Origin of the sequence: Roseateles albus, from assembly GCF_028595345.1 — a bacterium.
Taxonomy (GTDB): domain Bacteria; phylum Pseudomonadota; class Gammaproteobacteria; order Burkholderiales; family Burkholderiaceae_C; genus Paucibacter_A; species Paucibacter_A albus.
In genome coordinates this window covers 115,344-171,198 of the sequence record NZ_JAQQXT010000006.1, presented here as the reverse complement: position 1 = coordinate 171,198, position 55,855 = coordinate 115,344, and the positions used below count along the sequence as shown (strand labels likewise).

54 protein-coding genes (2 of these 54 only partly in view) are annotated in these 55,855 nt (G+C 63.4%); 35 read left to right on the top strand and 19 right to left on the bottom strand.

Going from position 1 to position 55,855, the window contains the following annotated elements; translation table 11 throughout:
* Positions 1-160, top strand: partial view of a 4-hydroxybenzoate octaprenyltransferase gene (gene ubiA, locus PRZ03_RS11560; protein ID WP_273600427.1) — the final stretch only. It extends 746 nt beyond the left edge of the window; 160 of the gene's 906 nt are visible here — the last part of the coding sequence; its start codon lies off the left edge, out of view; the stop codon is at positions 158-160.
* A gap of 14 nt (positions 161-174) precedes the next feature.
* Here the strand turns inward: ubiA and PRZ03_RS11555 are convergent, their stop codons facing one another.
* The 10 genes from PRZ03_RS11555 to PRZ03_RS11510 form a co-directional block, all read right to left on the bottom strand.
* Entirely contained in the window at positions 175-1,191 is a 1,017-nt protein-coding gene (locus PRZ03_RS11555) for a Gfo/Idh/MocA family protein (RefSeq protein ID WP_273600426.1), read from the bottom strand.
* A gap of 27 nt (positions 1,192-1,218) precedes the next feature.
* Positions 1,219-1,755: a hypothetical protein gene (locus PRZ03_RS11550; RefSeq protein ID WP_263532703.1), complete on the bottom strand. Its 537-nt coding sequence runs from the start codon at positions 1,753-1,755 to the stop codon at positions 1,219-1,221.
* Positions 1,756-1,798: 43 nt separating this feature from the next.
* Positions 1,799-2,371: a chorismate--pyruvate lyase family protein gene (locus tag PRZ03_RS11545; protein WP_263532704.1), complete on the bottom strand. Its 573-nt coding sequence runs from the start codon at positions 2,369-2,371 to the stop codon at positions 1,799-1,801.
* Between the two features lie 15 nt (positions 2,372-2,386).
* Positions 2,387-3,202, bottom strand: coding sequence for a pyrroline-5-carboxylate reductase (gene proC / locus PRZ03_RS11540; protein ID WP_273600425.1), 816 nt, complete (start codon positions 3,200-3,202; stop codon positions 2,387-2,389).
* A gap of 18 nt (positions 3,203-3,220) precedes the next feature.
* The gene (locus tag PRZ03_RS11535; protein ID WP_263532706.1) at positions 3,221-3,670 is read right to left on the bottom strand and encodes a hypothetical protein; all 450 of its coding nucleotides are present in this window, start codon (positions 3,668-3,670) and stop codon (positions 3,221-3,223) included.
* 29 nt (positions 3,671-3,699) lie between these two features.
* A complete protein-coding gene (locus PRZ03_RS11530; protein ID WP_263532707.1) occupies positions 3,700-4,305 on the bottom strand; it encodes a DUF4136 domain-containing protein in 606 nt (201 codons plus the stop codon).
* 97 nt (positions 4,306-4,402) lie between these two features.
* The gene (locus PRZ03_RS11525) at positions 4,403-6,685 is read right to left on the bottom strand and encodes a patatin-like phospholipase family protein (RefSeq protein WP_273600424.1); all 2,283 of its coding nucleotides are present in this window, start codon (positions 6,683-6,685) and stop codon (positions 4,403-4,405) included.
* A gap of 18 nt (positions 6,686-6,703) precedes the next feature.
* Positions 6,704-7,759: an Lnb N-terminal periplasmic domain-containing protein gene (locus tag PRZ03_RS11520; protein ID WP_273600423.1), complete on the bottom strand. Its 1,056-nt coding sequence runs from the start codon at positions 7,757-7,759 to the stop codon at positions 6,704-6,706.
* Positions 7,760-7,825: 66 nt separating this feature from the next.
* Positions 7,826-8,422 (bottom strand): hypothetical protein, encoded by a 597-nt coding sequence (locus PRZ03_RS11515; protein ID WP_273600422.1) that lies wholly within the window; start codon positions 8,420-8,422, stop codon positions 7,826-7,828.
* Positions 8,423-8,552: 130 nt separating this feature from the next.
* Positions 8,553-9,392: a c-type cytochrome gene (locus PRZ03_RS11510; RefSeq protein WP_273600421.1), complete on the bottom strand. Its 840-nt coding sequence runs from the start codon at positions 9,390-9,392 to the stop codon at positions 8,553-8,555.
* Positions 9,393-9,574: 182 nt separating this feature from the next.
* On the opposite strand from PRZ03_RS11510, the gene PRZ03_RS11505 reads away from it, so the two are divergent.
* Together PRZ03_RS11505 and PRZ03_RS11500 are read left to right on the top strand one after the other, a co-directional pair.
* Positions 9,575-10,600: a hypothetical protein gene (locus tag PRZ03_RS11505; protein WP_273600420.1), complete on the top strand. Its 1,026-nt coding sequence runs from the start codon at positions 9,575-9,577 to the stop codon at positions 10,598-10,600.
* 68 nt (positions 10,601-10,668) lie between these two features.
* The gene (locus tag PRZ03_RS11500) at positions 10,669-11,625 is read left to right on the top strand and encodes a sulfite exporter TauE/SafE family protein (RefSeq protein ID WP_273600419.1); all 957 of its coding nucleotides are present in this window, start codon (positions 10,669-10,671) and stop codon (positions 11,623-11,625) included.
* 69 nt (positions 11,626-11,694) lie between these two features.
* On the opposite strand, the gene ppk2 is transcribed toward PRZ03_RS11500, so the two are convergent.
* Both ppk2 and PRZ03_RS11490 read right to left on the bottom strand, forming a co-directional pair.
* The gene (ppk2, locus tag PRZ03_RS11495) at positions 11,695-12,507 is read right to left on the bottom strand and encodes a polyphosphate kinase 2 (RefSeq protein ID WP_409993956.1); all 813 of its coding nucleotides are present in this window, start codon (positions 12,505-12,507) and stop codon (positions 11,695-11,697) included.
* A gap of 137 nt (positions 12,508-12,644) precedes the next feature.
* Positions 12,645-12,974, bottom strand: a complete 330-nt coding sequence (locus tag PRZ03_RS11490; RefSeq protein WP_263532714.1) for a hypothetical protein — start codon at positions 12,972-12,974, stop codon at positions 12,645-12,647.
* Positions 12,975-13,065: 91 nt separating this feature from the next.
* Here PRZ03_RS11490 and PRZ03_RS11485 point away from each other — a divergent pair, with 91 nt between their 5' ends.
* From PRZ03_RS11485 to PRZ03_RS11470, 4 genes are all read left to right on the top strand, one after another.
* On the top strand, positions 13,066-13,644 hold the full coding sequence (locus tag PRZ03_RS11485; RefSeq protein ID WP_273600418.1) for a DUF3302 domain-containing protein: 579 nt from the start codon (positions 13,066-13,068) through the stop codon (positions 13,642-13,644).
* Complete coding sequence (locus tag PRZ03_RS11480) at positions 13,644-14,864, top strand: HlyD family secretion protein (protein WP_273600417.1); 1,221 nt, start codon at positions 13,644-13,646, stop codon at positions 14,862-14,864. Before PRZ03_RS11485 ends, PRZ03_RS11480 begins: the two co-directional genes overlap by 1 nt.
* 14 nt (positions 14,865-14,878) lie before the next feature.
* Positions 14,879-16,264: a TolC family protein gene (locus PRZ03_RS11475; RefSeq protein WP_273600416.1), complete on the top strand. Its 1,386-nt coding sequence runs from the start codon at positions 14,879-14,881 to the stop codon at positions 16,262-16,264.
* Positions 16,265-16,397: 133 nt separating this feature from the next.
* Positions 16,398-17,075 (top strand): DUF4386 domain-containing protein, encoded by a 678-nt coding sequence (locus tag PRZ03_RS11470; protein ID WP_273600415.1) that lies wholly within the window; start codon positions 16,398-16,400, stop codon positions 17,073-17,075.
* A 7-nt stretch (positions 17,076-17,082) separates the two neighbouring features.
* On the opposite strand, the gene PRZ03_RS11465 is transcribed toward PRZ03_RS11470, so the two are convergent.
* On the bottom strand, positions 17,083-17,298 hold the full coding sequence (locus PRZ03_RS11465; RefSeq protein WP_273600414.1) for a hypothetical protein: 216 nt from the start codon (positions 17,296-17,298) through the stop codon (positions 17,083-17,085).
* 102 nt (positions 17,299-17,400) lie between these two features.
* Here PRZ03_RS11465 and PRZ03_RS11460 point away from each other — a divergent pair, with 102 nt between their 5' ends.
* Positions 17,401-20,556 (top strand): bifunctional diguanylate cyclase/phosphodiesterase, encoded by a 3,156-nt coding sequence (locus tag PRZ03_RS11460; RefSeq protein ID WP_273600413.1) that lies wholly within the window; start codon positions 17,401-17,403, stop codon positions 20,554-20,556.
* Positions 20,557-20,577: 21 nt separating this feature from the next.
* Here PRZ03_RS11460 and PRZ03_RS11455 read toward each other — a convergent pair whose 3' ends face one another.
* The gene (locus tag PRZ03_RS11455; RefSeq protein ID WP_273600412.1) at positions 20,578-21,318 is read right to left on the bottom strand and encodes a DUF2306 domain-containing protein; all 741 of its coding nucleotides are present in this window, start codon (positions 21,316-21,318) and stop codon (positions 20,578-20,580) included.
* Between the two features lie 47 nt (positions 21,319-21,365).
* A complete protein-coding gene (locus tag PRZ03_RS11450) occupies positions 21,366-22,349 on the bottom strand; it encodes an extracellular catalytic domain type 1 short-chain-length polyhydroxyalkanoate depolymerase (RefSeq protein WP_273600411.1) in 984 nt (327 codons plus the stop codon).
* A gap of 285 nt (positions 22,350-22,634) precedes the next feature.
* Between PRZ03_RS11450 and PRZ03_RS11445 the strand changes: the two genes are divergently transcribed.
* From PRZ03_RS11445 to PRZ03_RS11400, 10 genes are all read left to right on the top strand, one after another.
* Positions 22,635-23,669 carry a tetratricopeptide repeat protein gene (locus tag PRZ03_RS11445; RefSeq protein WP_273600410.1) on the top strand — a complete coding sequence of 345 codons (1,035 nt, stop codon included), beginning with the start codon at positions 22,635-22,637 and terminating at the stop codon, positions 23,667-23,669.
* A 12-nt stretch (positions 23,670-23,681) separates the two neighbouring features.
* Positions 23,682-24,092: a hypothetical protein gene (locus tag PRZ03_RS11440; RefSeq protein WP_273600409.1), complete on the top strand. Its 411-nt coding sequence runs from the start codon at positions 23,682-23,684 to the stop codon at positions 24,090-24,092.
* A gap of 60 nt (positions 24,093-24,152) precedes the next feature.
* On the top strand, positions 24,153-25,247 hold the full coding sequence (locus PRZ03_RS11435) for a sensor histidine kinase (RefSeq protein ID WP_273600546.1): 1,095 nt from the start codon (positions 24,153-24,155) through the stop codon (positions 25,245-25,247).
* Positions 25,244-26,020, top strand: coding sequence for a LytR/AlgR family response regulator transcription factor (locus PRZ03_RS11430; protein ID WP_273600408.1), 777 nt, complete (start codon positions 25,244-25,246; stop codon positions 26,018-26,020). The genes PRZ03_RS11435 and PRZ03_RS11430 overlap by 4 nt, the downstream gene beginning before the upstream one ends.
* Before the next feature lie 257 nt (positions 26,021-26,277).
* Complete coding sequence (locus PRZ03_RS11425) at positions 26,278-27,084, top strand: DUF3667 domain-containing protein (protein ID WP_273600407.1); 807 nt, start codon at positions 26,278-26,280, stop codon at positions 27,082-27,084.
* A 101-nt stretch (positions 27,085-27,185) separates the two neighbouring features.
* Positions 27,186-27,860, top strand: coding sequence for a nitroreductase family protein (locus PRZ03_RS11420; protein ID WP_273600406.1), 675 nt, complete (start codon positions 27,186-27,188; stop codon positions 27,858-27,860).
* A gap of 36 nt (positions 27,861-27,896) precedes the next feature.
* Entirely contained in the window at positions 27,897-29,084 is a 1,188-nt protein-coding gene (locus tag PRZ03_RS11415; RefSeq protein ID WP_273600405.1) for a GGDEF domain-containing protein, read from the top strand.
* 131 nt (positions 29,085-29,215) lie between these two features.
* On the top strand, positions 29,216-31,279 hold the full coding sequence (locus tag PRZ03_RS11410; protein ID WP_273600404.1) for an Ig-like domain-containing protein: 2,064 nt from the start codon (positions 29,216-29,218) through the stop codon (positions 31,277-31,279).
* 81 nt (positions 31,280-31,360) lie between these two features.
* Entirely contained in the window at positions 31,361-32,875 is a 1,515-nt protein-coding gene (locus PRZ03_RS11405; RefSeq protein WP_273600403.1) for a sensor histidine kinase, read from the top strand.
* A gap of 15 nt (positions 32,876-32,890) precedes the next feature.
* A complete protein-coding gene (locus PRZ03_RS11400) occupies positions 32,891-33,763 on the top strand; it encodes a phosphate/phosphite/phosphonate ABC transporter substrate-binding protein (protein ID WP_273600402.1) in 873 nt (290 codons plus the stop codon).
* A 64-nt stretch (positions 33,764-33,827) separates the two neighbouring features.
* Here PRZ03_RS11400 and gstA read toward each other — a convergent pair whose 3' ends face one another.
* Positions 33,828-34,436, bottom strand: a complete 609-nt coding sequence (gene gstA / locus PRZ03_RS11395; RefSeq protein ID WP_263532731.1) for a glutathione transferase GstA — start codon at positions 34,434-34,436, stop codon at positions 33,828-33,830.
* 270 nt (positions 34,437-34,706) lie between these two features.
* Between gstA and PRZ03_RS11390 the strand changes: the two genes are divergently transcribed.
* From PRZ03_RS11390 to PRZ03_RS11380, 3 genes are read left to right on the top strand one after another with little or no spacing between them, the layout of a single operon-like run.
* On the top strand, positions 34,707-35,981 hold the full coding sequence (locus PRZ03_RS11390) for an efflux RND transporter periplasmic adaptor subunit (protein ID WP_263532732.1): 1,275 nt from the start codon (positions 34,707-34,709) through the stop codon (positions 35,979-35,981).
* Positions 35,982-35,994: 13 nt separating this feature from the next.
* Positions 35,995-37,245: an ABC transporter permease gene (locus PRZ03_RS11385; RefSeq protein ID WP_273600401.1), complete on the top strand. Its 1,251-nt coding sequence runs from the start codon at positions 35,995-35,997 to the stop codon at positions 37,243-37,245.
* Between the two features lies 1 nt (position 37,246).
* Positions 37,247-37,951: an ABC transporter ATP-binding protein gene (locus PRZ03_RS11380; RefSeq protein ID WP_273600400.1), complete on the top strand. Its 705-nt coding sequence runs from the start codon at positions 37,247-37,249 to the stop codon at positions 37,949-37,951.
* An 11-nt stretch (positions 37,952-37,962) separates the two neighbouring features.
* Here PRZ03_RS11380 and PRZ03_RS11375 read toward each other — a convergent pair whose 3' ends face one another.
* Positions 37,963-38,316, bottom strand: coding sequence for a PspC domain-containing protein (locus PRZ03_RS11375; RefSeq protein ID WP_273600399.1), 354 nt, complete (start codon positions 38,314-38,316; stop codon positions 37,963-37,965).
* A gap of 127 nt (positions 38,317-38,443) precedes the next feature.
* Here PRZ03_RS11375 and PRZ03_RS11370 point away from each other — a divergent pair, with 127 nt between their 5' ends.
* The 6 genes from PRZ03_RS11370 to PRZ03_RS11345 all read left to right on the top strand — a co-directional run bounded on the left by PRZ03_RS11370 (position 38,444) and on the right by PRZ03_RS11345 (position 45,893).
* Positions 38,444-39,349 (top strand): hypothetical protein, encoded by a 906-nt coding sequence (locus tag PRZ03_RS11370; protein WP_273600398.1) that lies wholly within the window; start codon positions 38,444-38,446, stop codon positions 39,347-39,349.
* Positions 39,350-39,442: 93 nt separating this feature from the next.
* Positions 39,443-40,963 carry an alpha/beta hydrolase gene (locus tag PRZ03_RS11365; protein WP_273600397.1) on the top strand — a complete coding sequence of 507 codons (1,521 nt, stop codon included), beginning with the start codon at positions 39,443-39,445 and terminating at the stop codon, positions 40,961-40,963.
* Positions 40,960-41,751, top strand: a complete 792-nt coding sequence (locus PRZ03_RS11360; RefSeq protein WP_273600396.1) for an ABC transporter ATP-binding protein — start codon at positions 40,960-40,962, stop codon at positions 41,749-41,751. Before PRZ03_RS11365 ends, PRZ03_RS11360 begins: the two co-directional genes overlap by 4 nt.
* A complete protein-coding gene (locus tag PRZ03_RS11355; protein WP_273600395.1) occupies positions 41,748-42,941 on the top strand; it encodes an ABC transporter permease in 1,194 nt (397 codons plus the stop codon). Before PRZ03_RS11360 ends, PRZ03_RS11355 begins: the two co-directional genes overlap by 4 nt.
* A 219-nt stretch (positions 42,942-43,160) precedes the next feature.
* Positions 43,161-44,045, top strand: a complete 885-nt coding sequence (locus tag PRZ03_RS11350) for a phosphate/phosphite/phosphonate ABC transporter substrate-binding protein (RefSeq protein WP_273600394.1) — start codon at positions 43,161-43,163, stop codon at positions 44,043-44,045.
* 24 nt (positions 44,046-44,069) lie between these two features.
* A complete protein-coding gene (locus PRZ03_RS11345; protein WP_273600393.1) occupies positions 44,070-45,893 on the top strand; it encodes a sensor histidine kinase in 1,824 nt (607 codons plus the stop codon).
* A gap of 5 nt (positions 45,894-45,898) precedes the next feature.
* On the opposite strand, the gene PRZ03_RS11340 is transcribed toward PRZ03_RS11345, so the two are convergent.
* On the bottom strand, positions 45,899-46,267 hold the full coding sequence (locus PRZ03_RS11340) for a DUF4902 domain-containing protein (RefSeq protein ID WP_263532741.1): 369 nt from the start codon (positions 46,265-46,267) through the stop codon (positions 45,899-45,901).
* Positions 46,268-46,427: 160 nt separating this feature from the next.
* Between PRZ03_RS11340 and PRZ03_RS11335 the strand changes: the two genes are divergently transcribed.
* The 4 genes from PRZ03_RS11335 to PRZ03_RS11320 all read left to right on the top strand — a co-directional run bounded on the left by PRZ03_RS11335 (position 46,428) and on the right by PRZ03_RS11320 (position 51,328).
* Entirely contained in the window at positions 46,428-47,141 is a 714-nt protein-coding gene (locus PRZ03_RS11335) for a helix-turn-helix transcriptional regulator (RefSeq protein ID WP_273600392.1), read from the top strand.
* 336 nt (positions 47,142-47,477) lie between these two features.
* Positions 47,478-48,728, top strand: coding sequence for an HlyD family secretion protein (locus PRZ03_RS11330; protein ID WP_273600391.1), 1,251 nt, complete (start codon positions 47,478-47,480; stop codon positions 48,726-48,728).
* A complete protein-coding gene (locus PRZ03_RS11325) occupies positions 48,721-50,835 on the top strand; it encodes a peptidase domain-containing ABC transporter (RefSeq protein ID WP_273600390.1) in 2,115 nt (704 codons plus the stop codon). Before PRZ03_RS11330 ends, PRZ03_RS11325 begins: the two co-directional genes overlap by 8 nt.
* Before the next feature lie 271 nt (positions 50,836-51,106).
* Entirely contained in the window at positions 51,107-51,328 is a 222-nt protein-coding gene (locus tag PRZ03_RS11320) for a DUF2061 domain-containing protein (protein ID WP_263532745.1), read from the top strand.
* 31 nt (positions 51,329-51,359) lie between these two features.
* Here the strand turns inward: PRZ03_RS11320 and PRZ03_RS11315 are convergent, their stop codons facing one another.
* The gene (locus PRZ03_RS11315) at positions 51,360-51,626 is read right to left on the bottom strand and encodes a YkgJ family cysteine cluster protein (RefSeq protein ID WP_263532746.1); all 267 of its coding nucleotides are present in this window, start codon (positions 51,624-51,626) and stop codon (positions 51,360-51,362) included.
* Positions 51,627-51,898: 272 nt separating this feature from the next.
* Between PRZ03_RS11315 and mnmG the strand changes: the two genes are divergently transcribed.
* The 4 genes from mnmG to PRZ03_RS11295 form a co-directional block, all read left to right on the top strand.
* Positions 51,899-53,875, top strand: coding sequence for a tRNA uridine-5-carboxymethylaminomethyl(34) synthesis enzyme MnmG (mnmG, locus tag PRZ03_RS11310; RefSeq protein ID WP_273600389.1), 1,977 nt, complete (start codon positions 51,899-51,901; stop codon positions 53,873-53,875).
* Between the two features lie 38 nt (positions 53,876-53,913).
* Positions 53,914-54,567 carry a 16S rRNA (guanine(527)-N(7))-methyltransferase RsmG gene (rsmG, locus tag PRZ03_RS11305; RefSeq protein ID WP_273600388.1) on the top strand — a complete coding sequence of 218 codons (654 nt, stop codon included), beginning with the start codon at positions 53,914-53,916 and terminating at the stop codon, positions 54,565-54,567.
* A gap of 63 nt (positions 54,568-54,630) precedes the next feature.
* Positions 54,631-55,401, top strand: a complete 771-nt coding sequence (locus PRZ03_RS11300; RefSeq protein ID WP_263532749.1) for a ParA family protein — start codon at positions 54,631-54,633, stop codon at positions 55,399-55,401.
* Positions 55,401-55,855, top strand: the 5' portion of a protein-coding gene (locus tag PRZ03_RS11295) for a GNAT family N-acetyltransferase (RefSeq protein WP_273600387.1). 322 nt of this gene lie beyond the right edge of the window; the window shows 455 of its 777 coding nt (coding positions 1-455); its start codon is at positions 55,401-55,403; its stop codon lies beyond the right edge, outside the window. The genes PRZ03_RS11300 and PRZ03_RS11295 overlap by 1 nt, the downstream gene beginning before the upstream one ends.

Here is a 55,855-nt window from a genome sequence, read left to right as displayed (position 1 = left end):
GTTCCTGCTCGGCATCTGGGTGGCGACCTTGCAGGTCATTTGGCACTTCAGGCTGATCCGCGACCGTTCGCGCGAGGGCTGCTTCAAGGCCTTCCGGGTGAATCATTGGCTGGGCTTTGCAGTCTTTGCAGGCACAGCCTTGGATCTAGCGCTGCGCTGAACAAGAAACCAAGCTTACTCGAAGGGGTAGCGCACACCCAACTGCCGCCTGATTTCGTCCATCCAGGCCAAGGTCGCTAGCGTCTCGGCATGGGGCACAACCGGACTTTCGATCAGGCCGGCGCGCGCGCAGGCTTGAGTCTCCTCGATCTCGGACTCAAAGCCGTTGAAGCGCAGCGGCGCTTGAACCTGCAGCGGCGGCTCACCGTGGCGGTGCAAGAAGGCCTGCGTGGCAGAGGAGAATTCGCCGTTCAAGCTGATGTGGCCGCGCTCGCCAAAGATACGCAAGCCGTTGTCGGCAAAGCCATCTACCGCGCAAATGAATTGCGAGCTGAGGCCGCCGGGGAAGTTCAACATGCCGCAGACGCGTTGATCGACGCCCGTCGGTGCCAGCATGCCGCTGGCCTGAATCGAGAGCGGCTCCGGGCAAGCGCCCAGCGCTTGTTGCAAGACCCAGCGCGTCATCGTCAAGTTGTAGATGCCGATGTCCAGCAAAGCGCCGCCAGCCAAGGCCGGGTCGTAGACACGGCTGCTCGGGTCAAACGGCGCGTTGAAGCAAAAACTTGATTGAATACCGCACAGGCGGCCGATGGCCTGCTCCTGCAGCCAGGTTTGCACGATCTTGTAGACGGGCAAAAAGCGCGTCCAGACCGCCTCCATCAAGAAGACTTGACGCTGCCGCGCCAGCTCGACCAAAGCCTCGGCCTGCGCCAGATTGGGCACCAGCGGCTTCTCGCACAGCACGGCCTTGTTGGCCAACAAACATTGGCGCACCAGGTCACCATGCTGGGCATGGGGCGTGGCAATGTAGACACCGTCAAGCTCGGGCTGAGCCAACAAACCGGCCAAGTCAGCCACCGCCTGCGCCGGCGCATGGCCGGGCTCGGCAGCAGCGTCGGCAAAGCCTTGAGCCCGGGCCATATCGCGCCCCAAAACCCAGCGCAACTCGGCCCCGGCAACATGAGGCAAAGCGGCGGCGAAGCGGCGAGCGATCCCGCCCGGGCCGATCACGGCCCAGCGGAAGGCACTCATGCAAATCCGCTCAAATAACCCGCCAACTCAACTGCCCTTGAGCTGCGCCTTCAGAGCTTTGCCTTCGGCACGCTTGACTCTTGTGGCGGCGCGCTGATAGACCTCTTCGGCCTTGGCACGCAGCTCCACGGCCTTGGCGAGCGCGGCTTGGTACTTCTCGATCGTGTAGGTATTCTCGGTCCCGATGTAGACGCTGCGCCCACTTGGCGTCTGGCCATAACGCGGCAACGACACGGCGAAGCTGCAATCGCGCACGCGGCTGCTGGCACGTTGCCTGACGATGGGCCCAGAGATACCAACCGGCAAGTCATTGCCCTTGTTGCCACTCGGTTTGCGCTGCAGCCTTGACGGGGCCGGCAGTTTGGCAATCCGACTCAGCAATTCCTTGGTCGCCAAAGCCAGGGCAGCAGCAGCGCCGCTACCGTCTTGCGAATGGTCGGAATAGAGTTTTGTGCCACCGTATCGCAATTGCCAACCATGTGTGCTCTGGTGGTCAATGCGCTGGATGCACTGTGGGACGGCGAATTGTTCGCCGCTAAAAATGACAATATCACGTGTTTTCATGAGATTCCTCAAAACGGCTGATGAACCCCCCTAGTTTGTAATTCTACGGCCTATTGTTCATTTTTGTGCAAGTCATAACGCGATTAATAACCGGTATATCGCGTACTAGTTCCGGAACAAACAACTCCATCACACGTAACTGAGCACCACAACGGCTGAAAACAGAGTTGCGTGACCACAACATTTGCTTGGAGGCAGGCGTGCCGGTGGCCAGCAACCACTGCTTTTCCATCTGCCGGCGCGTGTGCCCGTAACGCGCCAAACGCCGGGGCTGCAACTCGCTGCGATGCACGCGCCTATCGCTGTAGAGCAGGTCTGCAAGTGGTCTTGGGCCAAGGCCCTTCAATGCGCGCCAGGGGCCGGCCAGGGCGCTGGCATGCAAGCTGGAGCGCGCCCAGACCAAAGGCCGACCATCGACCCGCAGAATCACCTCGCGCACCAGGGTGCAGCCGCGCCGGGGCCGACCCAGAGCGTCAAGCTCACGCGCCCGCAAGGGCGCAATGCGTTGACTCAGGAGTTCGACCTCGAAGCGCTCGCCTAACTGAGCCAAGCGACGGCTCAGTGAACCGGGCGCACGTAGCCAGGCGCGCAGGCTGTTACGACTCGCAATTCCCATAGCGGAGCGGCAGACTCAGGCGCCGAACTCGTCACCCAATTCGCGGGCGCGCTGACCGGCCGCCTTAACCGCGCGCTGAATCGCCTCGGCCACGCCGTCGGCCTGCATGCTGCTCAGCGCGGCGTAGGTCGTGCCGCCCTTGGACGTCACGCGCTCGCGCAGCGTGGCCGGGCTTTCGCTGGACTGCTGCGCAAGTGCCGCAGCCCCTGCACAGGTAGCGAGCGCTAACTGGCGAGCCTGCTCAGCGCTCAGACCCAGCTCAACGCCTGCCGCCATCATCGCCTCGATGAAGTAGAAAAAGTAGGCCGGGCCGGAGCCGGATAAGGCGGTCACCGTATCCAGATCGGTTTCCCGCTCCACCCACAAGACATCGCCGGTCGGGGCCAAAATCTGCTCGACCAACACCTTGTCGGCGGCGCTGACCTCGGGGCGCGCGTAGAGGCCGGCAATGCCTTGGCCAATCAGCGCCGGCGTATTGGGCATGGCCCGCACGACCCGCGCCGCGCCGGTGGCACGCACCAGCGTCTCACTGCGTATGCCTGCCATCACCGACAGCTGCAAGGCCCGCGCCACGTAAGGTGCGCAAGGGGCGGCAGCCTCGGCAAACAACTGCGGCTTGACGGCCCACATCAGCAAATCGGCCGATGCCAGCGACGAATCCGCCGCCTCCAAGGCCTTCAAGCCAAAGTCGGCCGCTAACTTGGCGCGCTGCGGCTCATAGGGCTCGACCACGATCAATTGTTCGAGAGGATGGCCGGCCTTGAGCAGGCCGCCGATGATGGCGCTGGCCATATTGCCGCCGCCAATAAAGGCGATCACTGGCTGAGTCATAGCGGGTCCGCTTGGCGGTCAGTTCGACGCAGCGGCCGATGCCGCGACAGGCGCTTCGGCCGGTGCGACGGGGTTGCGCTGCACCACCACGCCGGGCGACAGCGAGATGTCATTGGCCACTGCGACCTTGGTGACGAAATGCCGGGTCTCACCGAAGCAGCTGGTCGGCAGGCCGACTTTCTCCTCGTAATGCAGAGTGACGCGCTTGCCCATCACCTCGGTCAACTCGGCCGCGATTGCATCATCCATGGCGGTGAACTGAAACTTCTCCACCGTCGCGCTACCGGGGATGGACACCAGCGCCAGCTCGCCCTCCCAGGTCTTGCAGATCCAGCCCTTTTTGGACAGCTTTTGAATCCAACCGGCGCGTTCACCCGAGGAGTAGCTCCAGTTCAGCGCGATATAGAAATAGCCAAAGGCCAACAGGCCGAGCAGCAGCAAGGCCAGCAAAATTCTCTTCAAGGTCATGGCTATTCAATCGGGGGAGGGACGGGGTTTCAGGGCGCCTTGGCGGCCGGAGCCGTCGAGCCGATCGGGAATTTTACAAAAGCCGCAGCCAAGGCCCGGTTGATGGCCGCCTCGGTCTGTTCCGGCGTCAGGTGATCGGACACGGTACCGGTCACAACCCCTTCCCAGACCATTTGCTTGCGCACGGCGTCAACGACGTCGATATTGAGCGTACCTTCGGTGTATTGGGACACGCTGTTCATATCGCGGTAGTAAGGCCAGGGCGCATACAGGCCGCCGCGATAGCCGTAATAACCGATGCCATAGCTGGGGCCGGGTGAGACGCGCAGCTTCTCACTCAGGCTCGCGTTGAAGTTGATCAGCAACTGGGGCGCGGCAGCGTCATAGCGCAGGCCCCGAGCCTCCAGCTCACGTTGGGCCGAGGCTTTCAGCTGGCCCGAAACAATCGTCTGGTAGCCGCTGCGGTCTGTACCCAAGGGGCTGACAAAGGCGAAGGTCTTGTATTGGCCGAAGTCGGCCGACCTGTCCATTTCCACCTGCACCTGCGGGCCGGTCGCGCAGCCACTCAGTCCAAGTCCACCAAGGCCCAGCGTTAGGGCGAAAGTAAGGCGGAGCAGGTTTTTGCAGTTCTTCATGGCGATCTCCAAGTGAGCGGTACACGCGCTGGCTGTGGCTCCCCTTTGTCAGGGGGCCGAACCAGCCGGTTTAGATATTAGCGCTTCGGCCAGCGCATCAGAAAGCGGGCCCAAGCAGCAGATAGAAGCTGCTCGGCCCATTGAAGGCGCGGCCATAGCCAAAATAGAGCGGGCCGACAAAGGTATCCGTGCCGACGAAAACAGACGCCGACCGCTTCCAGGCATCCGAATTGCTTTGAATCATGGGGCTGCCGATGCGCCCCATTTCAAGCGACAGGCCGCCATACAGCCCCTCCAACAGCTTGCCCTGAGAGAGGCGGCGGTAATACATCAGGCGGCCCAGAGTCATTTCTTGACCCAAGAGCTGGCTGGGGGCGTAACCGGACAAACGCAAGAACCCGCCCAGCTTCAAGCTGTCATAGCCGGGAATCCGCTCACCGCTCAACTTGCCGCCGCCATACAAGCCAAGGTTGAAAGTGTCCTCCCCGAAGGAGTACGCCGCAATGACGCTGCTCTCCCACTTCGAGTACGCAAAGTCGGCGCCGAGACTGGGATTGGAGTTGTACAGATTGGCGCGAAAATGCCAGCCATTGCGCGGAAACAGCACGCTGTCCAAGCGGTCCATGACCAAACTGGCCTGTACGCCGCCGGTCTTCACGCGGCTGGGCTTGGGGCCCAGCAAATCATCGCCGGTATCGAGATCCTGCCGCAGGCGGCCGCTCACCACACCCAGTCTGAACGTCCCGTACTGGTAAAAATTACGCCCGATGTCGAGGCCGACCTGCCCCGAAACGAGCGAATAAATGGCCCGCTTACGGTCGCCCTCGTAGATGGATACCAAGCGTTGGGACAGGTCCAGCGTCGGCGCGACAAACCAATTCTTGCCGGCCTCAAACGGTTGATAGAACTCGGTACGCAGCCGGTTATTGCCGCCCATGCTGATGTCGGTACGCCATTCCGCGCCCATGGTGTTGATCCAGGTCTTGCGCACCGAGGCCAAGAGATTGGCATTGGTCTCACTACCAAAATCGCTGTCAAGGGCAATACCGACGCGCAGATAGGTCGGCCCCCAAGACTTCTCCATGGCATCGATCGCCAGCACGCGACGCTCGCCATCTCTGAGGGTTCGGTAATTCACATGCTCGAAGTCGCCGGTGCCATAGAGCCGGCGCATATCGGCATCCAGCTCTTCCTGGTCGATCGGCTCCTTGACGGTCGTCTGCATCACCTTCTGTGCTTCCGCCGGATTGACTCGCTTCAGATTGACAAAGCGGATCTCGTCCACTGGCATCAGATCGGCGGGTACCGGCGCACTTTGCTTGCGGCGCAGCGCAGCATATTCTTCCGCCGGCACGGCGTAACGGCTCAACTGCTCGGCTACCTTGCGCGCCGCCGCTTCGCCGAGCGGCGAAATCTTGGGCAAATTATCAAAGTCGCCGGTCGAATAATCCCCCAGCTCCGGCGAAATCAAGATGTCACCGGGCTTCAGCGAGGCAATCGAGGCCTGCACGTTTTGCTCGGTCAAGATGCTCAACATCTGCCCGGCCACACCGAAGATGCTGCTGAGTTGCTCGCGCTTGAGCAAGGGTGTGCCAACGTTAACGGCGATCACCACATCGGCCCCCAGCTCGCGCGCTGCGGCGACCGGCAGATTGCTGGTCAGCATGCCGTCCACCAGCATCATGCCGTTGATCTCGGCCGGCGCCACCGCGCCGGGCACCGACATGCTGGCCCGCATCACATTTGCCATATCGCCTTCGCCGAACACCACCGCCTTGCCCGTCACCAGATCCGTGGCGACGGCGCGAAACTGAATCGGCAAGTCGTCAAAGCTGCGATAGCCGCGCACCTTGGAGAGCTGCCGCAACACCGTTTCCAGCTGCACGCCCGAAACCGCACCCTTGGTCAAGGAGGCCTCGGCCGAGCCCAGGCCGATTTCCGGGCCGATGTAGTTGGCATGATCATCGGCCTTGCGGCGCATCGTCATTTCCAGCCGAGGAGGCTTCTCCTTGAACAGCTTGGCGACCGTGATGTCGGCATTGACCGCGTCCATTTCATCCACGCTCATGCCGGTCGCATAGGCGCCGCCCACCAGCGCACCCATGCTGGTGCCGGTGATGCAGTGGATAGGCACATGCAGCTCTTCCAGCACCTTCAGCACGCCGGTATGCGCGGCCCCGCGCGCGCCGCCGCCGGACAGCACCAGGCAAATCTTCGGGCGTTTGACCGGCAGGGCGTCGGCCGCAACAAGCGGTGTGGCAAGCGGAGTTTCAAGCGGAACAACGGCCGCTTCGGCGGTCTGAGCGAGGGCCAAGCCCGGCGCGGCAAGCAAGGTCAGTGCTGCGGCGATGGCCAAGGGATGACGCAGGGCTGGACTCATAAAGAACAAGGCTCTAGGTTAAGGCTTGGCGGCCGAGGATGCGGCGGGTGTCGGCTCGGACTTGGCTTCGGCAATTCGAATGCGGCGCGAGAAATCGGCCGCAGTGTCGGCCGCCTGGGCGCGCCGGTTGACATGGGCCCGCGCCTGCAACTCTTCCATGCTCAGCCCGTCCGTCACCAAGCGATCTTGCTCATACAAATACTCGGGCACATGACCGCTGGCCAGCACCTTCCAGTTGAAGGGCAAGGTGTTGGGGTTGATGCGGGCATTGACCCACATATTGGTGGTGCAGTTGGTCGTCAGGCTGTTGTAGAAGGCCGGCGTTTCCTTCAACTCATTCATCTGCCTGATGTACTCCAGGAACAGGCGCCGCACGCCCTCGGGGCTGGCCTTGACCCGGTAGACAAAAACGTCCTCAGGCGGGTCCTTGCGGTAATTGGTGCGCAGCCGGATCACATCGCGCTCATCGGCCACGACGTAAAACAATTCGTACTGCCGGAAGAAGCCCTTCAGCGTCGAGTAACCCTCGCCCTTCTCGGTACGGGTTTCGATCGAAAACGCCAGATGCTGATCGTCGGCAAAAGCAAAGCTGAGAAAGACATGGGCAATATGCGGGCCCATCCAATAGGTGCTGACAACGTCCACACCCTCGAGCTTGTTCAGGTCAAAGCGCCGCTCATAGTGAGCGGGCGTGAAGTCATGCTCGCTACGGTAGTCAAAATTGCGGATGTTGTGCACGGTGACGAAATTGCCGTCGACCGTGGCAAAAGGCAAGACCGCGACCTCAGGCCGCCAATCCCTGTCGTTAGACGGCTGCAGATTGAAATACCAATACAGCTGCGCCGCAAACAGCAGCCCAAAGCCGGCCACCGCCCACCAACGCAGGCGGTGCCAGGCCGGCAGCAGTTGCGCCGTCAGGGTCAGCAAGGTGACCAGGCACAGCACCGCCAGCAAGGCATAGCGCTGAGATGCCGGCGCCGGGCCGGCAAACCAAAACGCCATCGCGCCCCAGGCGGCGCACAGCAGCAGCAGCAAGGCCAGCAAGCCGCGGCCCAGATTTTCAATGACGGTCATCGCCAGGCTCCGATGAAGAAAAGCTTCGTACCTGGCGAACCCTTGCGCCGCACTTGCAAAAAAAGCTTACTTGGCAGCTGCGCGCTCGACGTTGATGGCGATCGCTTCGGTGAAGGCAGCGCGCACTTCATCACCGACCTTCAGCTTGGAGATGTCAATGCCTTCGGGCACGGCCAGCGAGAAAGTGCGGGTAGCGCCGCGCAGCGTCGCGATGCGATCCTTCTTGTTCAAGCCTTTCAACACGGCCAGCACTTCGACAGTCCGACCGGCGGCCATGCCTGGCAGAGCGCCGGAAGCGGCAACAGCGGCGCTGCTGGACTCAACGCGCTGGCGAATGCCGGTAGGCTCAACCTTTTCCAGCTTGGCCGCTACGGCGGCCATATAGCGCACCACCAACTCGTCGCCGGCGCGCACCTGGTCAAAATTCTTGATTTCGGCCGGCACCGAGATGGTCTGGGTCTCGCCCTTAGGGCCGCGCAGCGTGGCCGTACGTGCAGCTTGGTCAACCTCGATCACGGTGGCACGAACCACCACTTCACCGGCCATCAAACGAGCACCGGGAGCGCTGGCAGCGATGCCGGCGGCGGCAACTTGCGCGTTAGCGGCAAAGGGCAGAGCCAGGGTCAATGCGCAAGCCAAAGCGATACGTGAAAGACGAGTCATTGCAAGTTCTCCAATAGGTTGACGGGTTTGAATCCAAGCTCATGGCAGCAGCGCTGCGTCCCATGAGACAGCGCATTCTAGGCATTAGCTTGTGACATATTTGGCGGGCCCGCCAAAAAACTGCTGCACTTTAATTGCGTGCGTCCTTAGGTTTATTGCCCGAGGCATAGTCATTCTTTGCGCCGGCGAAGGCCGGGCGTGGCTGGTGCGTCATGAACTCGGCCACGTCGATGGCGTCTTGATCGCTGAGCGAGCCGCCCTGACCGAGCGGCATATTGTGTTTGATGAAGCCGGCCGCCGTGTAGGTGCGCGCCAAGCCGGCACCGATGTTGTAGGACGCTTCACCCCAGACCGGCGGGAACACATAGCCACCGGCCGGGTTTTTGGTGCCGGCGCCGTCCACCGCGTGGCAGACAGCGCATTTCTCGGCATAGATCGCCTTGCCATGAGCAGCATCGGGGATCAGCTTGGTGTCAACCTTGCCCATGCCCCGCCCGGCCACCTCGGTGCCGGTAGGTACGCCGTTAGATAGCCAGCGCATATACATCAGGATGGCGTTCATTTCTTTCGAGTCAAAGGCCAGGGCCTTGCCATTCATCGAGCGCTCAAAGCAGTCATTGACCCGCTCCTGCAGCGAATTGATGCGGCCGCCGCGCGCGCGGAACTCCGGGAACACACCCCACAAGCCCACATAGGGCGCGGCCCCCGGCGTGGTGCCGGCCGCCAAATGGCAGTTGCTGCAGTTCAGGCCGTTGCCGACATGTGCGGGCAACAACTTCTGCGTGTCGGTGATCAGCGTCTTGCCCAGTTTGATCGCGTCGCCGGCCGGGCCGCTAGGGATGCTGGCCTCATCGGGGAGCTTGAAGGCCGGCGGCTGGGCGGCGGGCTGGGCGGCCGCAGTCAGCAGCAAACCCATGAACAGCGCGCTCAGTACTGGGCCGCGAAAGCGACGGGTCGAGTAAGCAGTCATGGCTAAACCCCTTTTGGCAGTGGCAGGCACAGCATAAGCGCGTTTGTTGCGCTTTGGCGGCGAATCGTAAGGGGCAAGCTTCACGGAAACCAGGTTTGAACCGCTGGCGCGCACAGGCCCAGCAGCGACAATCCGTCGCCCATTGCCAAGTCCAAGACCAAGCCAGCGCCCCCCCGTTCCCGATGAGCCAAGACGACCAGCATTTTGAGATGTGGTGGGACTGCCCCCACTGCCACGCCACCGGCCTGCTCGGCCTGACGCACCGCCACTGCCCTCATTGCGGCGCGGCGCAGGATGCCAGCCGGCGCTACTTTCCGCCCGAAGGCAAAGAGATCGAAGCCAAGCACCACCGCTACGTCGGCGCTGATTGGCAATGCGGTTACTGCGGCAGCCCCAACGCCGCCAGCGCCAAGTTCTGCATCAACTGCAGCGCGGGCCAAGATGGCAGCAAACCGGTGGCTCTGGTTCACGAAGGCGCCGGCCAAAGCAGCCCACGCCCCTTGGCTGGCAGTGGAGCCAGCGCCGGCCCTGCTGCGACAAGCTCAGCGCCGCGCGCCCGGCATTGGCCCTGGGGCTGGCTCTTGGGTGCGGTGTTGCTGGCCCTGCTGGCCAGCGCCATCACCGCTTATCTGATGACACGCGACAACGAGGTCAGCCTGGTGGCCAAGTCCTGGGAGCGCAGCATCGCCATCGAGCGGCTGAACGAGCTGCGCGACTCCGATTGGTGCGATCAAATGCCCAGCGACGCCTATGGGGTGTGGCGCTCGCGTGAGCTGCGCTCGCACCGACAAGTGGCCGATGGGCAGACCTGCAGCAACGAAAGGGTCGACAACGGCGACGGCAGCTTCCGCTACCAAAAATCATGCATCACCAACTACCGCCAAGAGCCGGTCTATGACATGCGCTGCAGCTACAAAGTGCTGCGCTGGCGCACCGATAGGCAGGCCGTGGCCAATCAACTCAGCCATCCCGAGCCCACTTGGCCGGCAGTCGATCTGCCCAGCCGTTTGTTTCAAAGCAAAAAAGTCGGCACCGAACGGCAGGGCTATCAGACCGAACGCTATATGCTGAGCCTGCAAGGGCAAAGACCGCAAGACAGCTGGACTTGTACCGTCAAACAGGAGGTTTGGGCCAAGCTGAGCGTGGGCGCGCAACTGACGCTGCCGGTGCGGCTGCTCGGCGGCGCCGCTTGCGAGCGACTGCATTGATAGCGGGCGCATAAGCTTCTAACAACTTTGTTGTTTAGAAAAAACCGCACACTCTTTACAGTGCGCGGATGCCATCAACGCCTGCATCCATATCGGCCATCTCGGCCATCAAAAGCCCTGGCCTCGCCTCGCGCGGCTGGGTTGCGCTAGCGACTGGCCTGCTCTTGGTCGAGACGCTGCTGGTGTTCGCTTGGACCCACCCGGTTCAGGAAGGCCGGCCGGCTCAAGCGTGGGCTGCGCTGCAGGCGCTCTGGATGATGGAAGTGGGCGGCGTGACGCTGGGCACGGTCGTGATGGTTGGCTTTGCGGCGCAGATCGTCGACGGCGCGATGGGCATGGCCTACGGCTTGTTGTCCACCAGCTTCTTGCTCAGCATCGGCGTGCCGCCGGCGGTCGCTTCGGCCAGCGTGCACATTGCCGAAATGGGCACCACCGGCGCCTCTGGCCTGGCGCACTGGCGTGCCGGCAATGTCAACGGGCGCCTGTGGCGCCGCCTGGTGCTGCCGGGCGCCATCGGGGCGCTGCTCGGCGCGGCCCTGCTCTCGCAAATCGACGGCAAGGCCTTGCGACCCTTTATTGATGGCTATTTGCTGCTGGCCGCCTTGTGGCTGTTGGCCCAGGCGCTGCTCAAGCACAAGGTGCCGGCAAGCGACGCCAGCCCTTCACACAAGGCCACCGGCATGGCGGCCAGTGCGGGCGGCTTTTTGGACGCGGTGGGCGGCGGCGGCTGGGGTCCGGTCGTCACCGGCAGCCTCTTGAGCCGCAGCGCCGACGCGCGCCGCATCATCGGCACCGTCTGCGCCGCCGAGTTTGTGATTGCAACCGTCACCGGCGTAGCGCTGGCCTTTGCGGTTGGCCTGATGCACTGGCAAATCATCGCCGCTCTGCTCTTGGGCGGCGTGATTGCTGCGCCGCTCGCGGCCCGCATGTGCGGCCTCTTGCCACAGCGTGCGCTGCGCATCGCCGTCGGCCTGCTTTTGCTGGGCCTGTCGCTGCGGTCGTTGTGGAAAAGTTTCGCCGCTTAGGATGCTCTGCATAACTAAGCGCGAGTGGGTGCACACGCCGCTCGGAGTTATGCAGAGCCTCCCTTAGCGTCAATACACCTCGTGAATCAGGCGGAACGGGTAGTCGGGCTCCACGTAGTCACCGCGCTTTTGGCGCTTGGGCAGTTTGACCTTTTCCTGCGGCAAGGCCTCGTGCGGGATGTTGCGCAACACATGCTGAATGACGTTGAGCCGGGCGCGGCGCTTGCAATCCGAGGGCACCACATACCAAGGTGCCCAAGAGCTATCGCTGGCCTTGAACATATCGTCACGAGCGCGCGAGTAGTCAAACCAGCGGCTATAGGACTTGAGGTCCATCTCCGTCAGCTTCCATTGCTTACGGCCGTCTTCGATGCGGTCGGTCAGGCGGCGCGTCTGCTCCTCGGGGCTGACCTCCAACCAGTACTTCAAGAGAATGACGCCGGATGACACCACCGCCTTCTCGAAAGCCGGCACCGTGTTGAGGAAATCTTGCGTCTGCTGCTCGGTGCAAAAACCCATCACCCGCTCGACGCCGGCGCGGTTGTACCAGCTGCGGTCAAAGATCACCACCTCGCCGGCCGCCGGCAGATGCTTCACATAACGCTGGATATACATCTGACTCTGCTCGCGCTCGGTCGGTGCAGGCAGCGCCACCACACGGAACACCCGCGGGCTGACCCGCTCGGTCAGCGCCTTGATGGTGCCGCCCTTGCCGGCGCCGTCGCGGCCCTCGAACAAGATGCAAACCTTCAAACCCTTGTGCTGCACCCATTGCTGCAGCACCACCAACTCGGCGTGCAGCTTTTCAAGCGCGTCGTCATAGTCGCGTGCGCCCATGGTCTTGGGTTTGTTCTCGGCTGGCGTGTCGGCCAAAGCCGCCATGGCGCTGCTGGCCAAGGCTTGATCGGCGGAGCTGTTGCCGGCAGGGTCATCGCTGGACTTGATTTTCTTCTTGCTTGCCATCTTCAACTCCTGCTGCTTTGGCTCATGGCTCAAGGGCCATGGCCACTGCTGATTCTTCAAGCCTCGGGGGCGCCCAGGCGGTCACCAAAGCGCTCACGTAGACGTTCCACCACCTGGCCCACCAGGGCGAGCGCCTGCTCGGGGCCAAGCGCCTCAATGGCCTTGGCTTGATCCGAGTAATGCAGCATCAAGAGCCCACGCAGTTTGCCAAAGGCGGCCGGCTTCTCCTTGCCGCAGACACTGATGTCACCGTGCAAGACACGCTCCAGCGCTCCCGGCGTTGCCAAGGGCAGCTCGCACATCAAAGCCAGCGTGACGATCTCTTTGTCGATCTCTTCGAAATGCATGGCCCAGCGGCCGCTGCGGTAGTCGGGTTCCAAGCTCATTGCTAACTCCCATGCTCATCGCTACACGTTGATCAGAGCCTCTACTGTAACGGCCAATACCGATGGCGCTAGGTTGAGATGCTGAGGTAGCATGCGCCGAAATAAGTCGCTGGAGATTATCTTGCCCAATATCCGGATGAAGTTATCGCCCGCTCAAGCGGCAACAATCTCCGCGCTCTGGCTGCTGGCCCTGCCGGCCCAAGCCTCAGGGGCTCATGGTGGCCCCATGGTGGACACGATCGCCAACGCAATGTCCTGGTTCGTGATCTGCGTGATCCCCATCGCAGCCTTGGCGGCGTTCTGGATGGTGCATGTGATGCCGGAGAAGATTGCGCACAAGCGCCACCACCCGCAAACCAAGGCGATCCAGGTCTTGTGCCTGTTGTCGCTGGTCTTCGGCGGCTTGTTGTGGCCCTTGGCCTGGCTGTGGGCCTATACCAAACCGGTGTCTTACCGCGCGGCTTACGGGACCGACAAGCATGAGGACTACCACTTGGAGATGGCCCAGAAGCTGCGCGACGGCCTGCTCTCGGAGGACGAACGCCGCCATCTGCGCGACGAACTCGACACCATGCAGGCCAAGGGCGCCTTGTCGCCCGTATTGAGTGATTTGCGCAAGCAACTGCACGCCCTCGAGGCCGGCCGCGTGACTACGGAGGCTAAAGCCTGATGGACGCCCTGCTGCTCGGCATTTACGCCTTCTTCGTCTGGTTGATTTTCTTCAAGTTCAAGTGGCTGCCCTGGACCACCACCTCACAGGTGATCGTGGTGACGATTCCCATCGTGGCCTTGACCACTGCCATCATGCTGCTCAATGTGTTCGCGCCGTCGAGCAGCGATGTGCGGGTGATCAAGTACGTGATCAATGTGGTGCCGCAGGTCGGCGGGCGCGTCATCGACGTCCCCATTGAGCCGAACCGGCCGGTCAAGAAGGGCGATGTGCTGTTCCGCATCGACCCGACCAATTACGCGCTGACCGTGCGCGCGCTGGAGGCCCAACTGGCCAATGCCCAGGCCAACTCGCGCGAGTTGGATGAGCAGGCCGGCGGCGCGGCAGCGGGCGTGGACGCCGCACGCGGCGGCGTCAAGCAGGCCGAGGCACGCATCCGCGAGGTGCAGGTGCGCATGGAGCTGGCGCGCCGGCGGGTCGCCGAGAACACCGAACTGGTGAAGACCGGCGCCGGCGACCGATTCACGCTGGAAGCCGCCGAAACCGACGCCAAGGCCTTGGATGCGCAGCTCGACACCGCGCGCGGCGTGCTGGCCCAGTCACGTGCCGCCGAGGCGCAGGCCTTGGCCAGCCAGCGGCAGATTCGCCAGCGCATCGGCGGCAAGGTCGGCGATGAATTTGCACCGGTGGCGCAGGTGCGCGCCCAGCTGGAAAACGCGCGCTGGCAATTGGCGCAAACCGTCGTAACGGCCCCCGCCGACGGCTACGCCATCAATGTGCAGCTGCGCCCGGGGAGCTTCACCGCCGCATTCCCGATCACGCCGGCGCTGACCTTTGTCGAGAATACGACCCAGGTGATCGCCCTCTTCCATCAGAACGAGCTGCATCAGGTGCAGCCCGGCAACGAGGCCGAATTCATCCTTCCGACCCACCCCGGCCATGTCTTCAAGGCCAAGGTCGATTCCATCGTCTGGGCGCAGGGCCAGGGTCAGGTCGGCAACAGCACCCAACTGCCAACCACCGGCTATGGCCCGATCGCGCCAGGGCGCTTTCCGGTCAAGTTGATCGTGGATGCGGCCGATGCCCACACCTTCCTGGCCGCAGGCGCGATCGGCGACGGCGCCATCTTCACCGACGGCATGGCGCCGCTACACATCTTGCGCAAGGTCTTGCTGCGCGTCAGCACCAAGGTCAACTACCTTGTGTTGAAGCTGCATTGAACGGGCTGCCCGCGATGAAATTCACCCTCACCTGCGTCACTTCAGCAGCCACCGCTCTGCTGCTTGGAGGCTGCGCGCTACAAAGCCCGCCCAGCAGCAGCCAACTCGCCGAACTCGAACTGGCGCATGCCAAAGCTCCGCAGGAATGGCGCGCAGGTGGTTCGGCGGGCAAGCTCGAAGCCGGCTGGTTGGCCAGCTTCAATGACCCGCGCTTGAACGCCTTGGCCGACGAGGCGCTGGCCTATAACCAGGACTTGCGCGTCGCGGCCAGCCGGGTCGAGATCGCCGCTGTGGCGCTGCAAGCGGCCGGCGGCGGGCTTTACCCGGAGGTCAATCTGCTCGGTCGCAGTGGCGGCAAGGTCAATAACGGCGGCAGCCAGCTGTCCGGCCTGATTTTGCAGGGCTCCTGGGAGATCGACCTTTGGGGGCGTTTGCGTTATGGCCAGGCCGCCGCCGATGCGCAATACCAGTCGGCCCAAGCCGACCAGCGCTTCGCCAGCCAGTCGCTGCTGGCCACGCTGGCCAAGGCCTGGTTCCTGGCCGCCGAAGCGAGCCGCCAGCTGGGCCTCAACACCGAGATGCAGCAAGCCGCCGAAAAGCTGGCCCAGCTGGCCGAGGACAGGCGCCGTGTCGGCGTGGGCTCCGAGGCCGAAGTGGCTTTGGCCCTGGCCAATCTGCACGGCCTGCGGGATGGTGGCGAGCAGATCAAACTGTCTTTGAGCCAATCGAAGCGGGCCTTGGAGATGATCTTGGGCCGCTACCCGGCGGCCGAGATCGAGCTGCCGAGCGAGCTGGCCAGCCTGCCGCCATTGCCGCCAACAGGTCTGCCGTCCGAGTTGCTGGAGCGCCGGCCGGATGTGATCGCGGCCGAACGCAAGGTCGCAGCCGCCTTTGCGCGCAGTGGTGAGGCGAGCGCGGCGCGCCTGCCCAGGCTGTCGCTGACGGCGGCGTTGTCCACGGTGTCGAGCAGCATCTTCGTGCTGCAAGAACGCGACCAACCCAGTTTTGGCGCCGGCGCCTCGGTGCTGGTGCCGCTCTTGAACGGCGGCCAGCTGCAGGCCCAGGTGGAGCTGCGCGGCCTTGAACAAAAGCAGGCGGCAGCGGCCTTTGCCGCAATAGCGCAGCGAGCCTTCAATGAGGTGGAGACGGCGCTGGCCAATGAGGCCGCGCTGGCCAAACGGGAGCCCTTGCTGCGCCAGGGCTTGAGCGAGAACCAGCGCGCCCTGGGTCTGGAACATGAGCGTTATCAGGTTGGCTCGCGCGACCTGCGCAGCGTCCAGCAGCAGCAACTGGCGACGCTGGGCGCCAGCATGAGCTTGCTGCGACTGCAATCGGAGCAGCGCCTGCAACGCGTGCAGCTGCATCTGGCGCTGGGCGGCGAGGTGTTGGGGCCTAAGTAGGCCGTAGTTTGCGGCCGCGTCGATCGGGTCTTGGCGTGCTTCGTCAGACGCATCCGTACTTCGTCGTTCGGCCGCGCCCTGAGCCCCCAGCGAGACGGATGATGCGGCCATCTACCAACAGCTGGAGCGCTTGATGAGGACCGAAAAACAGACAGGCCGAGTGATGGGCGGGCTCTTGTTGGCCGCTATGTTGCTGGGCCTGTGGAACAACTTCGGCCTCACCACTGCTATCTTCGCCGAACCGGGCTGGCTCCAAAACGGCGCGCAAGTGCCCGCGCTGTTTGGCGCCAGCGCGGTGCTGGGCATCGTCACCAGCCTGATGATCATGGCCGCAGCCATTCTGGCCTGGCCCATCCTGCGCCAGACCAGCCCTTCGCTGGCGCTTGCCTATGTCTTGCTGAGCGCCATCGTCGTCGCGACCAGTGCGGTGGAGCAAGCGAACTTTCTGGCCATGCGCGCCCTGAGCCTGCAATACGCGAAGAATCCAGGGCTGGACCCGGCGCTGTTTGAAGTGATGCGTGGCATGGTCGGGGCCGCCCGCCACGGCATCCACTACATCGACAAGCTGATCGGCGGTACTTCGGTTTTTGTGTTGTTCCTGGCCCTATTTCGCTCCAACTTAGTGCCGCGCATCATCTCGGCAATCGGGCTGGTGGCCGCACCCATTCAGATGGTGGGCATTTGCTCGGCGCTGTTCATGCTGCCCATGAACCTCGCCGTGCTGGCGCCGATCGCCTTGATGCTGCTGGTCTTGAGCCTGACGCTGCTGCTCAGAGGCTTCACGCCCAAGGCGCTGGCTCGCCCCGCCTAAGCTCGGCTCACAGCAAGGCCGGCAAGTAACGCAGGCCTTGCTGCGTGATGAAGGCAAAGACATAGGGCAGTTCCTGCAGGACGAAGAGGCTTTGAACCACCTTGGCCCGTCCACGCCGAAGCGGCATGAAACGGCGGCGGCGATGCGGGCTATGGCCTGGCTGTTGCTGACGACTGCGTTCCTTGTCGTTGGCGTTCTTGAGGTCGGCGCAGCCCACCTTCATGGGCCCAAAGCCACCTCGGATGGAATGCAGCTGGCTTTTGAAAATCTAGTCGAGCAGCCACCTAAAACGAGCGTGAGCGGATATGCTGAAATAAGCGCCGTCATGCAAAACCCTAGCCGTCTCGACTTCATGGACATGCAAGCAAGCCAAAGTGCCAGGGAAACGCAGCCACAGCAAGGCAAGACCACGACATTTCGGCTCTATGCCGGCGCCAGCACCATTGTCCTGATCGCGCTGCTGGCCGCCCTCTATGCCGCTTGGCATCTGCGCCAGGAGATGGAGGCCCGGCTGAACGGCGGCACCCAGCATCTGGCTCGGGCGCTGGAGGGTACGTTTGATGGGCTGATCGACACCTTGGACGTTGCCCTGCAGGCCGCAGCCGATGAGATCGAGCATCAGCAGGCCGGCGGCACGCCGGACCCGCAAGAGATTACCGCGCTGCTGAGCCGCCAGCAGCAGCGCGTGCCCCATGTGGCGTTCTTGCGAGCCACGGACGAGTTCGGTCAGGTGATCTACGGCCTGGATGCCCCGTCGACCAAGGCCTCGATGGCCGACCGCGAGTTTTTCGTTCACTTGCGTGATGACGCCAGCCTGGGCCTCTATGTCGCCAAGCCCGTCGTCGGCCGCATTGACAAGCGCTTGCTGTGGACCTTTGCGCGCCGCATCAAGCGTGCGGACGGTGGCTTCGGCGGCACCGTCTACGCGTCCATCGCACTGGCTGACTTGGAGCAGATGCTGGCGCAGATCAAAATGGCGCCCGGCGGATCGATCGCCTTGCGCGACCGGGATTTGGGCTTGATGGCGCGCCAGACCTTTGGCCACGACAACCCGATTGCCTTGGGCACACGACTATTGTCTGAACCCGCCTTGCAGGCGATGCGGCTCAAGCCCGAAGAGGGCAGCTATATCAGCGATGGCTCCAGCCTCGATGCGCTGAGCCGCAGCTATTCCTACCGGCGCAGCCAGAAGTATGGCTATCTGGTCAACGTCGGGCTGGCGCGTGAGCAAGAGCTGGGACATTGGCGCACCCAGGCCTTGATCCTCGGCGCGCTGGTTGCAGCCCTCGCCTTTGCTTTGTTCAAGCTGGTGCGGCAGATGAATCTGACCATGCGGCAACAGAACGAATTCATCGCTTCGATGCAGGCCAAAGAAGCCGCCTTGCGGGCTGAACACCAGGCCTTGATGGATGCCGAAGCGCAGCATCTCAATTTGCTGAGAAAGCTTGATGCTGGCATCGTTGTCCACGCGCCCGACACCCGCATCCTTTTCAGCAACGCCCGCGCGGCCGAGATTCTGGGTCTGTCCGATGAACAGATGCAGGGCCGCATGGCGATTGATCCGGCCTGGTGCTTTCTGGACTTAGCGGGCGTGATTTTGCGGCCCGAGCAATACCCGGTCAGCCTGGTGATCCAAACCGGCGAACCCTTGCGGGATATGGAGTTCGCCATCAAGAAGCCGAGCCAACAATCACTGACCTGGGTCTCGGTCTCGGCCTTTGCCGACCTGGATGCGCAGGGGCGCATCGACAAGGTGGTGGTGAACTTCTATGACATCAGTGCCCGCAAGGCGGCTGAATTCGTCTGGCGTTTCGCCTTTGAAAGCGCCGGCGATGGCGTCTGGGACCTCAATCTCGAAACCGAGGAGGCCCATTACTCTCAGCGCTACCAGGAAATGCTGGGTTATGTAGACGACGAATTTCCGCGCACCCATCAGGCCTGGATGGAGCTCATCCACCCCGACGACAAACCCCGCTTGCTGCAGATCATGGAGGACTATCTGCAGCGACGCAGCGAAACTTACGCGGCCGAGTACCGCCTACGCTGCAAGAACGGCGACTACAAATGGATCTATGCGCGCGGCAGCGTGGTCAGCCGCAGTGCCGAGGGGCAGCCGCTGCGCATGGTCGGCACCCACACCGACATCAGCGCCCTGAAGGCGGTTGAAGAAAAAATCTGGCTGCAGGCCAACTACGACGGCCTCACGCATCTGCCCAACCGGCAGCTGTTCCATGATCGGCTCGAGCAGTTGATCAAAAAGGCGCAGCGGGACCAAGAGCGCGTTGCGGTGCTATTCATCGATCTCGACCACTTCAAGGAAGTCAACGACACCCTCGGTCACGATGTTGGCGATGAATTGCTGGAGGAAGCCGCCCTGCGCATCAAGGACTCGGTGCGCGACTGCGACACCGTGGCCCGCCTCGGCGGCGACGAGTTCACCGTGCTGCTGCCGGAGCTGCATGACCTGGCCGTGATCGGCGCCCTGGCGCAGAAGATCATCGAACGGGTCTCGTTGCCCTATCTGCTGCGCGGCGCCGAACTTCATGTCTCGGCCAGCATCGGCATCGCCATCTATCCGGACGACGCAACGACGGTGATCGACTTGACCAAGAATGCCGACCAGGCCATGTATGTGGCCAAGAGCCAGGGGCGTCACTGCTTCCGTTTCTTCACCCGCGCCATGCAGGACGACGCCTTGCTGCATATGGTGCTGGCCAGCGATCTGCGCCATGCCTTGGGCGCCGGGCAACTGACGCTGCACTACCAGCCTATCGTTGATCTGGCCGGCGGCCGCGTCCGCAAGGCCGAGGCCTTGCTGCGCTGGCTGCATCCGACGAGGGGCCAGATTCCGCCGAGTCAATTCATTCCCATTGCCGAAGAAACCGGCCTGATCAACCCGATCGGCGCCTGGGTGATGCGTCAGGCCATCGCGCAAGTTGTCGATTGGAAGCAGCGGCTGGGGGTTGAGCTCCAAATCAGCGTCAACAAATCGCCGGTGCAGTTTCTGGCGGATCAGCATCAGCAGGAAGACTGGCTCATCCTGTTGGAGCAGCTGGGCCTGAGCGGCAGCGACATCGTGGTCGAAATCACCGAGGGCGTCTTGATGGACAACGATATGCGTGTCGCTGCCCGGCTCTTGGAATACCGCGACTTGGGGGTTCAGGTCGCGATTGACGACTTCGGCACCGGCTATTCCTCACTGTCTTACCTGAAGAAGCTTGATGTCGACTTTTTGAAGATCGACCAATCCTTCACCCGCAATCTGGCGCCGGATTCGCACGACCTGTCGCTGTGCGAAGCAATCGTGGTGATGGCGCACAAGCTGGGCATACAGGTCATTGCCGAGGGCGTCGAGACCGAGGCGCAAAGAGACCTGCTGCGCCAAATCAACTGCGACTTTGCGCAAGGCTATCTGTTTGCCAAAGCGCAGCCGGCCCTGGAATTCGAGCGGCTGTTCTTGAAGCCAGCGCCGGCTCGGTAGCGGGGCTTATCTCAGGTGGCCTTACGCGGCCTGTAGCCGGCGAACGCGCTTGCGTTTGTGCGCACCCCAGGCCACATGGCCGAGCCAGAACAGCAGCAAGCCCAAAATCAGCAATGCCGGGACATTCAGCAGGCCGGACTTTTGCACCGCCTTCGGGAAGACCTGCTGCTGCCCCAGGAAGAGCGAATTGGCCGCGATGAACAAGGCCACCGTCATGCGCCAAAGATGGCGGGCCAGGCGGGTGGCGCCAGTGACACCACGCTGCAAAATCATGCGCAAGTCGCCCACGGCGGCCAGGCTGCCGATGATGATGAACATCACAAAGGCCGCACCTGGCTGGCCGTCCAGCATGCCGCGCGGGTTTTGCATGGCCAGCCAGAACAAATAGGCGCTGGCGGCGACCACGCTCAAGGAGATAGTCAGCAATCCATGGTCGAAGCGCCCGATCTGGCCGGGCTTGTGCTTGACCGTCATCCAGGAGCTCAAGACCAGATAAAAGGTCAAAATGCCGGCAATCACCGAGGCGCGCTCGGGGGTCGGCAGGAAGGGTGCGACGACGGCGCCGATGCCGGACATGATCAGCATCGAGATGACAAAGATCTTGCCGATCAGGCGGTGCAGCGGCGTGCCCTTGCGAAAAACAAAGGCGGCCGCGCCGGACAAGATGCCGACGCTGCCGGCGCCGATGTGCAGGTAGAGCACCGCCGCAGCGGCGGCGTGAACCAGGGGAGAACTCTCGGGAGCGATGTAGAGGACGGTCATTTTCTTTGATAACTCCGTAATTCAGGGGATTGCGTCTGTTGCGCTATTTACTTGGGCTGGCGCTCGAAGAAGGCCCAGATCATGGCCGGGCCGTCGGGCGCCATCGGTGACGGGCCCAGCAATCGCGGGCGCTTCGAGTAAGGCTGTGGCAGGCCGTGGCCACCGCCATGAATCGTCACCAGCTCGACCTCGGCCTTGCCATCCTGACGCCAGCGGTTCTGCTCGACACGCACACCCTCGGCGACGGCGTTATCGCTGGTCTGGGGTGCGCCGACCAGCTGCGCCCAATCGGCAAAATACTGCGCCGAAGCACGTGAGGAAACAATCGGGCCGCCCTTGTAGAACAGGCCCAGCAGACTGATCTCGCCGCCGGCATAGGGCACCAGCGGGTCTTCGCTGCCGTTCATGATCATCACCGAGGTGGTCTTTTGCGCCGCCGGCTGGCATTGGAAGTTATCAGGCGCCGGCACATTGGCGACCACGGCGGCCACCGCCTTGTAGCGGCTCGGTTGCTCCAGCGCCAAACGCAGCGCCATCGAGCCGCCGTTGGAAACGCCGGTCGCAAACACGCGCGCCGGGTCAAGCGACAGTTCGGCGACTAGCTTATCGACCAGAGCGGCCAAGTAGCCCACATCGTCGCCTCTGACGCCGTTCATCTCTTTGTCACCGATGCGGCTGCAGTCGTTCCAGTCGGAGGCGAAGGACTTGGGGTAGACGAGGGCGAAGCCATGCTGATCGGCCAGGCGCTCGAAGGCATAGCCGGTGCCGACGCGGATTCGGCCGGGGCCTTCACCCGAGCCATGCATCACCAAGACCAGCGGCGCGCCTTTGGGCAAGTCCTTAGGCACATAGGTCCGGTAGCCGCGCTTGACGCCGGCCACGTCGATCTCGCCCTTGGCCAAGCTGCCGGACAGCTGCGGCAGTTCCGGATCAGGTGTGTAAAGAAAGTAGGCGAACAGGCCGGCCAGCACGAGCAACAGGGCAATTAGGCCCAAGAAGCCTCGCAGCAGGACTCGCAGAACTTTTTTCATGACAAGGCTTTCTGTGTAACAACGGGGCCGACTGTGCCCTTGTAGACCGGTCGCGGCCAAGCCATGCCGGATCGGTGACGCCCTTGCGCGGACGAGCGACGCCTGACCACGACCAATGACGCCGGCTGCGACCTTTCGGCCTAAAGGCGCCGCTCGTCCCGCCGCATCGTGCCTGAAAGCCTGCGCCTCGTCGCTCGTCCGAGAGCCGGCGTGGACGAGCCGGCGGCTCAACACAATGGCCCTGTCCTTAGAAATTTGACCACCCACTCTACCGGGAACCCGACCATGAAAACCCATTTCGCCCCCCATCCCGCCCGCCGCAGCATCACCAGCGCTATCGCCGCTCTGACCTTGCTCAGTGCCTTGAGCATGGCCCAGGCCGCCGTCTTCAAAGATGCGCAGCTGGAGTCGCTGCAAGATGCCGGCAAGTTTGTCGAACTGGAACAACTGGCGCAGACACGCTTGAAGGCCAACGCCGCCGATGCCGAGGCCAGCGCGGCTTTGTCCTTGGCCTTGAGCTTCAGCGACGCCGGCGACGGCAAGCGCCTCGAGGCCGGCGCCAAGCAGGCCAAACTGTGCGTCGAGCAGCACCCGAACGTGGCGGTTTGCCATGTGGCCTCGGCGCAGAGCCTCGGTTTGCAGATGATCAATATGGGCATGGCCAAAGCCATGCGCAATGTGGGGACCTTGAAAGAGTCCTGGATCCGCGCGCTGGAGTTGGACCCCAGCAGTTTCACGGCCCGGGTGCAACTGGCCAAGCTCTATCTGACCGTGCCCGGCATGATGGGCGGCAGCGTGTCCAAGGCCAAGGAGCTGGAGGCCGCCGTGCGCAGCAGCCAGCCCGAAACGGCGCGCATCATCCGCGTCAATATTGCCGCCGAAGACAAGAAATGGGCCGAGATGGAGAGCGAGCTGCTGGGCGTCAAGCCGAGCAAGGATGGCGCCATGCAGGACGAGCTGCGCGAAGCCACCATGCAATTGGCGCGGATCTATTTGAAGGACAACAAGGATTTGGCCAAGGCCAAGAGTCTGTACGAGGGCCTGCTGCGCGATCAACCCACAAAAGCCAGCGGCGCCTATGGGCTCAGCCGGGTCTACGCCGCGCAAGGCCAAATGGACGAGGCGATTCGATACCTGGAGCGGGCCAGGACGCTGAACGGCGCCGACGAATTGCCCGTCGACCACCGCCTCGGTGACGCCTATCTGGCCAAGGGCGACAAGGCGCAGGCCAAGGCGGCCTATGAGCGCTTCATCGCCAACAAGCGGGCCAACCCGGCCAATGTCGAAGACGCTCGCAAGAGCCTGGCCAAGCTCGGCTGAAGGGGAATTCCAATGAGCGATCAAGACCTTCCACTCTGGCGCCTGAATCTGTTGCGCGCCTTCTATTTGCTGATCACGGTGGGGCTGGCAAGCAGTTGGGGCCCGAGCATGCTGCAGCACACCGACCTTTGGGCGCAGCGCCGGGGTGAGTTGGGCGCGATGTTGATCGGCCTGGCCATATTCTGTGTCTGGGGGCTGCGCTACCCCTTGCAGATGTTGCCGCTGCTGATTTTTGAGCTGATCTGGAAAATCCTCTGGATCTTGGCCATCGCCTACCCGCTGTGGCTGAGCGGGGCGGTCACGCCGGGCGTCGAAGGGTCCTTCTATGCCTGCTTGGCCGGGGTGGTGCTGACGCCGCTGGTGCTGCCGTGGCGCTATATCGTGCACCACTACTTCCGCAAGCCCGCTCAGCGCTGGCGTTAGTCGCCACTGCGGCGACCACCGTCTCGACCTGCCCACCATTCACTCGAGTATTCTGCCGTGATGCATTCCACCGCCAATGCCCAACTCAGCCCTCCGATGCCGCAGCCAGACTGGCGAGCCCTGTTCGGCTGGCGCCGCGTGCGCACCGTCGTCATCATCTGCACCCTGCTGACTCTTTTGCTCAACCTCACCTACGCGAGCTTGACTTTTCGTTTGCCGATGCGGGTGTTCGGCACCGGCTTGGTGGTGCTGCTGGCCTTCGGTCTGACTGAGCAATGGCCACGCCGATTGCCGAGTTGGCTGGCGCGCTGGGCGCTGCAGGTGGCGGCGGTCGGCTTGGTGGTGCCGGTCACGGTGTTTCTCTTCTACAAACTCGGCACCGACGCGGGTGCGCCGGAATTCTGGAAGGAGGAGAAGCGGCTCTTTGGCTTCATGCTGATGAGCCTCTCCGGCATGCTGGTGGCCCCTTGGACCGCGCTAACCGCCCTCTTACGCCAACGTGAGGCCAAAGTGGAAGAACAAGCGATCGACTTCGAACTGGAGCGCAGCGAAATGGCCCGCCAGGCGCTCGACGCCCGCATGCGCCTGCTCAGCGCGCAAGCACAGCCGCATTTTTTGTTCAACACCCTGGCCAATGTGCAGGCGCTGGTGGAAGCCGGCTCACCGCGCGCGCCGCAGCTGCTGCAAAGCCTAACGTCTTATCTGCGCGCCGCCGTGCCCCGGCTGGATGGTTCGGCCAATACGCTAGGCCAGGAGTTGGAGCTGGTGCGAGCCTATCTGGAGCTGATGCAGATGCGCATGCCCGACCGCCTCGCCTTTGACCTGCATGTCGGCAGCGGCGTGCATCTCTTGCGCTGCCCGCCAATGACGCTGTTGACCCTGGTGGAAAATGCCGTTCAGCATGGCATAGACCCAAGCGAAGAAGGCGGCCGCATTGATGTCAGCGCCGAGTTGCTAGGAGACGGTCGCTGCCGCTTGACGGTCACCGACACCGGCGTCGGCCTGCAGGCAACCGGGCGAGGCCTGGGCACCGGCCTAGTGGCCTTGCGCGAACGCCTGCATTGGGCCTATGGCGGCAGCGCGACGCTGGACTTGAGCGAGGTGGAGCCGCATGGCGTGCAAGTTAGCATTGAATTCAAGATCGAGCCGAAATGAGCACAAACATCACCGCCCTGATTGCCGACGACGAACCGCTGCTGCGCGAGATCCTGGAAGCGCGCTTGGCCGCCGCCTGGCCGGAGTTGAAAATCGTCGCGCAAGCGCGCAATGGCCGGCAAGCGCTTGAGCTGTTCGAGCAACACCAGCCTTTGATTTGCTTTCTGGACGTGCATATGCCGGGCTTGAGCGGCATCGAGGTGGCGCGACAAATCGGCAAGCGCTCACATCTGGTGTTCGTGACCGCCTTTGATCAGTACGCCTTGGATGCTTTTGAGCATGGCGTGCTGGACTATCTCGTCAAGCCCGTCACCGCCGCGCGCTTGGCCGAGACGGTGACGCGGCTGCAAGCGCGCTTGCAAACAGCGCAACCGGCCGTGCACACCGAGGCCTTGTTGGCGCAATTGGCCGAGCGGCTCAAGCTCGACCAGCCGGAGCCGATGCGCTGGGTACGCGCGACGGTCGGCAGCTCCTTGCGGATGATTCCGGTTGACGATATCGATTACCTGAAGAGCGACACCAAATACACGCTGGTCGCCTACCGAGACGAGGGACAGGCCGCCGAAGCCTTGATACGGATGCCTCTGAAAGACTTGGTCGCGCAACTCGACCCGCAGCAGTTTGCCCAGGTGCATCGCTCGGTCGTCGTCAATCTTCGCTCGATTCGCCGCGTTACTCGGGGCGACAACGAGACCGCCGACATCGAACTCAAGGGCCGCAGCGAGCGCCTGCCGGTGAGCCGCAGCTATTTGCAGTTCTTCAAGGAGATGTAGGCCCCGGCCTGCCGAGCGTTGCTGCTGAAGTTCCTATTTCAGGCTTTCTTCATCGGCGGCCCTGTGCCCGGAAATGCCTTCCAAGTCCGCTGATCGATTCAAACGAAGCGGACTCCAACACCGTCGTCAATCCCTCGCTTGCAAGGAAATGCAGGCTCTTGCCTATTGCATGCCGTTCGCTGCCGGGGCTCAGCCGGACGTGGATGTTATGGTTCGATCTGCCGAGAATGCTCCCGCAGCCGAACTGGACTCGACCCATGCCCCACGACACCGCAAGCGGCTCACAAGCTATCGCGAGCTTGACTTGCCGCTCCTGTGCAACACCGCTGCAAGGTCCGTTCTGCCATGCCTGTGGCATCAAGGCACCACGCCTGCCGCTGACGCTGCCCGGCATGTGGCAGGACTTTACCGAGCGGGTGCTGCATGTCGAAAAGAGCCTCAAACGCACGGTCGGGCATCTGTGCTGGCAGCCGCAGGTAGTGTTCAAAGCCTTTATGCAGGGCCAGCGCCTGCGCTACACCCATCCGCTGCCGTTTTTGGTCGCCATTGCCACGCTCTGTGTGCTGCTGAGTCATTTTTACGGCGACGCCTACTTCGACGCCTATCGGGTCAAGTTGCTGCAGCAGGTCAGGGGCAGCCTGTCGCCGGCACGCAGTGCGCTCTATGCCCAACTCAATTTGTGGCTAAGCCTTTCAATGCCTTATTGGATGCTGGTCTTCACGCTACCCAGCGCCGGTTTGCTCCGCTTGCTGTTCCCGAAGCAGGGCTTCACCGTCGCCGAGGCTTGGGCGGTCGGCCTGTACGGCATCGCCATGGCCATGTTGTTGGACTTGGTTGTCAGCGGCCTGGGCCAATGGGCACAGATGCCCATGCTGCGGCTGCAAATCATCACCGATGCGATGTTGCTGCTGATCTCCATCGCCTACTACCTGGCTTGGCTGGGGTTCAAACCCTGGACGCTGCTGCGGGTAGTGGCAGCCTGCCTGTTTGGCTTTGCGCTGATGAACCAGCTGCAGGAAATGATCATCTACAGGATTGCGGCCTGGCTGCCCGGCCTGCAATGAACCCGCGCTGTGACCTGGGGTCAGGCCCGATGTGATGCGTCACATGTCGGCGTTATGCTCGCGCCGCACCCCAATCTACCGATTGCCCTCTCATGCACACAATGCCTGCCCCCACGATGGAGCCCTTGAGTGGCTACCGCGAACTGCCCTGCACCACCATGCTGGATCACGCCCGCAGCAACTATCAAAACCTGCTGCGCCGCCGTACCGTACGCGACTATGACAGCCGGCCCGTCGACCGCGCAGTGATCGAGCAATGCCTGCTTGCCGCCGGCACCGCACCATCGGGCGCCAATCAACAGCCCTGGCATTTCGTTGTCATCACCGATGCTCAGCGCAAGGCGCAGATTCGCGCCGCTGCCGAGGAGGAAGAACGCAGCTTCTACAGCGGACGCGCGCCCGAGGAATGGCTGCGCGCGCTGGCGCCGCTGGGCACCGACGCCAGCAAGCCTTTTCTGGAAGAAGCGCCGGTCTTGATCGCGATCTTTGCGCAGAAATACGGCATCGATGAAAACGGCGAGCGCTTCAGCCATTACTACGTGCCCGAGTCGGTCGGCATCGCCACCGGCTTCTTGATCAGCGCTCTGCATGACGCCGGCCTGGCCACCCTGACCCACACGCCCAGCCCGATGGGTTTCTTGAGCAAGCTGTGTGGCCGCCCCGACGCCGAGAAGCCGGTCATCTTGTTGGTGGTGGGCTATCCCAAGCCCGGCTGCCTGGTGCCCGTGCATGGCGGCATCAAAAAGCCGCTGGAGGCGATCAGCACCTGGCTCTAGAGGCTGAGGGCTTGGGCGCATGCACAATAGCCGCCCATGCTGCCGACACCCTTCCACTTTCCCGCGCTGGATGTCCCCACCCTGCTGACCGTCTACCAGATGGTGGCAACCCTGATGATGTTGGTCACGGTTGGCGGCGCCTGGGGAACGCGGGGCCGTTACGGCATGTGGTTTTGGGCAGGCGCCTTTGCCAGCGTCGCGCTGGCCCAGCTTGTACGCAGCTGGCTGCTGGCCGTGGCGCCCCCCAGTCTGCTGACCATGACGGTCGGCCATATCGGCGGCGTGCTGTCCAGCGTTTTGGTGTTGCTGGGGGTGCGCGCCTTCCTGGGTCTGCCGCTGCGCTGGCAGCCTGCGGCCTTGTTCGCCGGCTTGGTCGCGTTGGGCTCGGTGAGCGCCTTGACCCTGGGTCAGCCGCTTTGGGTCTCGCTGTCTTTGACCTTGAGCGCCAGCGCCTTGCTGCGCTGCTTCGCACTGCGGCACATTTTCCGTGCTTGGCGCGTCCAGGGGGGCTTTGCGCTGAGCTTGATGCTGCTCGTGCTGGGCCTGTCGGTGGCGGCCCACGCCCTGCGCGCCCTCACCTCAACGCCGGGTTTTGCAGGCTCGTCGGAGCATGCCGTCGCCACCAACAGCGTATGGCTGCTGGTTTTCATCGCCTTGCTGATTGCCCAGGCCTTCGCCGTGCTACTGCTGCTCAATAGCGAGCTGCAACGCAGCCTCTGGTCGATGATAGAGATCGACCCCTTGACCGGCCTGCTCAACCGGCGCGGCCTGAAGAACCGCGTCGGCCGCCTGCGTCAACGCGGCGCCGGCGACAAGGCCGAGCTCGGCATGGTGGTCGCGATGATTGATTTTGATCACTTCAAAGACATCAATGATCGCCACGGTCACGCCGCCGGCGACGCCGTGCTGCGCGGCCTGGGCAGACTGCTGCTCAGCCATGTGCGGCCCAATGATCTGGCCGTGCGCATGGGCGGGGAGGAGTTTGCGGTGGTCTGGCAAGAGGTCAGCGCCGAGGACGCGGTCAAGCTGGCCGAGCGCCTGCGCCTAAGCGTCGCCGACGAGATCTTCAGCACCGAAGCCGGCGCCATCCAATGCACGGTCAGCATTGGCATTGCGATGCCGCGCAGCCAGGATGAAGCCGTCGACGACCTGCTCGGCCGCGCCGACGCCGCGCTATACAAGGCCAAACGCGAGGGCCGCAACCGGGTCGAGCGGGCCTATTGAGGTGCAGTGAGGCGGCTTGAATCGCCGTCTGCCGGGGCGCGATAACCGGCCGAAAGCCCCGGCTCATCGGCGCTTTGTCAATTTGGGGCCACCCTATCATCACGGGAACTAACGCTCCACAGACCCTCGCCATGCACAGCCCCTTCCCCTCCGCGTCCAGTTTGCCGGGCCGCAGCGTGCGGCGCAGCTTCAAGGCGGGCATTTCGCTGCTTGGGGCCGCGCCCGCCTTGGCATTGAGCCTGCTTTGCGCCCTGACGCTGAGCGCCTGCGGCGGCGGGGGTGGTAGCGCCGACAGCGGCGGCAACACGAATCCCGGCACCACGCCCCCTGGCGTCACGACCTTCACCGTGACGCCCACGCTCAACGGTGTCGCGGCTCTGGGAGCGCCCCTGACCAATGCCCAGGTCAAGGTGATGGACGGCAACGGTGCGGTCGTCGGCTCAGCCAGCACCCGCCCCAGCGACGGCTCCTACAGCCTGAGCCTCAGCAACAAGGTCTTGAAGGCGCCGCTGCTGGTGCAAGTCAGCGGCATTGACGCGGCCGGCAACCCGCAGGTGTTGCATTCGGCCGTCCCCATCATGGACGCGGCCAAGCCGGCCATGACGGCCAATATCACGCCGCTCAGCAATGCCATCGTGGCCCTGGCCTTGGGCAGCGACCCGCAGCCGGTGTTTGCCAGCTCGGCGGCCAGCGCGGCGGCGATGGCCGCGCCCGCAGCTTCGGCCGCCAGCGCGGCCGGCGAGTTCGTCAAGAGCATGATCAAAACCCAGCTCAGCGACCTCAAGTTCACCAACGCGGCTGCGCTGGACCTGCTCGGCGATGCCAGCTTTGCGGCCGACAAGAGCGCGCAAGATCTGCTGCTGGAATCCTTGCGCGTACAGCTGAGCAAGAACAACAAGGGCGTCGAGCAACTGCTGATCAGCAACAAGCTCAGCACCAGCCCCACCCCCGAGGTTCAGGTGAGCTTGGCTGCGGCGCAAACCGAGTTGCTCAAAACCACCGGCGGTACGCCGGCCACGGCCATCACCTCGACGCTGAAGCTGGCCTCGACCGCCAAGGCGACGCTGGACAATCTGCCCCTGCTGGACGAGTTGGCCAAGGGTCTGAACGCCTTGATCTCGCAGGGCAAGACCGCCGCTGACTTCAAAGCGGCCGCCCAGCTGAGCGCCTACACCCAGCACAACAGCGGCGACAAGGACGCCATCGCCGCCAAGCTGGCCGACTTCGCAATCAAAAAGGGCCAACTGGGCCGCTTCATGGTGACCGGCTGCGCCGATGACGCACTGCTGGTGGGTCTGTGCAAAAAGGTGCTGGTGTCGGCCAATGTCAGCGATGCCAGCGGCGCTTTGCTGGCCCAGTTCAGCGATGCCGTTTCCTTCACCAAGGGTGCCAATGCCACCACGCCGGGCCAATGGGGCCTGGTCGGCAATGGCAAGGGCTTTGCCGTCAACGTCTACCCGGTCAGCGTGATCCACTTGGGCAACGACGGAGCGGCCATTGCGGCAGGCGCGGCCGGCTCCGCCCCCAACCCCTGGGTCGGCATCCAAGTCGCCATTCAAGGTCAGAGCACGACGGCCACGCCGACCAAGCTCATGGACACCGCCACCGTGCAGCTGCAGAGTGGCTACAGCATTCCCTTTGCCTATTGCAGCCGCAAGCTCTTGTGTCTGTCCGATACACCGGGCGCCACCTCGGTCAAGCCCACCGGCAGCATCACCGAGCTGGTCCTCAAGCAGTCGGCCCTGGGCTGGCTGGGCAGCGCCGAAAGCCAGCGCGGCGCCAAATACACCGCCAGCTTCACGCTGGATGACAAGCCCTTGGCCGAAACCCGGGTCGCCTATTTGCCGGCGGATGTGCCGACGGACGCCCCGACGGCACGCTTCCCCGCCATCGACGGCTTGAGCAGCGGCAAGCCGCTGACGGCCGAGGCCATCCGGGCCGGCTTGACGATCAACTTCGCCGCTTGGGCGGCCGCCAACCCCGATATGCGCTTGATCAGCGTGCGGGTCTTGTTGGTCGGCTGGATCTTGCCCTTGTTCGTCGACACCGAGCCACCGAATGCACCGCTCACCACCTTGACGCTGACACCGGTTGCTCTGCCCAACTCCGCCACCGTCTCTGCCGAGGTCTGGCTCGGCGCACAAGACTCGGCCGGGCGGCGTTACTACACCCGCTACGCCTTGCCGACGCAGTAAGCAGGGGAGGCCTGGGCCGTGATCGCGGCAGGCCCTAGAAATACGTTTATGCTCAGGCCCGGAAGCCTGACCTAACGCCCCATGCACACTCTCCGACAGCAGCTCGTGTTGACCACTGCGGTGGTGTTTTCGATCGCCACGCTGGTCATCTTGGTGGCCGCGCGCTGGATCGTCGCGGGCGCCATGGCGCAAGAAACCGCCCGCGCCGGAGAACGCAGCGCCTCGCTGCTGTCGGCATCGCTGGCGCCGATGTTGGCCGAGTCCGACCTGGCCTCGATCGAAGAATTGGCCCAGGCCCTGGTGCAGCGCGGCGACTTCAGTTACGTGCAAATCAGCGATGCGCGAGGCACCAAGCTCGCCAGCGTAGGGCCGGCGCAAGGCAGCGATGCACAGGGCTTTGTGCGCGATCTGCGCATGGGCGCACGAGTCTACGGCCAGGCCAGCTTTGGCATCGCCCGCACCGGCGAACGCCAGGCAGCCCAGCAGGTGCAGTGGCAGTTGCTGGCGCTGTGCCTGGGCACGCTGCTGCTGGCCGCCGCCTCGCAAGTGCTGGTAGCGCGCCTGCTCACCAAGCGGCTGGAGGCCTTGCGCGAGGGTGCCGACCGCATGGCCGCCGGCGAACCCAATGTGCAGATCGAGGCGAGCGGCAGCAACGAGCTGGCGCAACTGGCCGGCGCTTTCAACCAAATGTCGAGTGCGCTGTCCGAGCGTTTCAAGGCGCAGCAGGCCGCCGAGCTGTCTTTGCAGCAGGCCAATGAGGCGCTGGAGCAGCGCGTTGCGCAGCGCACCGAACATCTGGAACAAACCCTTGCCCGCCTGTGTCAAACCCAGGACGAATTGGTCGAAGCGCAAAAGCTGGCCTCGCTGGGCGCCTTGGTGGCAGGCATCTCGCATGAGCTCAACACGCCGATCGGCAACGCGGTGACGGCCGCCTCATCACTACAAAGCCTGATGAAAGACACCGCGCAGCTGGTGCAAGCACAGCAGGTCTCGCGCCGGGGCCTGAGCGAAGCGCTGCACAGCGGCGAGCAGATGGCCGGCTTGGTCTTGCGCGCGACGCAAAAGGCAGCGGGCTTGATCAGCAGCTTCAAGCGCGTGGCCGTCGATGACAGCAGCCAGCATCGCCGCAAGTTCGATCTGCGCGAGGTTTTGGAGGATTTGGTCTTGAGCTTTGGCCCCGGGCTCAAGCGCAGCCAAACGCGGGTCGAGCTGTTGGTACCGCATGGCATCGAGCTGGACAGTTATCCCGGGCCGCTCGATCAGGTGATAGGCAACTTGATTCAAAACGCCGAGCGCCATGCTTTCAACGGCCAATTGGGCGGGCTGGTGCAGATCAGCGCCCAACAACTGGGCGAGCGGGTCGAACTGCAGGTACGTGATGACGGCCAGGGCATGACGGTCGAGTTGCAGACACGCATCTTCGAGCCCTTCTTCACGACCAAGCTGGGCCAGGGTGGCTCGGGCCTGGGCCTGTCCATCGTGCGCAATATGGTCGGAGGCCTCTTGGGTGGTCACATCAGCGTGCGCAGCGCGCCTGGCCAAGGCTGCTGTTTCAATATCAACATCCCCTTGGCCGCGCCGGCCAGGCCCATGTGAATCGGAGCTAGGGCAATGCCTGTTGACCCACGGTATTTACATCGCCGCAACTGCTTGGCTTGGCTGGCGGCCTTCAGCGCTGGCAGCAGCGTTTTCGCTCAGAGCAGCGCCAGCAGCGACCCTAGCCCCATCGTCTTTGGCATGGTGCCCTACCTGCCGGTGCAACAGTTGGTGCGCCTGTATGAGCCGGTCGTGAACTTGTTCGAGCGAACTTTGAGCAAACCCAGCCGCCTGGCCTCGGCGCCGGACTTTGAGCAGTTCATCGAGCGCGCCCGGCGCGGCGAGTTTGACCTGGTCGGCGCTTCACCCCATGTCGCGCGCATCCTGCACCGCGAAGCGGGTTTCTTGCCCCTGGTGCGCGCGACTGCGCCGCTGGAGCCGCTGCTGATCGTGCCGCTGGACAGCCCGATCAAGCGCTTGCAAGACCTGCAGCAGCAAGCGGTCTTGATGGCCGACCCATTTGCCGTGCATGCGCTGATCGCCCTGCGCGAGATGCGCGACCAAGGCTTGGTGCCGGGGCGTGATTTCAAACTGCTGGTGGCCGGCACCCAGCGCAATGCCGTGCAGCGCATGCTCAAGGGCGACGCGGCGGCCGCCGTCGGTTCGGCTTCCACCTTGGGCATCTTGCCGGCTGAGCTGAGCGGGCGCTTTCGGGTGCTGCTGCGCGCACCCAAGGGGCTCACGCCCATGGCCTATATGGCACATCCACGCCTGCGGCCGCAACTCGGGCGCCTCAAACAAGCCCTGCTGGCCTTCCCGGCCACACCCGAGGGCCAAGCCATGCTCAAGGCCGCTCAACATGATGGCTTGGTCACCTTGACCGACGCCGAGTTGGCCAGCGTGGATCCGCTGGTGGTGGAGTTTTACAAGCAGCGCGGGGCGGCTTGAAGGCAATTCAAAAAAAAACGCGCCGCAGCGCGTTTTGTTCAATGGGTGGCAGGCGACTAGCGGCTTACTTCAGCAGGCCCTCGGCCTTCATCGCGGCGATCACCGCCGGGCGCGCCGCGACACGGGCGCGGAAGGCCACCAGATTCGGGTAGCCGGCAACATCCACGCCCACGTATTGACCCCAGTTGCTGACCACAAACAGATAGGCGTCGGCCACGCTGAACTGCTCACCCATCAGGAACTGCTTGCCTTCGAGCTGCTCATTGACCCAGGCAAAGCGCTCGGCCAGCTTGGCCCGCACCTGCGGCTTGTACTCTTCGGTCGTGGCGGGGTTGAACAGCGGCGAAAAGCCCTTGTGCAACTCGGAGGTGATGAAGTTCAACCATTCCTGCAGGCGGTAACGCGCCATCGTGCCATTGGCCGGCGCCAGGTTCTTGTCAGGCGCTTGGTCGGCAATGTATTGGACGATGGCCGGGCCTTCGGTCAGGCGCTCGCCATTGTCCAGCTCCAGGACCGGCACCGAACCCTTGGCGTTGATGGTGTAGAAGTCGGTGCCATCGGCGAGCTTCTTGGACTTGGTACTGGCCAGCACCAGCTCAAACTTCAGGCCCGCTTCAAGCAGGGCAATATGCGGCGACAGCGAGCAGGCACCGGGACTGTAATAGAGCTTCATAACGGGGATTCCTTGCGGGTTGAATAACTGAGCAAGCGTACGCCGAAATGAATTCACCCGCATGACGTCGCCCTTTCGCGTTTGAGCTAAGCAAGCTCACATCGGAAATTGGGGTCAGGTTCATTCGGAAATTGGGGTCAGGTTCATTTAATTCCCCCCAAAAAATGAACCTGACCCCATTTTCAAACGTGCAAAATTGACACAGGACAAGACGCTATCCGAGCCGTGAAAGTAGATTGATGTTTTTGCAAAACCCAGCACCAAGCCTCTATGAAAACTGATCTGTCCACAAGGCTGAAGACGCTGGGTTGGAAGTGGCAATTGGTATTGCTGGCCTTGCTGCTGGGTTTGGCGGCGCTGGCTTGGCGCAGCTGGCGCGGCCCGGAGGTCACGACGAGCACGGTGCTGCGGCGCGACTTTGTGCAGTCGGTGGTGGCCAGCGGGCGCGTGGAGACGCCGCACCGCGCCGATATCGCGGCACAGATCACCGGCACCGTCGCGCGCGTGCCCGTCGCACAGGGCAGCCAGGTCGCAGCAGGGGACTTGCTGATTGAACTGGAATCCACCGAGCTGCGCGCCAACCAGCGCCAGGCCGAGTTGGCGGTGCAGCAGGCCTTGGCCCGCGTGCGCCAGGTCGGGGAGCTGCAAGCGCCGGTGGCCGAGCAGCAGCTGCGACAGGCGCAAGCCAGCTTGACGAATGCCAAATCGCAGCTGAACCGGCAGCAGGCCTTGTTCGAGCAAGGCTTTATTGGCGAGGCCGCCCTGGAGCAGGCTCGCACCACGCTGGCCTTGACGGAAGCGCAATGGCGCTTGAGCCAAAAGCAGAGCGAGGCACTACGACCCAGTGGCAGCGACGCAGCCCTAGCCGAGGCGGCGCTGGCGCAAGCGCGGGCCAGCGCCGAAGCAGCGGCCGCGCGTGCCGCCTACGCCCGCATCAAGGCGCCGGCCGCCGGCACGCTGATCGGCCGCAAGGTGGAGGTCGGTGATGTGGTGCAGGCCGGCAAGGTCTTGATGACGCTGTCGCCGGCCGGGCGCACGCAGCTGGTCTTGAGCATCGATGAGCGCAATTTGCGCCTGATCGCGCCCGGCCAGCCGGCGCTGGCGTCGGCCGACGCTTTCCCAGACCAGCGCTTTGCGGCCAAGCTGGTCTATATCAACCCCGGCGTGAACGCGCAGACCGGCGCGGTCGAGGTCAAGCTTGATGTGCCCGCGCCGCCGCCCTATCTGAGCCAGGACATGACGGTGTCGGTGGACATCGAGGTGGCACGCCGCCCGCAGGCCTTGCTGCTGCCGCTGGCCGTCGTGCGTGAGCCTCAAAGCGCCGCGCCCTGGGTGCTGCGTGTGGGCGAGGACGGGCGGGCGCGCCGCCAAAACGTGCGCCTGGGCCTGCGCAGCGGCGGCTATGCCGAGTTGCTGGACGGCCTGGCCGAAGGCGATCGTCTGGTGCTTGCGGCAGAGCCGGTGAAGGACGGCGCCCGGGTACGCAGCAAGGCGGACGCGCCCACCGCCAAGCCCGGCAGCGCCGCCCTGCCCGCCGGTCGCTGAAGGCCCGAGCGCCATGGCCCGTCCCCTGCCCTCCGCCTTGCCTTTCGAGTGGATCGTCGCGCTGCGCTTTTTGCGTGAAGGGCGGCTGCAGACCTTGTTCATCATCATCGGTGTGGCGATTGGCGTGGCGGTGATCGTGTTCATGTCGGCCTTGCTGTCCGGGCTGCAGGGCAACTTCATCCGGCGCGTGTTGACGGCGCAAGCGCATATTCAGCTGCTGCCGCACCAAGAGGTGACGCGCGCGCTGCGGCCGGCCAGCCCGACCGAGCAACCGGGTGCCATCATCCAGCCGCCGCTGCAGCGGCTCAAGTCGATCGACCAATGGCAGGCAGTGGCCACCCAGGTGCGCGCCACGCCGGATGTGCTGGTGGTGTCGCCGCTGACCAGCGGCTCGGCCCTGGTGCTGCGCGGCAGCGCCAGCCGGGCGATTTCGGTCAACGGCATCGATCCCGATTTGTATTACCGCATCGTTGATCTGAACGACAAGCTGGTGCGCGGGCGCGCCGATCTGGGCGGCACCGACATCTTGATCGGCACCGATCTGGCCACCGATCTGGGCGTAGACATCGGCGACAAGCTGCGCCTCACGACCGCCAACTCGGCCAACGCAGACGCCAGCACCTTGACCATCATCGGCATCTTCGACCTCGGCAACAAAGGCGCCAACCAACGCAGCACCTTTGTGGCGCGCCATACCGCGCAAAGCCTGCTGGGTCTGCCCGGCGGCGTCACCAGCCTGGATGTGACGGTGCGCGATGTCTACGCGGCCGAAAAGATTGCGCAGTCGATCGAGGCCAACACCGGCGTGCAGGCCGACAGCTGGATCAAATCCAGCGCTCAATTCTTCTCGGCCGTCAGCGCACAGACCACGGCCAACACCGCGATACGCTTTTTCGTCGGCCTGTCGGTGGCCTTTGGCATTGCCAGCGTGCTGGTGGTGGTGGTGGTGCAGAAGTCGCGCGAGATCGGCATTCTGCGCGCGATGGGCATTTCGCAAGCGCAAATTCTTCGTGTCTTCTTGCTGCAAGGCGGGCTGCTGGGCTTGGGCGGCTCGCTGGTAGGCAGCGCCGTCGGCGCGCTCGCCTTGTGGCTGTGGCAGATCTATGCACGCAATGCCGACGGCACGCCGCTGTTTCCGCTGGAGTTCGATCCGAAGCTGTTCGGCGCTGCGCTGCTACTGGCCACGCTGACGGGCCTGATCGCCGCTTTTGCGCCGGCCCTGCGTGCGGCAAGACTTGACCCCGTGGTGGCCATCCGTGCTTGAAATGACGACAACATCCGAGGCCGCCGAGGCGGTGGTGGTGCAGCTGCAAGGCGTGCGCAAGGTCTTCAACCCCGGCACAGCCATCGCCACCGAGGTGCTGCACGGCATCGATCTGAGCCTGCACAAGGGTGAGTTCTGCGCGGTGATGGGGCCGTCGGGCTCGGGCAAAAGCACGCTGCTCAATATCGTCGGCCTGCTGGACCGCCCCAGCAGCGGCAGCTTGGCGATCAACGGCGAAGAAACCACCCAGTTGGACGACCGCGCGCTGACCCGGCTGCGCGGCCACAGCATTGGCTTTGTGTTCCAGTACCACCACCTGATCAGCGCTTTCACCGCGCTGGAAAACGTGATGATGCCGATGTTGGGGGCGGCCGGCTTCCCAAACGCCGAGATGCATCAGCGCGCCTTGGAGCTGATCGCCAGCGTCGGGCTGACGCCTTGGCAAAACAATATGGCCGGCAACTTGAGCGGCGGCCAGCAACAGCGCGTGGCCGTGGCGCGCGCGCTGGCCATGAAGCCAGCCCTGCTGCTGGCCGATGAACCCACCGGCAACCTCGACAGCAAAAGCGCCGATGCGGTGTTCGAACTACTGCGCCGCGTCAACCGGGAGCAAGGCACGGCCATCCTGTTCGTGACCCATAACCCTGAATTGGCGCAGCGCTGCGACCGCACGATTCAGGTGATAGACGGCTTGGTCAGCGGCTAAGCGCTAGCCGCTCAGGCTTCTTGCTCGGGCACGAAAATCCACAACAAAATGTAGACCAGCACGCCGGAGCCGGCAAACAGCGCCAGCACCGTCAGCAGCAAGCGGCAAAGCCAGGACTCGATGCCGGTCAGCTTGGCGATGCCGCCGCAAACGCCACCGATCCAGCGGTCGTCAATGCTGCGCCGCAGCTCATTGATGCCGCCCGTTGCGGCGTTGCCCGTGGCCCGGTAGCCCGACGCTGACCCCGACGAGGCAGGCCCCGCACCGCCCAAGAGACGCTCTTTGGCGCGCGCGAATTCTTCGGCGGTCAAGACACCGCGCTGATGCAATTCAGCCAATTTATCCAGCTCGATGCTGTCAGACATTGCTTGCTCCTATAAAGTGATGGGCATAGCTTAACGTGAGGCCTGCACGGGCTGTTTGCAAGTTGCGACGAACTGCAGTTTGGCCCGCCTGAACTTGGCAACAGAGCACAAGATGTGCTCCCACAATATGGCCCATGACGCTGAAGTCATCGCTTATGCTTCTGCCGATATGCTGCTGCCGATGAAACCCGCCCTGCGCCGCCTGCTGCTCATCGCCGCCCTGCTCGCCAGCGCCGCGCTGGCCTGGCTGCCGCAGCTGGACGCAATGGCAAGTGAGCGGGTCGACGCGGGCTTGAAGCGTGCCTTGATCACCTTTGCCAGCGCGCGCACCCTGAATGCGGTGATCTCGACCTTGCAGGAAACAACGCTGTCCTTCCAGCCACTGGGTATTGGTGTGACGCTGGCGCCCGGCCAAGCGCTCGACCCGATCAATGACCTGGTCGAGCAGTTCTCGACGCTGATGCTGGCAGCCTCGGTGTCCTTCGGCGTGCAGAAGGTGCTGATCTCGGTCGGCGGCAACGCCTGGGTCAGCGCAGCGCTGACGCTGACTGCGCTGGGCGTGAGCGGGCTGCTTTGGCGAGGTCGGGCGCTGCCCCGCTTTGCCAGCGCAGTGTTGATCGGGCTGCTGGTGCTGCGATTCACCGTGCCACTGACCATCCTGGGCAGTGATCTGGCCTTCAAGCAGTTGCTGGCCGAAGACTACCGATCCAGCCAGCAAGGCATCACCAACACGGCCAGCGAGTTAGGGCGCCAAGCCGCTTCCGCCAGCCAAGCAGGCGCCGCAGCAGCCCATGAGTCGACCTTGGACAGGCTCAAGCACGCGGCCACGCTACCGGACGTGCGCGCCTATGCGGAGCGCATGCAGTTGGCGGCGGACCGCGCCGTCAGCGACTTGATCCGGCTGATCGTCAGCTTCTTGATGCAGACCTTGGTGTTCCCGCTGCTGCTGATGTGGCTGATGCTGAGTCTGGCAAAGCAGGCAATGCTGGCTGCCGCTAATCGGCCCAGTCCACCCGCCATTCAACGCCGCTAAGCGCCATTCGCCGCTTAGCCTTCGCAGCGCCATACGACGCTGCCCATAATCCGCTCCAGCTCAGAATAGCTCTGAAGATACTGGAGGACGGATATGAGATACCGAAAACAACTGCTGCACCGAGCCGCGTGCGCCGGGGCGACCTTGGGCCTGGCGCTCAGCCTCGCTTTTGCCGGCAAGCCCGCTGCAGCGGCTAGCGCGCCTAGCAAGAGCATCACCAGCCCCTGCCGCATCGAGGGCATGCCCAATGAGCTGCAGTGCGGCAGCATTCAGCGCCCGCTGAATCCGGCCGAGCCGGCTGGCACGCAGATAAGCATCCACTTCCTCGTCGTACCGGCGATGGCGCGCAACAAGCAGCCCGATCCGGTCTTGATGCTGGCCGGCGGCCCCGGCCAGAGCGCGATTGCGGTGGCCCCCATGATGATGAGCCGGCTGGCGCGGCTGAATAACCGGCGCGACATCGTCTTCATCGACCAGCGCGGCACCGGCAAATCGGCGCCGCTGCAATGTGCCGATGAACGCGAGCTGCCCTTCGAACAGGCGCTCGATGCGAGCGCACAGCTCAAGCGGCTGGAGACCTGTCGCCAAGACCTGGCCAAGCTGCCGCACGGCGATCTGCGCTTTTACTCCACCACCATTGCGATGCAAGATTTTGAAGCGGTGCGGGTGGCTCTGGGGGCTGCGCAGTGGAATTTGATCGGCGCCAGTTATGGCACGCGGGCCGGGTTGGAGTATCTGCGCCTGTTCCCGGTGCAAGTGCGGCGCACCGTGCTGGACGGCGTTGCGCCGCCGGACATGGTCTTGCCTGCCAGCTTCTCGACCGACGGCCAGGCCGCGCTCGATGCCAGCTTGCGGGCCTGTGAGAAAGAGCCGGCCTGCGCTCAGCAGTTCCCGCAGCTGCGTCAGCAATGGGCCGGCCTCTTGCACAGCATGCCGCGCCAGCTCAGCGTTAAGCACCCATTGACCGGCCAAGACGAGCGCTTCACGCTGAGCCGCGACATGCTCTTGCGCAGCGTGCGCCTGCCGCTGTATGCGCCGGCGCTGACGTCCGCCCTGCCCGCCGCCATCCACGCCGCCGGCGAAGGGCGCTTTGAAAGCTTGATGGGCTTGAGCGGCGCATTGGCGAGCAGCAAGTCCAGCCGGCTGGCGATGGGCATGCATTTCTCGGTCGTGTGCGCCGAGGATGTACCGCGCCTGGACAAGGCCGGCGACCCGCCGGGCGCAGACTTTGGGCGCGGTGACGCCCAGCTCTACACACAGGTCTGCAAAGATTGGCCGCGCGCGCAGATCGCGGCTGAGTTCTTCAGCATGCCGCCGGCCCCCTCGCCGGTGCTGCTGCTCAGCGGCGGCGCCGACCCGGCCACGCCGCCACGCCATGGCGAGCGCGCAGCCAAGGCCTTGGCAGGCGCTAACCCCAAGCTGGTACAGCACATCGTCGTGCCCGAGGCCGGCCATGGCGTGATGGGTGTGGGCTGCATGCGTGAGCTGCTGTTCCGCTTTATTGACGCCAAGACCGATGCGCTGGCGCTACCGCAGGACGCGGCCTGCGCCAGCAAGATCCCGCGCCCCGGCGCCTTCCTGCCAGTGCAGGCCAGCAAGGTTCAACAGCCATGATCCGCATAGAGAACGTCAGCAAACAATTCATCGCCAAGAGTGGCGGCTCCTTGCTCAAGCGGCCAGCCAAGCTGTTGGTGCAAGCGGTCAAATCGGTGACGGTGGACGCGCCCGATGGCCGCATCACAGGCTTGCTCGGCCCCAACGGCGCCGGCAAGACGACCACGCTGCGCATGCTCGGCGGCTTGTTCACGCCGGACAGCGGCAGCATCACGGTAGACGGCATCACGGTGGCCGAACAGCCGCGCCAAGCGCTGGCACGCATGGGCATTCTGGGCGACGCCCATGGCCTCTACCCGCGCTTGTCGGCGCGAGAGAACATCATCTACTTCGGCCGTCTGCAAGGCATGGAAGAAGATGCGGCGAATGCTCGCGCCGAGGCCCTGGCCGAGCTCTTGGAGATGACCAAGATCCTCGACCGCCGCGCCGAGGGCTTCAGCCAGGGTGAACGGATGAAGACGGCGCTGGCCCGAGCGCTGGTACATGACCCGGCGCATATCGTGCTGGACGAGCCGACCAATGGCCTAGATGTGCTGGCCACGCGGGCCTTGCGCGAGGCGCTGCGCCATCTGCGTTCGAAAGAAGGCGGCAGCAAATGCATCATTTTCTCGACCCACATCATGCAAGAGGTGGAGCAGCTGTGCGAGCACGTCGTGATCGTGGCGAATGGGCGCAGCGTCGCCGAGGGCTCGGTTGAGCAGTTGCTTGAACAAGCCGGCGAGCGTAAGTTCGAAGACGCCTTCGTCAAGCTGGCCTTTCACCATGAACCAACGGGAGCGGCGGCATGAGCACAGCAGCAAGCATGAGCAAGAATTTCTGGATCGTTTTTGTCAAGGAAGTGCTGGATGCGCTGCGCGACCGCCGTACGCTGCTGCGCCTGATGGTGCCGGCCGTGCTGATGGGGCCGCTGCTGCTGTTGGCGCTGTCGGGCTTTATCTCCTCGCTGGAGGAGCGCGCCGACAAGCGCGAAGTGATGGTGGCCGGCATCGAGCATGCACCGAGCCTGCGCAACTATCTGGAGCGCCAGACCTACACCATCAAGGCCGCCCCGGCCGACTATGAGGCTCAGTTGCGCAATACCAAGTTGCTGGAGCCGGTGCTGGTGATCGGCAAAGACTTTGAGAAGGAATTGCTGACCGGCCAGCAGCCGACCGTGGAGTTGGTCAGCGACAGCGCCAACCAGCGGGCCAGCACCGGCCTGGGAGGCCTGGGGCGCTTGCTGGGCGGCTTCAACCGCGAGCGCGCGACGCTGAATATGGCACTGCGCGGCGTCTCGACCGAGTTGCTGCAGCCGGTCTTGGTGGAAGAGCGTGACCTGGCCAGCGCCCAGGCCCGCGCCACCCGCATCACCAGCATCATCCCGATGTTCATCATCATGGCGGTGCTTTACGGCGCGCTAACGGCCGCGCTCGACAGCACCGCCGGCGAGCGCGAACGCGGCTCGCTGGAGCCTCTGCTGATGAACCCAGTGCAACACCTGGCCCTGGTGCTGGGCAAATGGGGCGCGGTGGCCTTGCTGGGCCTGTTGGTGGCGCTGCTGGCCAGCCTGAGCTTCATCCCGGCGCAATGGCTGCTCAGGAGCGATAGCTTGCAAGCGATGTTCCAGTTCGGCTGGTACGAGGTGTTCGCCTTCTTGCTCTTGCAGCTGCCGCTGGCGGCGGGCCTGGGCGCGGTCTTGATGGCCATGGCGATTCGCTCCAAGACCTTCAAAGAGGCGCAGGCCGGCAGCGGCTTGATCGTCACGCTGGTGGGCTTGGCGCCCATGGTCAGCATGCTCAACCCCGGCGGCGACGCAGCCTGGTATTTATGGGTGCCAGGTCTTGCTCAGAACACTCTGATGATGCTGGTGCTGAAGGGCGAGGCCTTGAGCTGGGCGCAAGTGATGCCGGGAGTCTTGGTAGGCGCGACCTTGACGGTAGGCTGTTTACTCTTCGTCGCCAAGTCCATGCGCCTGGCCGTAGCCGGACACAAAACGTAGTTTCAGCGAAGACTAACTTGTACCCAAGTTAGGTCGCAGCTAAATAGTCCTGAGGACTCCTTGTGCCTGCGCAGGGCCGGCAGACTGGGGCCGCTGCAGTTAGGGTCGGTTTCGCCAGCTATTTACTTGCCCCGCATTTTTACCCATGCGCATAATGCAACGACGCTTTGAGGGCTTAGGCGCGCCGCGTCGGTCCGGACTCATGCATCGGAGACGCGCATGGAGAAATGCAAATTAGCTCGACACCGGCGGTCAGCGCTGACACTGGCGCTGCAGCTGTGCGGACTGCTGCTTGGCGGCTTTGCGGCCGGACCGCTCAGAGCGCAGGCCGCGCCCGAGAAACCCAGCTACAGCGTCTATATCGTGCCGCAATTCCAGGCCGCCGAGATTCAACGTATCTGGGCGCCCCTGCTGGAAAAGCTTGGCCAAGAGGCCGGCCTGCAACTGACTCTGAAGCTGGTCAAGGACATCCCCGCTTTCGAGGCCGAGCTGGCCAGCGGCCGCCCGGACTTTGCCTATATGAACCCCTATCACCAGTTGCTGGCCCATGCTGCGCAGGGCTACCGGCCGCTGCTGCGCGACAGCAAAATGTTGAAAGGTCTGCTGCTGGTGCGCAAGGATGACCCGATCAAGTCGGTGCAAGACTTGCAAGGCAAGGAGCTGGCGTTTCCGGCCCCGAACGCGCTGGGCGCCTCGCTCTTGATCCGGGCGCAGCTGGCCGAGGGAGAGGGCGTGCAGATCAAGCCCATCTATGCCAAAACGCATTCCAATGCCTACCGCTTGACCCTGGTCGGCAAAACGGCGGCCAGCGGCGGCCTGCGGGGGACGCTGGACAAAGAGCCCGAGGCGGTGCAGGCAGGCCTGCGCGTGCTGATGGAAACCCAAGGTGCCGCGCCCCACCCCTTCAGCGCCCACCCCCGGGTGCCGGCCGCACAGGCGCAGGCCGTGGCGGCGGCGATGCTCAAAATGTCCGCTGATCCGGCGCTGCAAGCTCTTTTCAAAGACATCCCAATGGCCAAGCCGGTCGCGGCAGACTTTGAGCGCGATTACCGTCCACTGGCGAAGTTACGGCTCGAAAAGTACCTCAGCCAAGATTCGGACTGAATGAGCCAAGGGCTGTACTCCGGCATGAAGTTGCGACGCATGTGGCCACGGCGCTTCAAGCACCAACTCGCACTGGTGATGAGTTTGCTGTTGATTCTGGCGCTGGCCATGCTCGGCGGCTTCACCGCCCTGCAACAAGAGTCGCGCGCCCGTGGCGCCGTCGAAGCGCAGGCCAAGCTCTTAGCCCGCAGCCTAGGTGAGGCGGCCACCAATTTGATACTGATCGGCAGCCTTGACGGGGTCGAAGCGTTGGCCTTGTCCTACGCGACGATGGGCGATGTGCGGCGGCTGAACGTCTTCAGCCCGCAAGGTCAGCCGCTGACCCAGGTCGTCCACGAGGCAGGCCAAAGCCCACAGGCCAGCTTTGCGGACCCACTGGGGCAGCGGCCCTTGCCCGCGGTTCAAAATCCACAACTCTCCTTGGACACCGAGCGCGCCATGCTGACGGTCTGGCAGCCTGTGCAGACCGATGAGCAGTTGCTCGCCTGGATACAGCTTGACTATGATTTGAGCGACTTGCGTCGGCAAAGCCTGGCGATCTGGCGCAATACGGCGCTGGTGGCCTTGCTGGCGGTGCTGCTCTGCTATCCCCTGTTGATGCTTTTTTTGCGTCGTCCAATGGAAAGCGTTGACGAGGCCCGCCGCTTCGCGGTTGAGTTGGCCGATGACGTCGGCACCGCGCCACTCAGGCTTGAAGGCCCGCTGGAGATGCAAGACCTGCAGCGAGCGCTCAATGATGCGTCGATGCTGCTGCAGCAACATCAGATCGTGTTGACCGACGGCATCCAGACACACCGAGAACAAGCCAAACAATTGGCGGCGCAGAACGACAAGCTGGGCGCGATTTTCACCAACAGCCCGGACGGCCTGCTCACCTTCAACCGCGCCGGCAAGGTCGAGTTCACCAACCAAGCTTTTCTGCGCATGACCGGCCTGCGTGAAGATGAGGTCTTAGGTCAGGATGACTTGGGGCTGGATGCCAAACTGCGAGAGCTGGCGGTAGAAGGCTGCGATTTTGCCGGCCTGGCCGCCAGCTTCGGGCCGAACCGGCAAGGCCTGACCCTGAAAGGAGAGCCTCCCAGAGTGCTGGCCATCAGCGGGCGCCAGACAACGGCGTCTTCGGTCAGCTTGGTGCTCTACATCAGCGACGAGACCCGGCAGCACGAACTGGACCGAATGAAATCGGAGTTCCTGACGCTGGCGGCCCATGAGCTGCGCACGCCGATGGCCAGCATTTTCGGTTTCGTCGAGCTCTTGATCCACCGCGAATTCAGCGATGCCAAGCGCGCCGACATGCTCAGTCGCATCCATCGACAAAGCAAGCTGATGATCAACATCCTCAACGAGTTGCTGGACCTGGCGCGCATCGAGGCGCGCGGTGCCAGTGAATTCAAGTTCGAGACCTTGGATCTGGCCGAGTTGGTCACGCAGGTCTTGAGCGATTACCTGCCGCCGCAGGGGCGCGAGCGGCCGCTGTTCGAGCCTTCAGCGCAGGCGATGCCGGTCCATGTGGACCGTCAGAAGATGCAGCAAGCGCTGCTCAACACGCTCTCCAATGCCTACAAATATTCGCCCGGCGGCGAGCCGGTGTCGATAGGCCTGCTGGTGGACGAGCCGGAAGACGGCCGCGTTCATTACGGGGTCGAAATCAGGGACCACGGCATTGGTCTATCACCCGCGCACCTGGCCCGCATGGGCGAGCGTTTCTTCCGCGCCGACGCGTCCGGCCACATCCCCGGCACTGGGCTGGGTGTCAGCATCGTGCGTGAATTGCTGGAGCTGATGGGTGGGCGGCTGCAGATCGAGAGCGAGCTCGGCCAAGGCACTTGCGTGACCCTGTGGCTATGAAGGCATCAATGCAAGCCCAGCGCCCGCCGTACTTCGCACTGCCACGGCAGGGCGTGAACGATCTCGTTCAGTTGCCGCGCCGACTCCATAGGCGCCAAGACTTGCCCTGCACGGTTGACGAACTGCAGATTGGTGATCAAGGCCATCGGGTCGACCATCGCCACCAGACCCGCCGGCAGACTGACCCAATCCCAGGCCACGCCCGCGATGGCTTGGCCATCTGCCCCCTGCCAAAGGGTTTGCCCCATGGCCGGGTGTTCGGCGTCGCCGGCGACCAACACCTGCGTACTCAAATGCGCCAATTGCAAACTGGGGGCGTGCTGGGTTTCACACAAAACTCTGGGCCATGCGTACACAATCCAAGCAGGAGTCATATTTTTGATATAAGAAGTGAACTACGCTGAACAAGCGCGGGCAAGCTGAAGCCAGTGTGCAAGCTGAACCGTTGTTTCACCAGCTGTAAACCTTGTCAGGGAGACAACGGATGGGCTTGGCAGCCAATTGGCGCTAAGCTGGTATGGAGGGAGGCATTCGATGTTAGACGGGCGATACCAATCGGTGCTTGAGGCGGGCAACCGGGCTGTGTTCACCAGCGAGCTGGAGCACTTCACCAAGGCCATGGGCTTTGACAATTTCTCCGCGATGACGGTGGTCGACCACTCCTTGGGGAGGTCTGATTTCATCAATGTTGACAATTGTCCGAGCGGCTTTCGGGCGGCGACGGACAGCCCTCAGCTCGCTCAGCGTGATCCTGTCATGCAGCATTGCAAACGGCAAAGCGTACCCATTGTTTGGGATCAGCAAACCTATGTGCGAAGCAATGCAGCCGAACTCTGGGAGGCTCAGGCTAGGTTTGGCTATCGGACGGGCATTGCGCTTGCCCTGCACTTACCTGAGGGTAGGCACTTTGTTCTCGGCATGGAGCGCAGCGCGGCCTTGCCATCAAACACCACAGAACTGACTCGCTTGGTTGCCGATTTACAGCTCTTTGCAGTTCACGCGGCGGACTCAGCACTGCGCGTGCTTTTGCCACCAGACCAACAAATAGATCGACCCCATCTGACTCCCCGCGAATTGGAAGCCTTGCGCTGGACCATGGACGGTAAGACCGCATGGGAGGTGGGCACAATTCTGAGCATCAGCGAGCGCACCGCCGTGCTGCACCTGAGCAATGCAATGCGCAAGTTGAACTGCAACAACAAGCACCAGGCCGTCCTGAAGGCGATGCGGCTGGGCTTGATTCGCTGACCGAACCGGCGTCGCCCTGTCAGAGTTGACAGTTACCAAAAGCCATTGACTCTGCTGCAATCACTCTGTGCCGATCGCACGCAAACCACAGAATCGGAATCAGCCATGCAAAACCAACAATCTCAGTCCTTGAATTTCCCCGCAACCTCTGACCAGGGCCCAGTGGAAATAGATGCGCAATTGCTGCACTCCATCAGTGGCGGCACTTCTTCGGGAACTCCAGAAACTCAAGGGGCTCCAACGGATCCCTTGCCGAAGGGTTCGTGGTAATTCCCAAGCATTCACCGTCATCGCGCTTGATCCAGGAGAAATGGGGCTGATGGCCCCACCAACCTGATGCTCTTCCGCCCCGAAGCCATCCAAGGCCAACAACAAGCCTGGCTGGGCAGCATTCAGCTGCTGCGACCACTCTCGCTCAAGGTCTTGAGCCTTACCGCCGTCACGGCGGTGGTGGCCGTGGCCATCTTTCTGAGTCAGGCCGAATACACCCGCAAAGCGCGCGTCAGCGGCTATCTGCTACCCGACCGCGGTGTGCTGCGGGTCAGCAGCGCCCAAGCGGCGACCGTGCTGGCGCGGGAGGTCAGCGAAGGCCAGTCGGTCAAGGCCGGCGATGTGCTGTTTGTGCTCAGCCTGGACAGCGCGAATCAAAGCGCCGAGGCCATCGCCAAGAACCTGACGGCTGGCCAGCAAAGCCTGCAGATGAGCGCCGAGCATCAGCGGCAGTTAGCACACACTCAGCAGCAAACACTGACGCTGCGAAGCAAAGGTATTGAGCGCGAGCTGAGCTTGCTGAAGGCCGAGGCCGGCTTGCAGCAGGAGCGCCAGGCGCTGGCCGACGCCGCCTTGGCGCGGCTGGAGCAGCTCAGCCGCGAGCAATTCATCTCTGCGGCCCAGGTGCAGGCCAAGCGCGAGGAGGTGCTGGGCCTGCGCGCCCAGGGCCAAGCGCTGGAGCGGCAGCGCGAGACCTTGCTGCGTGAACAAGCGGCAACCCTGGCCGAGGCGCAGCAATTGCCGCTGAAAGAGCAGGTGCTGCAAGGCGTGATTGAGCGCGACAGCGCCGAGCTGAATCGCCTCGGCTTAGAAACCGAGGGCAAGCGCCGCTTGGTCTTGCGGGCACCGAGCGACGGCGTTGTCGCCACGCTGCAGGCCGAGCCGGGCCAGAGCGTCAACGCCGGCGCCGTCTTGGCCAGCGTGTTGCCGGCGCAGGCGCAGATGCTGGCGCAGCTGTACGCACCATCCAGCGCGGTCGGTTTTGTGCGGCCGCAGCAGGCAGTGAATCTGCGCTATCAAGCCTTCCCCTACCAAAAATTCGGCAGCCAAAGTGGTCGCGTTTTGCAGGTCTCACGCACGCCGCTGACGCCGGCCGAGCTGGCCTTGCTGAACCTGCCCGCCGCCCTCAGCCAGGGCGCGCAGAGTGAGCCGCTGTACCGCATCACCGTCGGTCTCGACCGCCAGACCGTCACGGCCTATGGCCAGGAGCAGGCCTTGAGCGCCGGTATGCAGTTGGAAGCCGATGTGCTGCTGGAGCGGCGGCGCCTGATCGAATGGATTTTTGAGCCCTTGTTGAGCCTTGCCCGCCGTGTCTGAATCGCCGAACTTGATTGAGCGCCTCCATCTCGGGTGGCGCGGCCGCAGCCGCATGCCGCTGCTGCTGCAAACCGAAGCGGCCGAATGCGGTCTGGCTTGCTTGGCCATGATTGCCAGCCACCATGGCCGCCAGCTCAATCTCGCGCAGATGCGGGCGCGCTTTTCGCTGTCGCTGAAGGGTGCGACCATGGCAGATTTGGTCCGCATGGCGGCCGATCTGGGCTTGAGCAGCCGCGCGCTGAGGGCTGAGCCGGCACATTTGGCGCAGCTGCATTTGCCGGCCGTGCTGCACTGGGATTTCAATCATTTTGTCGTGCTGGCCGAGATCCGCGGTGACTTCGCCATCATTCACGACCCGGCTCATGGCCGGCGCCGCCTGCGCCTGACCGAACTCTCGCGCCACTTCACCGGCGTGGCGCTGGAGCTTCGACCGAGCCACAGCTTCGCGCCGCAAGCTGCTGCGCCGCGCCTGCGCTGGCGCCAGCTGTTCGGCCACATCAGCGGGCTCAAACGCGCCCTGCTGCAGATTCTGGGCCTGGCCTTGGCGCTCGAGATGCTGGCCCTGCTCTCGCCCTTCTTACTGCAATGGGTGGTGGACGGCGTGCTGGTCAGCGCCGACCGCGATCTCTTGGTGACCCTGGGCCTGGGCTTTGGCCTGCTGGTGCTGCTGCAGGTCGGCGTCGGCGCGCTGCGCTCCTGGGCGGTACTGTATCTGTCGGCCTCGCTGAATGTGCAGTGGCTGACGCAGGTGTTCGGCCATCTGCTCAAGCTGCCGCTGGCCTGGTTCGAGAAGCGTCATATCGGCGATATCTGGTCACGCTTCGGCAGCGTGCAACTGATTCAGCGCACGCTCTCGACCCGCTTTGCCGAGGCGGTGTTGGACGGCCTGATGGTCATCCTCACTCTAGGACTGATGTGGATCTACAGCCCGCGTTTGAGCGGCTTGGCGCTGCTGGCGGTCGCCGCCTATGCGCTGCTGCGCTGGGCGTTCTTCAAGCCGCTGCGCGAGGCCTCGGAAGAAGCGCTGGTGCATGAAGCCAAGCAGAACAGTCACTTCCTCGAATCGCTGCGCGGCGCGCAGGCGATCAAACTGTTTAACGCGCAGGCCGAACGCAGCGCCGCCTTTGCCAATCTGGTGGTTGAGCAGATGAATGCCGGCATCGCGGTGCGCCGGCTCGACCTCTGGATGGACGTAGGCCACAAACTTTTGTTTGGGCTTGAGCGGGTCGCCATCATCTGGGTCGGCGCTCTTTTGGTACTGGAGCGAGAGCTGTCGGTCGGCATGCTGTTCGCCTTTTTGGCCTACAAGGAACAGTTCACGCTGCGCCTGGCCGGCTTGATCGACAAGGGCGTGGAGCTCAGCATGTTGCGCCTGCAGGGTGAGCGTCTCGCCGACATCGTGCTGACGGCACCCGAAGCCGATGCTGGACATACGGCCCCGGCGCCTGACAGCGAAGGCAGCCTGACTTTGCACGCTGTGAGTTTTCGTTATGCAGACGGCGAGCCGGCGGTGCTCAGCGACTGCAGCTTCAGCGTTGCAGCGGGCGAATCGGTCGCCATCGTCGGCCCCTCGGGCTGCGGCAAGACCACGCTGCTGAAGCTGCTGCTGGGTATTCACAGCCCGCTGGCCGGTGAAATCCGCGTTGACGGCGTGCCGCTGGCACAGCTCGGTCTGAGCGCCTGGCGCGCGCGCATCGGCACGGTGATGCAGGATGACCAGTTGTTCGCAGGCAGCATCAAGGACAACATCGCTTTCTTCGACCCCGATGCCGACCTGAAGTGGGTCGAGGAATGTGCGGAAAGAGCCTGCGTGCTGGCCGACATCAAGGCCATGCCCATGGGCTTTCAAAGCTTGATTGGCGATATGGGCAACACCCTGTCGGGCGGCCAACGCCAGCGTGTCTTGTTGGCACGCGCCCTCTACAAACGACCCCAGTTCCTGTTTCTGGATGAAGCGACCAGTGCCCTCGATGTGGCGCGCGAGCGCGAGGTCAATGCCTCGCTGCAAGCCTTGAAACTGACGCGCATCGTCATCGCGCACCGCCCCGAAACCATCGCGGCGGCGGAGCGGGTGATCAGGCTAGAGGCTGGCCGAGCGGTGCTTTAAGGATGCTCTGCACAACTCAGCGCGAGTGGGTGCAGTGCGGATCGGGATGGGCTGCAAGGCGCGTTTTGCAGCCAATAGCAGTAGCTATTGGCAAGAAATGCAACGCCGCAGACCGCACGAGGCCGCGTTAGCACACGCCGCGAGGAGTTGTGTAGAGCATCCTCAACGCCGGCTATGGCCGGCATCGATTTTGCCAACTGGACGCTGGTGCTCGCTGAATTTAGAGTCCAGCTATTGATACCCCAACAACAATAGCAAGGGCAGAGCAACCATGGCCAAGACCGCAAGCTTCGGCGTCCTCCATCTCGGCACTTCTTTTGGTGTCACCTACACCTTGACCGGCAATATCGCCATCGCGGGCGCCGTGACCTTTATCGAGCCGCTGGTCAACACCGTGATGCATCACTTTTTTGAGAAGTACTGGGGCCACCCTGCTTTGCTGGCCTGGTGGGCGCGCCGCGGCCGCCCCTCGGAAGTGGTCAACCCGGCTTGATCGGAACACCTTCGTCTGGGCGGGACAGAACTCAGGGCGCCGTCTGCTCTTCCATCCACCCCAGCCAGCGCATCGCTTGCTCACGGTTGTCGCCGCACATCAGCTCGGACGGCTGCAGTGAACCGCACACCGCCGGCCGCTCGGGGCGGCCAAAAATCTTGCAGCGGTTCGCCTCGTCGAGCTGCACGCAGCGAACGCCGGCTGGCTTGGAGATGCCATTGACAACCGGCATGCCCGGGATGGGCGAGCTGATGGACGGGGCGATGCAGCAGGCGGCGCAATGATCTCGGCATTTCATCGCGCAATTGTCCGTCCAGTTGCAGCGGCAGACCGGCACTTATCCACAGCCCCGCGTAAAATCTGCGGCTTGCCCGCGCGCGCGTCTTCCGCAGTGCAAAGAGGCTGAGAACTTTTGTAGCGAGCGGGCGTCAGGCTAGGCGGGCGGAGCGCAGCAACCGGAATGTACTTCCTGTACATGAGGATTGCGAGCATCCAACCAACGACGCATGGCGGTCGCGCAGTAAAAAGTTCTCAAGCTCTGAGGCCACTTTTTTCAAGGCAAACCCACTCATGCAATACCCCAAGGAATTCGACGTTATCGTGGTCGGCGGCGGACATGCCGGCACCGAGGCCGCGCTGGCCGCCGCCCGCATGGGCTGCGCCACACTGCTGCTGACCCACAATATCGAGACGCTTGGGGCAATGAGCTGCAACCCCTCGATCGGCGGCATCGGCAAGGGCCACTTGGTCAAGGAAGTCGACGCGCTGGGCGGCGCGATGGCGGCGGCCACCGACGAGGCCGGCATCCAGTTCCGCATCCTCAACGGCTCCAAAGGCCCGGCCGTGCGCGCCACCCGCGCCCAGGCCGACCGGGTTCTGTACAAGGCGGCAATTCGCCACAAGCTGGAAAACCAGCCCAATCTGTGGCTGTTCCAGCAGGCGGTGGACGACCTGCTGGTCGAGTCGGACGGCCAGGGTGAGCGGGTCGTCGGCGCCGTCACGCAGATGGGTCTGCAGTTCCGCGCCCGTGCTGTCGTGCTGACGGCCGGGACTTTTCTCGATGGCCGCATCCATGTCGGCCTGCAGAACTATGCCGCCGGCCGCGCCGGAGACCCGCCGGCGATCAGCCTGTCGGCGCGCCTCAAAGAATTGAAGCTGCCGCAAGGCCGGCTGAAAACCGGCACGCCGCCGCGCATCGACGGCCGCTCGATTGATTTTTCGAAATGCGAGGAGCAAGGCGGTGACCTGAACCCGCTGCCGGTCTTCAGCTTCATGGGCAACGTCTCGCAGCACCCGCGCCAAGTGCCCTGCTTCATCACCCACACCTCGGCGGCGACTCACGCAATCATCCGCTCCGGCTTCGAGCGCAGCCCTATGTTCACCGGCGTGATCGAGGGCGTCGGCCCGCGCTACTGCCCCAGCATCGAGGACAAGGTCAATCGCTTCGCCGACAAAGACAGCCACCAGATCTTTCTGGAGCCCGAAGGCCTGACAACGCACGAGTACTACCCCAACGGCATCTCGACCTCCCTGCCCTTCGACATTCAGCTCGCCGCCGTCCGTTCGATCCCCGGCCTGGAAAACGCCCACATCATGCGGCCCGGCTATGCGATCGAGTACGACTACTTCGACCCACGCGGCCTCAAATCCAGCTTCGAAACCCGCGACATCCAAGGCCTGTTCTTCGCCGGCCAGATCAATGGCACGACCGGCTACGAGGAAGCGGCCGCCCAAGGTCTGTTCGCCGGCCTGAATGCCGCACTCCAAGTACAAGGCCGTGGCCCTTGGTTGCCGGCCCGGGACCAGGCCTATCTGGGCGTCTTGGTTGACGATCTGATCACCCAGGGCGTGACCGAGCCCTACCGCATGTTCACCAGCCGCGCCGAGTTCCGTCTACAACTGCGCGAAGACAACGCCGATATGCGCTTGACCGAGATGGGCCGAGAACTCGGCCTGGTGGACGATGCACGCTGGACTGCTTTCAACCGCAAGCGCGACGCTGTTTCACGTGAAACAGAGAAGCTCAAAGCGACCTGGGTTCACCCGGCCATCCTGCCCGCCGCCGACGCCGAGCGCCTGGTTGGTAAGGCCTTGGAGCGCGAATACAACTTCATCGAGCTGCTGCGCCGGCCCGGCGTTGTCTACGACACCTTGGCCGAAGTCGCCTCCATTGCAAGACCGGAGTCGACTGTTTCACGTGAAACAATCAGCGCCGAGTTGGGCGACACCCTGGCAGCAGCGGTGATCGAGGCGATCGAAATCAGCGTCAAGTACGCCGGCTATATCAACAAGCAGGTTGACGACGTGGCCCGCGCCGCGAATTACGAACACCTGAAGCTGCCCGCCGACCTCGACTATTCGCAGGTCAGCGCCCTCTCCTTCGAGGCGCGCCAGAAGTTAAACAAGCTCAAGCCCGAGACCCTGGGCCAGGCTTCGCGCATCTCGGGCGTGACGCCGGCTGCCATTTCCTTGCTGCTGGTTCACCTGAAGAAGAAGCGCTTCAAGGGCTTCGGCGCCGAAGAAACAGCAGTGACTCCCAGCGCCTGACCAACATCGAGCCCCCACAGATAACGACCACGACATCAATGATTGATATTGCCAGCCTGCGCACACCCCTGGTCGCCGCCGCAACGACCTTGCATTTGGAACTCAGCGAGGCCCAAGTCGATAGGCTCTTGGCCTATCTGGCCATGATGGAAAAGTGGAACAAGGTCTACAACCTGACTTCGCTGCGCGATCCGCAAGCGATGTTGACCCACCATTTGATCGACAGCCTGAGCTTGTTGCCGGCGCTGCGCAAGCAGGCGGCAGGCAGCGCTTTGCGTCTGATGGATGTCGGCAGCGGCGGCGGTTTACCGGGGGTGGTCGTCGCCATCTGCCATCCCGAAATTGATGTGAGTTGCGTCGATGCGGTATTGAAGAAGGCCAGTTTCATCACGCAAGTAGCGGCGGAACTGAAGTTGCCGAATCTGCACGGCGTCCACTCCCGCGTCGAAGCGCTGGACACCCCGGCTTTTGACCTGATCACCTCACGCGCCTTTGCTTCGCTACTGGACTTCACCACCCTCACCCGCCAACATCTGAAGCCAGGTGCTGTGTGGCTGGCGATGAAGGGCCAGCACCCGACTGAAGAGATTGCGGCCCTGCCGAGCGATCTTGATGTGTTTCACGTGGAACAACTTCAGGTGCCGGGTCTCGACGCACAGCGTTGTTTGATCTGGATTCGGCCAAAAAACTGAGCCACGTAAACAAAATTGCCAGGCGCAGCGATTAAGCTGTGAACGTCCACAAATACTGAGCACATGGCCAAGATCTTTTGCGTTGCCAATCAAAAAGGCGGAGTCGGCAAGACCACCACCACCGTCAACCTCGCCGCCGGCTTGGCCAAGGTGGGCCAGCGGGTGCTGGTCGTTGACCTTGATCCGCAGGGCAATGCGACCATGGGCTCGGGCATCGACAAGCGAACGCTGGAACTGACTGTTTACGACGTGTTGCTGGAATCCAGCAGCGTCGCAGAAGCCAAGCAACACAGCGAAAAAGCAGGTTATGACGTGCTCGGCGCCAACCGCGAGCTGGCCGGCGCCGAGGTGGAATTGGTGTCGCAAGAGCGGCGCGAGCGGCGCCTGAAGACCGCGCTGAGCGCGGTCAAAGATGACTACGATTTTGTCCTGATCGACTGCCCGCCCTCGCTGTCGATGTTGACGCTGAACGGCCTGTGCTGCGCGCACGGCGTGGTCGTGCCCATGCAGTGCGAGTACTTTGCGCTGGAGGGCCTGTCGGACCTGGTCAATACGATCAAGCAGGTGCATGCGAATTTGAACCCCGACCTGCAAATCATCGGCCTCTTGCGGGTGATGTTCGATCCGCGCATCACGCTGCAAAACCAGGTCAGCGATCAACTCAAGAGCCACTTTGGCGACAAGGTGTTCGACACCGTGATTCCGCGCAATGTTCGCTTGGCCGAAGCGCCGAGCTATGGCCTGCCCGGTGTCGTGTTCGACTCCTCATCCAAGGGTGCCCAGGCCTTTGTCGAGTTCGCACGTGAAATGGTGCGCCGTGTCGGCAGCATGTGATGAATCCGAGCTTGGCTGACTTGGCCCTGCGCGCCGAGCAAGCCGGCTTGAACGCCAGCGCGCCACCGCAAGAAAAGTTGATCGAAGGATGGTTGATCCGGCTATCGCCGGGGAAGGCCAAACGCTCGCGCTGCATCAACGCGCTGGCAGCCGGCAAACTGCCTCTGGACGACTTGCTGGCGCGCTGCCAAGCGGCTTTTGCGGCGGCCAATCTACCGCTCTACGTGCGCGTGACACCGTACAGCCAACCGGCCGATCTGGACGAACACCTGGCCGCCAAGGGCTGGCCCGAGGTGGATGCCGCCGATGTGATGGTCCTGGCCGCCCTGCCCGCCGGCTCAAGTTTGCCGGCCGACCAAGTTTTGCAAGCCTTGGAAGCGCCGGCCTACGCGCAACTGGTCGGTCACTTGCGCGGCTCCTCAGACGAAGAAATCGCCGCGCATGCCGAGCGCCT

Coding starts and splice junctions, on each gene's coding strand:
- PRZ03_RS11555 (WP_273600426.1), bottom strand. CDS start 1,191: ATGAGTGCCTTCCGCTGGGCCGTGATCGGCCCGGGCGGGATCGCTCGC.
- PRZ03_RS11550 (WP_263532703.1), bottom strand. CDS start 1,755: ATGAAAACACGTGATATTGTCATTTTTAGCGGCGAACAATTCGCCGTC.
- PRZ03_RS11545 (WP_263532704.1), bottom strand. CDS start 2,371: ATGGGAATTGCGAGTCGTAACAGCCTGCGCGCCTGGCTACGTGCGCCC.
- proC (WP_273600425.1), bottom strand. CDS start 3,202: ATGACTCAGCCAGTGATCGCCTTTATTGGCGGCGGCAATATGGCCAGC.
- PRZ03_RS11535 (WP_263532706.1), bottom strand. CDS start 3,670: ATGACCTTGAAGAGAATTTTGCTGGCCTTGCTGCTGCTCGGCCTGTTG.
- PRZ03_RS11530 (WP_263532707.1), bottom strand. CDS start 4,305: ATGAAGAACTGCAAAAACCTGCTCCGCCTTACTTTCGCCCTAACGCTG.
- PRZ03_RS11525 (WP_273600424.1), bottom strand. CDS start 6,685: ATGAGTCCAGCCCTGCGTCATCCCTTGGCCATCGCCGCAGCACTGACC.
- PRZ03_RS11520 (WP_273600423.1), bottom strand. CDS start 7,759: ATGACCGTCATTGAAAATCTGGGCCGCGGCTTGCTGGCCTTGCTGCTG.
- PRZ03_RS11515 (WP_273600422.1), bottom strand. CDS start 8,422: ATGACTCGTCTTTCACGTATCGCTTTGGCTTGCGCATTGACCCTGGCT.
- PRZ03_RS11510 (WP_273600421.1), bottom strand. CDS start 9,392: ATGACTGCTTACTCGACCCGTCGCTTTCGCGGCCCAGTACTGAGCGCG.
- PRZ03_RS11505 (WP_273600420.1), top strand. CDS start 9,575: ATGAGCCAAGACGACCAGCATTTTGAGATGTGGTGGGACTGCCCCCAC.
- PRZ03_RS11500 (WP_273600419.1), top strand. CDS start 10,669: ATGCCATCAACGCCTGCATCCATATCGGCCATCTCGGCCATCAAAAGC.
- ppk2 (WP_409993956.1), bottom strand. CDS start 12,507: ATGGCGGCTTTGGCCGACACGCCAGCCGAGAACAAACCCAAGACCATG.
- PRZ03_RS11490 (WP_263532714.1), bottom strand. CDS start 12,974: ATGAGCTTGGAACCCGACTACCGCAGCGGCCGCTGGGCCATGCATTTC.
- PRZ03_RS11485 (WP_273600418.1), top strand. CDS start 13,066: ATGCGCCGAAATAAGTCGCTGGAGATTATCTTGCCCAATATCCGGATG.
- PRZ03_RS11480 (WP_273600417.1), top strand. CDS start 13,644: ATGGACGCCCTGCTGCTCGGCATTTACGCCTTCTTCGTCTGGTTGATT.
- PRZ03_RS11475 (WP_273600416.1), top strand. CDS start 14,879: ATGAAATTCACCCTCACCTGCGTCACTTCAGCAGCCACCGCTCTGCTG.
- PRZ03_RS11470 (WP_273600415.1), top strand. CDS start 16,398: ATGAGGACCGAAAAACAGACAGGCCGAGTGATGGGCGGGCTCTTGTTG.
- PRZ03_RS11465 (WP_273600414.1), bottom strand. CDS start 17,298: ATGAAGGTGGGCTGCGCCGACCTCAAGAACGCCAACGACAAGGAACGC.
- PRZ03_RS11460 (WP_273600413.1), top strand. CDS start 17,401: ATGCAAAACCCTAGCCGTCTCGACTTCATGGACATGCAAGCAAGCCAA.
- PRZ03_RS11455 (WP_273600412.1), bottom strand. CDS start 21,318: ATGACCGTCCTCTACATCGCTCCCGAGAGTTCTCCCCTGGTTCACGCC.
- PRZ03_RS11450 (WP_273600411.1), bottom strand. CDS start 22,349: ATGAAAAAAGTTCTGCGAGTCCTGCTGCGAGGCTTCTTGGGCCTAATT.
- PRZ03_RS11445 (WP_273600410.1), top strand. CDS start 22,635: ATGAAAACCCATTTCGCCCCCCATCCCGCCCGCCGCAGCATCACCAGC.
- PRZ03_RS11440 (WP_273600409.1), top strand. CDS start 23,682: ATGAGCGATCAAGACCTTCCACTCTGGCGCCTGAATCTGTTGCGCGCC.
- PRZ03_RS11435 (WP_273600546.1), top strand. CDS start 24,153: ATGCATTCCACCGCCAATGCCCAACTCAGCCCTCCGATGCCGCAGCCA.
- PRZ03_RS11430 (WP_273600408.1), top strand. CDS start 25,244: ATGAGCACAAACATCACCGCCCTGATTGCCGACGACGAACCGCTGCTG.
- PRZ03_RS11425 (WP_273600407.1), top strand. CDS start 26,278: ATGCCCCACGACACCGCAAGCGGCTCACAAGCTATCGCGAGCTTGACT.
- PRZ03_RS11420 (WP_273600406.1), top strand. CDS start 27,186: ATGCCTGCCCCCACGATGGAGCCCTTGAGTGGCTACCGCGAACTGCCC.
- PRZ03_RS11415 (WP_273600405.1), top strand. CDS start 27,897: ATGCTGCCGACACCCTTCCACTTTCCCGCGCTGGATGTCCCCACCCTG.
- PRZ03_RS11410 (WP_273600404.1), top strand. CDS start 29,216: ATGCACAGCCCCTTCCCCTCCGCGTCCAGTTTGCCGGGCCGCAGCGTG.
- PRZ03_RS11405 (WP_273600403.1), top strand. CDS start 31,361: ATGCACACTCTCCGACAGCAGCTCGTGTTGACCACTGCGGTGGTGTTT.
- PRZ03_RS11400 (WP_273600402.1), top strand. CDS start 32,891: ATGCCTGTTGACCCACGGTATTTACATCGCCGCAACTGCTTGGCTTGG.
- gstA (WP_263532731.1), bottom strand. CDS start 34,436: ATGAAGCTCTATTACAGTCCCGGTGCCTGCTCGCTGTCGCCGCATATT.
- PRZ03_RS11390 (WP_263532732.1), top strand. CDS start 34,707: ATGAAAACTGATCTGTCCACAAGGCTGAAGACGCTGGGTTGGAAGTGG.
- PRZ03_RS11385 (WP_273600401.1), top strand. CDS start 35,995: ATGGCCCGTCCCCTGCCCTCCGCCTTGCCTTTCGAGTGGATCGTCGCG.
- PRZ03_RS11380 (WP_273600400.1), top strand. CDS start 37,247: ATGACGACAACATCCGAGGCCGCCGAGGCGGTGGTGGTGCAGCTGCAA.
- PRZ03_RS11375 (WP_273600399.1), bottom strand. CDS start 38,316: ATGTCTGACAGCATCGAGCTGGATAAATTGGCTGAATTGCATCAGCGC.
- PRZ03_RS11370 (WP_273600398.1), top strand. CDS start 38,444: ATGGCCCATGACGCTGAAGTCATCGCTTATGCTTCTGCCGATATGCTG.
- PRZ03_RS11365 (WP_273600397.1), top strand. CDS start 39,443: ATGAGATACCGAAAACAACTGCTGCACCGAGCCGCGTGCGCCGGGGCG.
- PRZ03_RS11360 (WP_273600396.1), top strand. CDS start 40,960: ATGATCCGCATAGAGAACGTCAGCAAACAATTCATCGCCAAGAGTGGC.
- PRZ03_RS11355 (WP_273600395.1), top strand. CDS start 41,748: ATGAGCACAGCAGCAAGCATGAGCAAGAATTTCTGGATCGTTTTTGTC.
- PRZ03_RS11350 (WP_273600394.1), top strand. CDS start 43,161: ATGGAGAAATGCAAATTAGCTCGACACCGGCGGTCAGCGCTGACACTG.
- PRZ03_RS11345 (WP_273600393.1), top strand. CDS start 44,070: ATGAAGTTGCGACGCATGTGGCCACGGCGCTTCAAGCACCAACTCGCA.
- PRZ03_RS11340 (WP_263532741.1), bottom strand. CDS start 46,267: ATGACTCCTGCTTGGATTGTGTACGCATGGCCCAGAGTTTTGTGTGAA.
- PRZ03_RS11335 (WP_273600392.1), top strand. CDS start 46,428: ATGTTAGACGGGCGATACCAATCGGTGCTTGAGGCGGGCAACCGGGCT.
- PRZ03_RS11330 (WP_273600391.1), top strand. CDS start 47,478: ATGCTCTTCCGCCCCGAAGCCATCCAAGGCCAACAACAAGCCTGGCTG.
- PRZ03_RS11320 (WP_263532745.1), top strand. CDS start 51,107: ATGGCCAAGACCGCAAGCTTCGGCGTCCTCCATCTCGGCACTTCTTTT.
- PRZ03_RS11315 (WP_263532746.1), bottom strand. CDS start 51,626: ATGAAATGCCGAGATCATTGCGCCGCCTGCTGCATCGCCCCGTCCATC.
- mnmG (WP_273600389.1), top strand. CDS start 51,899: ATGCAATACCCCAAGGAATTCGACGTTATCGTGGTCGGCGGCGGACAT.
- rsmG (WP_273600388.1), top strand. CDS start 53,914: ATGATTGATATTGCCAGCCTGCGCACACCCCTGGTCGCCGCCGCAACG.
- PRZ03_RS11300 (WP_263532749.1), top strand. CDS start 54,631: ATGGCCAAGATCTTTTGCGTTGCCAATCAAAAAGGCGGAGTCGGCAAG.